Raw genomic sequence first — 57671 nt, 5'->3', positions numbered from 1 at the left:
GACGGCGATGCTGAACGCGCTGCCGTTTTCCGATACGCGGGATTTCGACGATGCCGCGCGCGGCTTTCTCGGCACGATCGACAACGCGAAGATTACAAACCCGCAAGGACGGACAGTCTGGAGCCTCGAACCCTACGGCTTCCTGTCGACCGAGCAGGCGCCGCCGACTGTCAATCCCAGCCTGTGGCGGCAGTCGCGGCTCAACATGCAGCACGGGCTGTTCGAGGTCGTGCCTGGCGTTTACCAGGTGCGTGGGCTCGACATCGCCAACATGACGCTGATCGAGGGCGATAGCGGCGTCATCGTCGTGGACACCTTGACCTCGATCGAGGGCGCGCGCGCGGCGCTCGATCTCTACTACAAGCATCGCGGCCAGCGGCCGGTCGCGGCCGTGATCTTTACCCACACCCACACCGACCATTGGGGCGGCGCGCGCGGCGTGCTGGAGGAGGATGCGCTCGCCACCGGTCGCGTGCCGATCATCGCGCCCAATTTGTTCATGGAGCATGCCGTCTCCGAGAACATCATCGCGGGACCGGCCATGCTGCGCCGGGCGCAGTACCAGTTCGGGCCGCTTCTCGCCAAGGGCGTGCGCGGGCAGGTCGATTGCGGCCTCGGCAAGTCGATGGCGGCAGGTTCAGTGGCGCTGCTGCGGCCGACCGATTTGATCATGGCGACCGGCGACAGGCGCGTGATCGACGGCGTCGAATTCGAATTCCAGATGGCGCCGAACAGCGAAGCGCCGGCGGAGATGCATTTCTTCATCCCGCGCTACAAGCTGTTGAACCTCGCCGAGAACTGCACCCACAATTTCCACAATCTGCTGCCGTTCCGCGGCGCCGACGTGCGCGACGCGCTGGCCTGGTCGAAATATCTGGGCGAGGCCTTGCAGCTCTGGGACGGCAAGGCGGAGGCGATGTGCGGCCAGCACCACTGGCCGGTGTGGGGACGCGACCGCATCGGCACGATGATCCGGCAGCAGCGCGACCTCTACAAATTCGCGCATGACCAGACCATCCGCCTGATGAACCACGGCCTCACCGCCGCCGAGATCGCCGAAACCATCCAACTGCCGAAGAGTCTCGAAGGCGCCTGGCATGGCCGCGGCTATTACGGCCATATCCGGCACAATGTGAAGGCGATCTACCAGAAATATCTCGGCTGGTATGACGCCAATCCGGTCAATCTCGATCCATTGCCGCCGGTGGAATCCGGCAAGAAGTACGTCGAATATATGGGTGGTGCCGACGCCATTCTCGCGCGGGCGCGTGTCGATTTTGACAAGGGCGAATTCCGCTTCGTGGCGCAGGCGCTCGGCCATCTCGTCTTTGCCGAGCCGGATAATGCGGCGGCGCGCGCGTTGCTGGCGGACACGCTGGAGCAGCTCGGCTATGCCGCGGAAAGCGCGACCTGGCGTAACGCCTATCTGTTTGGCGCGCAGGAATTGCGCCAGGGCATGCCGAAGGTGCCGGCGCGCCCGCCGATGCCGCGCGAGACGCTGGCGGCGCTGCGCACCTCACAGCTCTGGGACGTGCTCGGCATCCGCCTCAACGGGCCGAAGGCGGAAGGTAAGCACATCGTGCTGAACTGGAGCTTTTCCGACACCGGCGAGACGTTCGTGCTCAATCTGGAGAATTCCGCGCTCACCTATACCGAGGGCGTGCAGGCGGAAGGCGCGGATGCTAGCTTCACGCTCGCGCGCTCAACTTTTGACGAGGTGATCGCGAAGCTGACGAGCTTCCCGGAAGCCGTGGCCGCCGGCAAGGTCAAGCTATCAGGCAACCCGATGCGGCTCGCCGAGCTGATGGGCCTGATGGACGACTTCCCGCGCATGTTCGAGATCGTGGAGCCGAAGCGGGCGGCGGTGAGATAATCTTCTCGTGCCCCGGCTCTGCGCTGCAACGGCGTTGCAGCGCGTCCGGGACACGAGAGTGGTCAGCAAACTACTCCGCGCTGCTCACCAGCTTGATCCGCGGCGCCTTCTCCTCGTCCAGGCTGCGATAGGCCGCGAGATAGTCCAGCGCCATGCGCCGCGCCGTGAAGCGCGTCTCGAACTGCTTGCGGATGGCAGAGCGGTCGAGTTGCTGCAGGCGGCCGACGACGCCGGCCGCGCTGAGGACGTCCTCGACGACGAAGCCGGTGAGGCCCTCGTCGATGATCTCCGGCACCGAGCCGCGGTTGAAGGCGACGACCGGCGTTCCGCAGGCCATGGCTTCGATCATGACGAGACCAAACGGCTCCGGCCAGTCGATCGGCAGCAACAGGCCGAGTGCGCCGCTCAAAAAGTCCGACTTCTCGTGATCGCTGATCTCGCCGATGAATTCCACCAGCGGATTGTTTTCGATCATCGGCCGGATCAGCTCGTCATAGTAATCCTGGTCGGTACGGTCGACCTTGGCCGCGATCTTCAGCGGAATCCCGCAATGGGTCGCGATCTTGATGGCGCGGTCGACGCCCTTTTCCGGCGCGATGCGGCCGAGCACGGCGAGATATTCCTGCTTCGCCGGCTTCGGCGTCAACAGGTTCTCCGGCAGACCGTGGTGGATCGTCCTTACCCAGTTCGCCTGCGGCACCGGCCGCCGCTGCGCGTTCGAGATCGAGATGACGGGGACCTTCGAAAAGGTGTTGAAGACCGGCTGATGCTCCGGGAGGTCGAGCCGGCCGTGCAGCGTGGTCAGGAACGGCGTCGGCTGCCGGTAGAACAGCGACCACGGATAATAATCGAGATGGAAGTGGAGGAAGTCGAACTCCTCGTCGTCACATTTCTGCCGCACCCGCTCCAGCATCACCATGTGCAGCGCATTGGGATCGCGCACGGAACCGTCGAGGCGGAGCGCCCGCGGCCATAGCGCATCCAGCTTCGCCGAGGTCTGCGAATCGCCGCTGGCGAACAGCGTCACGTCGTGTCCAAGGGCCACCAGCTCTTCCGTCAACCAATGCACCACCCGCTCGGTGCCGCCATACAGCTTGGGTGGAACAGCCTCCGTCAACGGAGCTACCTGCGCGATGCGCATCTCGCCATCTCCTCTGCGATCATGAACGTGAAACCCCAGTCTTTGCGGCACCGGCAATGCCAGTCAGGGGAACGTTCCCGCACTTGCGAAGTTCCTTCCCTCAGAGGTTACTTATTGGACACGTCGGGTGCTCGTCGCGGTGCTGCCATCACATCTCCGCAGATCGTCCGCATCCGCATGTCGTGATGGGTTTGCCCGGGAACCGAGGCGAAGTGGTCGATGTTCAGTCGACTAACAGAAAAATTGAAAACATCACGACGGGGTCGATAGTCACATGGATCATCTTTCTGGATACGCGCGCCGGCCATTCGCCTTTGTTTTGCGCTATCTCCGGCGTCGTCTGGCATCGCATCTCGTGATCCTGACCGCTGTCGTTGCGGCCGTTGCCTGCTCCGTAGGCACGCAGTACGGCGTCAAATCTCTCGTCGACAGCCTGACCGCCGGAACTTCACATGGTGGCAGCGTATGGCTGGCATTCATTTTACTCATGTCGCTGATCGCCGCCGACAACTTCCTGTGGCGGATCGCGAGCTGGACGGCGAGCTTCACCTTCGTTCGTGTCACGGGTGATTTACGCCGTGACATATTTCGTCATCTGACCGGCCACGCGCCGAGCTACTTCTCTGACCGCATGCCCGGCATGCTGACGAGCCGCATCACGGCGACGTCGAACGCGGTGTTCACCGTCGAGAACATGTTCGTCTGGAATGTGTTGCCGCCGTGCATCGCCACAGTTGCGGCAATCGCTTTGATTGGAACCGTCAGTCCTTACATGGCGCTCGGCCTGATGGTGGTGGCCGGCGGCATGGTGCTGGCGATGTTCCGCCTCGCTGCTGCGGGCAAGCCGCTGCATGACGACTTCGCCGACAAGGCCGCCGTCGTCGACGGCGAGATGATCGACGTCATCAGCAACATGCCGCTGGTGCGCGCCTTCTGCGGTATCGGGCATGAGCACGAGCGGTTCGACGCGACGGTAAACCGGGAACTCACGGCACGCGGCCGCAGCCTGCGCTATCTGGAGAAGCTGCGACTTATCCATGCCGGCATCACTGTCGTGCTCACGATCGCCCTGATGGCCTGGGCGATCATGCTTTGGCAGAATGGCCAGGCGACCACCGGCGACGTCGTGCTGGTCTGCACCCTCGGTCTCTCCATTTTGAACGCGACGCGCGATCTCGCGGTGGCGCTGGTCGACGTCACCCAGCACGTTGCGCGGCTGACCGAGGCGATCGCCACGCTGCTGGTGCCGCATGAATTGCGCGACCACCCCGAGGCCGAGCCGCTGGTGAAGAGCGGCGCCGCGATCGCGTACAATAATGTCACCTTCGGCTATCCCGGCGGCGAGAAGATCTTCGAGCGGTTCAGCCTGCGCCTGCAACCCGGCCAGCGCGTCGGGCTGGTCGGCCAGTCCGGCGGCGGCAAGTCGACGCTGTTCACGCTGCTGCAGCGCTTCTACGATACCGACGAGGGCAGCCTCACCATCGACGGTCAGGATATTTCCAAGGTGACGCAGCTGAGTCTGCGCGAGGCCATTTCGGTCGTGCCGCAGGACATCTCGCTGTTCCACCGCTCGATTCGCGAAAACATCCGCTATGGTCGCCCGAACGCGACCGACGACGAGGTGCTCCGTGCGGCGATTGCGGCGCGCTGCGATTTTGTCGAAAGCCTGCCGGAAGGGCTCGACACCATGGTCGGTGACCGCGGCGTCAAGATGTCCGGCGGCCAGCGCCAACGCATCGCGATTGCGCGCGCCTTCCTGAAGGACGCGCCGATCCTGCTGCTGGACGAAGCGACCGCCGCGCTCGACAGCGAATCCGAGGAGGCGATCCGCGAGGCGCTGTCGCGGCTGATGCGCGGCCGCACCGTCATCGCGATTGCGCATCGCCTCGCGACGTTGCGCAATTTCGACCGCGTGGTCGTGCTGAAGGATGGTAAGATCATCGAGGACGGTTCACCCGAGCGTCTGATGCAAGGCCACGGGCCCTATCGTGCGCTGGTCACGCAGGAAATGAGCCGGCTCTCGCAGGCGGCCGCGTAAACCAGTCGCGTTCGAGTCGGTTGCGTGTCGAAACAAGCGCAGGGGAGCTGCTGATGTCGGCTGAAGCCGTTACTCAATTCATCTCCGTGACGCGGACCATGGACCAGGTCGCGGAGCAGCCTTTCTATATTCCGATGACGGGACCGTCGGCGCGGCCACGGCGTTCGCTCAAGCACGACGATACCTTTATCGTACTTGACAGCCATGGCGACATCGGCGCCTCGGCCGGCGGGCCCGACGGCCTGTTCCATCACGACACGCGCTACCTTGCGAGGCTCGAGCTCGTGCTCGACGATCTCCAGCCGTTGTTGCTGGGATCCAACCTGCGCGACGACAACTCGGCGCTGACGGTCGATCTCACCAATCCGGATATCTACCGGGAGGGCAGCCTCGTACTGCAAAAGGACCTGCTCCACATCGTGCGCACGATCTTCCTGTGGCGCGGCACCGCCTATCAGCGCATCGGCGTGCAGAACCACGGCGACCGCCCGGCCAATTTCGGGCTGACCCTGCTGTTCGACAATGATTTCGCCGATCTGTTCGAGGTTCGCGGCGAGCGGCGTCCGCGTCGCGGCATTGGCTCGAGCCGGCTGTTGGGCCCGACCGACGTGCTGTTCGACTACCGCGGTCTTGATGACGCCGAGCGCACCACATGCCTGCATTTCGACCCGCGCCCGACGAAGTTGTCGGTGAATGCCGCAACCTGGCAACTCGAACTCGATCCGCATCAGTCGAAATCGCTGTTCGTGGCCGTGTCCTGCAATCGGCCGATCACGGAGAAGCCGGCGCGCTTTTTCAGGGGGCTGCTCGCCCACCGCCGCGAGATGCGGCAATCGACGATGGGGACCGCCAGCATCGAGACATCCAACAACATCTTCAACGAGGTGCTGTGCCAGTCCATGGCCGACCTCAACATGCTGATGACGGAGACGCCGCAGGGCCGCTATCCCTATGCTGGGATTCCCTGGTACTCGACGACGTTCGGCCGCGACGGCCTGATTACGGCTCTGCAAATGCTGTGGGTCGACCCGCGCATCGCGAAGGGCGTGTTGCGGCGGCTCGCGCATTTCCAGGCCAAGGCGGTCGATCCGCTGAACGATGCGGCGCCCGGAAAGATTCTGCATGAGATGCGCGGCGGCGAGATGGCGGCGCTACGCGAGGTGCCGTTCGCGCAGTATTACGGCAGCGTGGATTCGACCGCTTTGTTCGTGCTGCTCGCCGGAAGCTATTTCGAGCGCACCGGCGACGAGAAGACGTTGACCGAGTTGTGGCCGGCCATCGTGGCGGGGCTGGCCTGGATCGACGGCCCCGGGGACCCCGACAAGGACGGCTTCGTCGAATACCAGCGCGCCACGGAAAAGGGCCTCGCCAATCAGGGCTGGAAGGATTCCTACGACGCGATCTTCCATGCCGATGGCCAGCTTGCGGAAGGCAATCTCGCGCTGGCCGAGGTGCAAGGTTACGTCTTTGCCGCCAAGCGGCTCGCCGCGCGCTGTGCGCTCCGGCTGGGCAAGCCCGATCTCGCCAAAAAGCTCGAAGCCGAGGCCAAGGCGCTGGCCGAGCGCTTCGAGGCCGCGTTCTGGTGCGAAGAGCTCGGCACCTATGCGCTCGCGCTCGACGGCAAGAAGCGGCCCTGCAAGGTACGGACCTCAAACGCTGGGCAGGTGCTGTTCAGCGGCATGATCCGTGAAGATCGCGCCCGTCTCGTCGCCGCCGATCTGATGGGGCCGCACTTCTACTCGGGCTGGGGCATCCGCACCGTCGCTGTCGGCGAGGTGCGTTACAACCCGATGTCCTATCATGACGGGTCGATCTGGCCGCACGACAACGCACTGATCGCGCTTGGGCTCGCGCGCTACGGACTGAAGCATTCGGTCGCGCAGGTCTTCAAGGGATTGTTCGACGCTGCAACCTACATGGACCTGCGCCGGTTACCCGAATTGTTCTGCGGCTTCCGGCGCGAGAAGCGGCGCGGCCCGACGCTCTATCCGGTGGCCTGCGCGCCGCAGGCCTGGGCCAGCGCAACCGCGTTCACGTTGCTGGAGGCGGCGCTGGGCATCGAGTTCGATGTGGCGCGCGGAGAGATCCGGCTGCGCAATCCGCGTCTGCCGGCGTTCCTGCACGAGGTGATTTTGCGCGATCTGCTCCTGGGCGAGTCCAGCGTGGATCTGCGCGTCAGCCGCCATGGCGAGGACGTCGCGCTGGAGGTGTTGCGCACGCGTGGCCAGATCCAGGTCTCGATCGTATTGGCGCGCTAGCGGCGCGCGGGAGGAGGGTGCATGCGTACCGCCGGATGGTTGATCCTGAGCGTGGCGATCGTCGCGGGATTGACGGTCGCCGTATCACGAGCTGCGGAGGAGTTGCCCGCGCCTTCAACTGAAGCGAATGCGCCGCCGACGCTGCAGCCGCCGGCGTCATCGGTCCCCGTCACGCCAAAGGATGCCGCGCCACCGCCGTCGGTCACGATCATCGGCGCCAGCGATGCGCATGGTGTGCTTGGCCGTGACGTGCTCAGCGCGGCGAACGAGGGCATGGGTCGCATTGTCGACGTCATCGTCGATCGCAGTGGCCATGTCCGCGCTGCAGTTATCGATTTCGGCGGCTTCCTCGGTGTCGGCAGCCGCAAGATCGTGGTTGACTGGAACGCTTTGCGGTTCGGCAAGATCGCCAGCAAGAAGGACAGCATCACGCTGGAATTGACCAAGGCGCAGGTCGCCGCCGCGCCGGAATACAAGGAAGACGCGCCGATGGTCGTGCTCGGCGCGTCCGGCAGCCTGCAACCGCTGCAAGCGGTTCAGTGAGGCGCGGGGAGGGATGGCCGCCTGTGCTGTTGTCGAGAAAGCCGAACCATGCAGATCGCGAGGGCCGCGCTAAGCACGACAACGATGCCGCGCCATTGCCTCCCGGCATTCCGGCACCGTCGCGCCAGAGCCTGCGCGGTCTCGACTGGTTCATCTTCTTTCTTGCCGACGTGCAGACCGGATTCGGTCCCTTCATCGCGGTTTACCTCACAACGCAAAAATGGACCCAGGTCGAGATCGGCCTGGTGCTGTCGATCGGCGGCATCGTTGCTCTGATCGGACAGATGCCGGGCGGCGCCATCATCGATGCCGCAAAATCCGAACGGCTGGTCGCGGGCCTCGCCATCGCCACCATCGGCTGCTGCGCGCTCGCCTATGCGGCGATGCCGATCTTCCCCGTGGTGGTGGCTGCGGCCACCTTGCACGCGGCAGCGAGCTGCGTGCTCGGGCCGGCGATCGCGGCGATCAGCCTCGGCCTAGTCGGACCGTTCGCGATCGGCGAGCGGCTCGGCCGCAACGCCCGCTTTGCCTCGCTTGGCAACGGTGTTGCGGCTGCCGTAATGGGCACGGCCGGCTATCTCCTGTCGAGCCGCTCGGTGTTCCTGGTCTCCTTCCTGCTCGCGATCCCCACTCTGATCGCGCTGTCGCGCATCCGCGAGCATGAAGTGGACATCGCGCGCTGCCACGGCGAAATGCCGCGCGAGGCGAAGGATCGCGGCGACACCAATATCTGGCACTTGATCCGACAGCGTCCGCTCATCGTCTTTGCGCTGAGCGTCTTGCTGTTGCAACTGGCGAACGCGTCGATGATGCCGCTGATGGCGAGCGCGGTGACGGCGCGATCGGCCCAGTGGGCGACGGTGCTGGTCGCCTTTTGCATCGTCGTGCCGCAGGCGATCGTGGCGTTGCTGTCGCCGACGGTCGGACGCAAGGCGCAAGCGTGGGGTCGCCGGCCGCTGCTGCTGATCGGGTTCGGCGCGCTGGCGATCCGCGGCCTGCTGTTCGCCACCGTGCGCGATCCCTATTTGCTGGTGCTGGTGCAGGTGTTCGACGGCTTCACCGCCGCGGTATTCGCAGTCATGATCCCGCTGATCGTGGCTGACGTCGCCTTCGGCAGCGGCCATTTCAATCTTGCGCAGGGCATCGTCGGCACGGCAACGGGCATCGGTGCATCGCTGAGCACCGCGCTCGGCGGCTACGTCAGCGACAAATTTGGCAATGCCACCGCCTTCCTCGGGCTGGCAAGCATTGCTGCGACGGGATTTCTGCTGATCCTGATGGTGATGCCGGAGACCCGGCGCAAGGGCATGATTGCGCCAAAAGAAATAGCCGGCTGAACCAATCAGCCGGGGCGTCGTAGGATCGGGCCGGGTGAGAACATCGCCGTTCATCGAATTGCCACAGGCCTCGCGGATTGTCGGTCCTCGCTCGCAATCGAAAGGCCCTGCAAGTGGTGTCCGCGAACGATCTGGAATTTGCCCTCGATCAAGTCCGCGCCAACGCCCCGGAGCAGGTCCCCGGCGTGTTCGGCCCGTCCTCGGTGACCTGGCGGATCGACCGCGAGGCCGTCATCTTTCTCGGCGCCGGTCGTGCGTTGATGCTGCAGTTGGCCCACCCTTGGGTCGCCGCCGCCATCGCCGAGCATTCCAAAACCTTCGCCGATCCGATCGGGCGATTTCACCGCACCTTCGACATCGTCTTTGCCATGGTGTTCGGCTCGCTCGACCGCGCGCTGTTGTCGTCGCGGCAATTGCACCGGCGCCACAGCATGATCGTCGGCGAGATGCCCGAGACCGTCGGTCCGTTCGTGGCCGGCTCGCGCTACTGTGCCAACGACATCCCGTCGCTGTGCTGGGTTCATGCCACGCTGGTCGAGACGGCGCTGATGGCGCACGATCTGGTTTTGCCGCCGCTCTCGGCGGAGGAGCGCGAATGCTACTGGACCGAGAGCCGGACGTTCGGCGCCTTGTTCGGATTGACGGGGGACGACCTGCCCGCGGACTGGTCAGGCTTTGCGGCCTACACCAATGCGATGGCGCAGTCGAACACGCTGACCGTCAGTCCGGCCGCGCGTGAGATTGTGAGGCAGATCTTTTGCGGCGCGCGTCCGTGGTTGCGGCCGCCGCGATGGTATCGCGCGCTCACGGCGAGCTTGCTGCCGGAGCCATTGCGCGCGGGCTTTGGGTTTGAGCTCGACGAGCGCAACACCAGGTCGGCCGACAACGCACTGAAATGGATCCGGCGGGTCTACCCGAAATTGCCGGACCGGTTGCGCTATGTCGGTCCTTACCAGGAAGCGCAAGCGCGGCTAAACGGCGAGCCGCAGCCCGACTGGTTGACCCGGTGCCTCAACAGAGCCTGGATCGGCCGCTCGCAGATGGATCAGCGCCGCTAAGAAGCGCCTCCCGCATGTCCCGGACAAGCTGCGACGCAGGGGCCGCGAACTGCTGCGCGACATGGGCCCCGGCTCTGCAGCGCACCGTCGAAGAGACGCTGCGCCGCGTCCGGGGCACGAGAGAGCGCAGGCCTCACACCGCCGCCAGCTTCCGGTACAGCGCGTTGTAGCTGCCGGCCGAGATGCTCCAGGAGAACGACCGTCCCATCGCGCTGCGGCGCATGGTGTCGAGCTGGTCGTGCGCCATGAAAGCCTGGAAGGCCCGGCGGACGCCGCCGAGAAAGGATTGGTGCGAGGGTTTTGAGAACAGGAAGCCGGTTTCGCCGTCGGTGATGGTCTCGGCGAGGCCGCCGGTCTGGTGGCCGATCGGCAGCGAGCCGAAGCGCTGGGCGTACATCTGGCTGAGCCCGCACGGCTCGAAGCGCGACGGCATCAACGTGAAATCGCTGCCGGCGAAGATGCGGCGCGCCTGGGCGTCGTTGAAGCCGATCACGACCCCGATCGCGTCGGGCCGCCGGCGATGGGCGTCGATCAATGCCTGCTCGAGCGCCGGCTCGCCGGAGCCGGTGACCACGATCTGCCCGCCGGCATCGACGATCTCGTCGGCCGCCGCCAGCACGAGGTCGATGCCCTTCTGGTGCACGAGCCGGGCGACGATGCCGAACATCGGGCCGCGCGACACCGCAAGCCCGAACTGCTTGCGCACATAATCCGCATTGGCCTTCTTGCCGATCCAGTCGCCGGCGCCGAACTGCTGGGCGAGCTGGGCGCACGAGCGCGGGTCCCAGCTCTCGTCGATGCCGTTGAGGATGCCGGTGAGCTCGGCCGCGTCGGAGCGGGCTCGAAGCAGGCCTTCGAGGCCGCAGCCGAATTCGTCCGTGGTGATTTCCCGGGCGTAAGTACCGCTGACGGTGGTGAGGTGCGAAGCATAGACCAGTCCCGCCTTGAGGAAGGAGAGCTGGTCGTAGAACTCGACGCCGTCGATATGGAAGGAGCTTTCGGGGACGCCGATCCGCCGCAGCGAGTCTTTCGGGAAAAGCCCCTGATAGGCGAGGTTGTGGATGGTCAGGATCGACGGCAGCTTGGCGCCGCGCCAGGCCAGGTAGGCCGGCACGAGCGAGGCCTGCCAGTCATTGGCATGGATCAGGTCTGCTGCCCAATTCTTGTCCAGCTTGCCCATGGCAAGCTCAGCGGCGGCCGAGGCCAAGCGCGCGAAGCGGATGTCGTTGTCCGGCCAGTCGCGCCCGGACTCGTCGCCGTAGGGATTGCCGGGCCGGTCGTAGAGCTGCGAGCACAACAGCACATAGACAGGGAGGCCGTCCTTGGTCGCGGCCCGGCCGAGCGAGCAGGCCGGCATCTCCGCGAATGCCGGACAGCGGCCAACGATCTGAATATGCGTGAGTTGTTCGATGATGTCGCGATAGCCGGGCAACATGACCCGGATATCGGCGAAAGGACGCAACGCTCTTGGAAGAGCCGCGGAAACGGCTCCAAGTCCGCCGACGCGGACGAAGTCGTCCATCTCTGTCGTAACGAACAAGACCCTCAAGAACAGCTGCCCTCATCCGATCCCGTTGCTGCTATGCAAGAACGGGTCCAGTTGCCCTGGAATTCCCAGGCCCGCCCGCGCGGCGCATCGGTTCGGTAAAGACTTTCCTACTCAGCCGTCGCCCTCTAGGGTCGGCGCACCAACAACAGAGAACTTCGATAGTTCCTAAGTGACCCGAGGACGCGAGCAGGCATGCAGCTATCAGAGAAGCATGAGGGGACGACGACAAAGGCCTTCGCCGGCCTCAGGGTCCTGGATTTTTCGACCACCATCGCCGGTCCCCATTGTGGGCGGATGCTCGCCGACATGGGCGCCGAGGTCATCAAGATCGAGACCGACGGCGGCGAGACGATGCGGACCCGCCCGCCGCTGCGCAAGGGCTGCAGCACCGTGTTCGGCCAGCTCAATGTCGGCAAGAAGAGCGTGGTGCTCGACCTCAAGTCCGAGGACGGCAAGGAGGCGGTGCGCCGGCTGGCCGCGACGGCCGACATCCTGGTCGAGAACTTTCGTCCCGGCGTGATGCACCGGCTGCGGCTCGACTATGACAGAATACGCGCCGTCAATCCGAAGCTGATCTACTGCTCGATCTCCGGCTACGGCCAGAGCGGCCCGTCGGCCGAGCTGCCGGCCTACGCACCGGTAATCCATGCGGCCTCCGGCTACGACATGGCCCATCTCGCCTACCAGCCCGGCCGCAGCCGCCCGGATTATTGCGGCATCTACCACGCCGACGTCGTCACCGGCACCTACGGTTTTGGCGCGATTGCGTCGGCGCTCTACCAGCGCACGGTGACTGGGCTCGGCCAGCACATCGACGTCTCCATGCTGGAATCGATGCTGACGCTGACGGTGATCGAGTTGCAGAACTCGCAGTTCGCCGTGAAGCCGCCGCCGCGGCCGATGTTCGGGCCGACCGAGACGGCGAGCGGGTATGTCATGATCACGGTTGCCAGCGAGAAGACGTTTCAGGGGCTGATGGGGGTGATCGGCCGCCCCGAATGGATCTCCGATCCGCGCTTCGCCACCTACGCCGCGCGTCGCGACAATTGGGCCGACTTGATGGACGGTGTCGAGGCTTGGTCGCGGCAGCTCTCGACCGATGTCTGTCTTGTCGCGCTAGGTGCGGCCGGCGTGCCGGCCTCGGCCTACCGCACCGTGTCCGAAGCACTGGCCGATCCGCAGATCGCGCATCGTGAGGCGCTCTCGTCGGTGGAGGACGAAGGTGGCTCGTTCCAGGTCCTCAATCTGCCGTTCCGGATGAGCGGTGCCGACACGACACCGGGCAAGACGATGGCCGTGCTTGGCGAGCACACGGACCGGCTGCGGGCGGAGATCGGGCTCACCGACGGTGGACCAATTCCGTCAGGCAAAACAGCCGCGCAAGTCTGGCGGTAAGTCTGACGGCAAAGCCGACGGCAAGTCTGACGGATAGCATCGTGCGGCAAGCAATGCGGCTTTGCGCGTGGTCGGCTTGCCATCATCCGCCAGCCTAAACTAGACAGGTCCGAGTTTGTCTCGTCCTGCCGCCCATGCCATGGTGGCGACGACAAGAAAACTATCCGGGAGGACGCCGATGAAGAGTTTCAAGGTTGCCGATTTCAAGGCGCCGCTGCAGGAGTTCGACGAGGCGACGCCGCAGCCGTCCGGCACGCAGGTTCTGATCAAGGTGAAGGCCGCCGGCGTCTGCCATAGCGACCTCCACATCTGGGAAGGCGGCTACGATCTCGGCCACGGCCGCAAGCCGCTGTCGCTGAAGGATCGCGGCATCAATTTGCCGCTGACCATGGGGCACGAGACGGTCGGTGAAATTCTCGCCTTCGGTCCGGACGTGAAGCCGACCGACCAGGGCGATCTCAAGCTTGGCGACGTGGGCCTGGTCTATCCCTGGATCGGCTGCGGCAAATGCGCCACCTGCCTCGGCGGTGACGAGAACATGTGCCTGACGCCGCGCTCACTCGGCGTTTATTGCGACGGTGGTTATTCCGATCACATGCTGGTGCCGCATCCACGCTATTTGCTCAATCTCAGAGGGCTCGATCCCGCGTCGGCTGCACCCTATGCCTGCTCGGGTGTCACGACCTACAGCGCGCTGAAGAAGATCGAGCAGCACTTTGACACGCCGATCGTGATGTTCGGTGCAGGCGGGCTTGGCCTGATGGCGCTGTCGCTCTTGAAGGCGATGGGCGGCAAGGGCGCGATCATGGTGGACATCGATGCGAAGAAACGCGAAGCCGCGGAGAAAGCCGGCGCGCTCGCGACCGTCGATCCCAAGGCGCCCGACGCGCTGGAGCAGCTTGCCAAGAAGGCCGGTGGTCCGATCCGCGCCGTGCTCGATCTCGTTGGCAACGCCGCCACCACGCAGCTGGGCTTCGATTGCCTGACCAAGGGCGGCAAGCTCGTCATCGTCGGCCTGTTCGGCGGCGGCGCGACCTGGGCGCTGCCGCTGATTCCGATCAAGGCAGTGACTATCCAGGGCAGTTATGTCGGAAACCTGCGCGAGACGCAGGAGCTGCTCGACCTGGTGCGAACGAAGAACGTAGCGCCGATCCCGGTGACGCGGCAGCCACTCAACAAAGCCAACGACGCGCTGGTGCAGTTGCAGCAGGGCGCGGTCGTCGGGCGCACGGTGCTGACGCCGTAGCGAAGGCTCTATCCTCCGTCATTGCGAGCGAAGCGAAGCAATCCAGACTGCCTCCACGGATGCATTTCTGGATTGCTTCGTCGCAAAAGCTCCTCGCAATGACGGCCTCACTTAATTTTCGCGCAGGAAATCCGATGTCCGCAAACAACGCCTTCCACATTGCCGTGCTCGCCGGTGACGGCATCGGTCCCGAAGTGATGGCGCCGGCCATCGAAGTCCTGCGCAAGATCGAGACGAAGTCCGGCTTGAGCTTCCGCTTCACCGAAGCGCCGGCGGGCGCCAATCATTACCTCGCCACCGGCAAGTCGATGCCCGACACCACGATCAAGCTGTGCGAGGAGGCGGACGCGATCCTGCTTGGGGCCTGCGGCCTGCCGTCGGTGCGCTATCCCGACAACACCGAGATCGCGCCGCAGATCGAGCTGCGCTTCATCTTCGATCTCTATGCCGGCGTGCGTCCGGCGCGGCTCATTCCGGGCGTGTCGAGCCCGATCGTCGGCGCCGACCAGCGCGGCATCGATCTCGTCGTGATCAGGGAGTCCACCGAGGGCCTGTTCGCCTCGATGGGCAAGGGCGTCGTCACCCATGAGGACGCCCGCGAGACCATGGTGATCACGCGCAGGACGTCCGAGCGCCTGTTCGAGTTCTCGTTTCGCCTCGCCGAGCGGCGCAAGGCGCGCGGCAAGCCCGGGATGCTGACCTGCGTCGACAAGGCGAACGTGTTCAAGGCCTTTGCCTTCTTCCGCGGCATTTTCGATGAGATCGAGAAGCGTCATCCCGAGGTGAAGACCGATAGGCTCTATGTCGATGCCTGCTCGGCGATGCTGGTGAAGCGCCCCTGGGATTTCGACGTGATGGTGATGGAGAACATGTTCGGCGACATCGTCTCCGACATCACCGCGAGCCTGATCGGCGGGCTCGGCATGGCGCCGTCGGCCGACATCGGCGACAAATATGCCGTGTTCCAGCCCTGCCACGGCACCGCGCCTGATATCATGGGGCAGGGCAAGGCCAATCCCACCGGCATGATCCTGTCGGCCGCGATGATGCTGGACTGGCTCGCCGACAAGCACGGCGTCGAGGGCGCGGCGGAAGCCGGTGAGAAAATCGAGCGTGCGGTGGACAAGGTTTATGCCGACGGCATCAAGCCGATGGAATTTGGTGGCCGCAACGGCACCGCCGACATCACGAAGGCGGTGCTCGCGGCGCTGTAGGCTCGCGCCGATTTCGATAGCCAGTTCAAGCGCCGCGGATTGCCTTTGCGGTCCACATTCGCTCCCGAACGACGCTGCAAATCTGGAACTTGAATTCGCTGAAGAAGGCCTCGACCCCACGCCGTTTCGCCTGGGCGTGCTCCGGATCGATCCGCCAACGATGAAGTGCTTCCTCGGTCTCGAATTCGACGATCGTCACTCGCTCTCCATCGTCCGCAACAAAACCCTTGTGCGAGATGTAGCCAGGTATTGTTCGCGCAAGTTCGCTCATGCGTTTTGCCATCGGCCCATATTCATCCTGCACGCCGGGATTCATTCGAGTGCGAAATACAGTGACGATCATCAGATAGGCTCCTGTGTGGAACGAGCTTTGTTCGCCGCCTTTGCGGCGGTAGCCGCCTGGTCGGCAGCGCTGTCGTCCGTGCCACGACCTTTACCTGAGGCGTGTAATCACATATAATGAATAATTATGATCTAATTGATCACACTGAGAGATGTATGGATCTGTCGGATCTGCGGATATTCATCGCTGTCGTGCGCGAAGGCGGCGTGACCCGCGCGGCCGAGCGGCTGCATCGCGTTCAGTCCAATGTGACGACCCGTATCCGGCAGTTGGAAGAGGATCTCGGCGTGGCCCTCTTCATTCGAGAGGGTAAGCGTCTTCATCTGGCGCCCCAGGGGCAAGTGCTGCTTGGCTACGCCAATCGCTTGCTCGCGCTCGCGGATGAAACACGCGATGCCCTGCAAGACGCAAAACCCCGCGGAACGTTCCGCCTCGGCGCGATGGAAAGCACGGCCGCTGTCAGGCTGCCGGGACTGCTCAGCGAATACCACAGACGGCATCCAGGGGTCGTTCTGGAGCTTCGCACCGGCAATCCGCAGGTTCTCGCGAGCGCCATTCTCGCCGGCGATCTCGATGCAGCCCTTGTTGCCGAACCCATCGCCGATGAGCCCTTTGAGAAGGTGCTCGCCTTCGAGGAGGAGTTGGTGATTATTGCGGCTGCCAATCATCCGCCGATCGTCAAGAAAGGCAGCAGCCTGCCACGTACCATCATCGTCTTCGAACACGGATGCCCGCATCGCAAGCGGCTTGAAGACTGGTACGCAAGGCGAAACGAAATGCCGGTGCGCATGATCGAGCTGGCGTCGTATCACGCCATGCTGGGCTGTGTCGTTGCGGGCATGGGCGTCGCGCTGATCCCCAAAAGCGTTCTGACCACTTTTCCGGACAGAAGGCTGTTGAGCGTCCACCCGTTGGGACGAACGGAGAATCGGGCGTGGACTGTGCTCATCTGGCGCAGGGAAGCGGGCTCCGCGAACATTCAGGCCTTGAAGGAGATGTTGCAGAGCTCCCGGTTGGCGGGTCACCGGCAAGTGCGGACCGCTCGGGCCGTATGAGGCGCTACTTCCCCGAAAACTGCGGCTTGCGCTTCTCCATGAAGGCCTGCCGGCCCTCGCGGAAATCGGCACTGTCCATGCAGGCATTGCCGATCGCCTTGATCGCGTCCATGTCGCGGCCGCTTTCATCCTTCAGCACTTGCGAGATGGTAAGCTTGGCCGCCTTGATCGCGAGCGGGGCGTTCTCGGAGATCGTCTGCGCGATTGTCATCGTCTCACCCCAGAGCTCATCGATGGGGAACACGCGCTCGACCAACCCGATGCGCAGCGCCTCAGTGGAATCGATGCGCATGCCCGTGTACATCAGGAGCCGCGCCCAGGACGGTCCGACCAGCGACACCAGGTGTTTCAATCCATCATAGCCGTAGGCGATGCCGAGTTTCGCCGCGGGAATGCCGAACTGGCTGCCATGGGAGGCGATGCGGATGTCGGCGAGCATCGCGACCTGCATGCCACCGCCGAGGCAAAAGCCCTCGATGCAGGCAATCGTCGGCTTGGGATAGTCGGCGAGCAGCGCGCGCTGGGCGGCGCTGCGTTTTGCATATTCCTCGGACGCGGCGGCGTTATGGCGTGTCTTCTCGAACTGGCTGATATCGGCGCCCGATACGAACGCCTTGCCGCCGGCGCCGCGCAGGATCACGATGCGTACGGCAGCGTCGTCGCGCAGGCTCGCCAGCGCCTCGCCAAATCCCTCCCACATCTCCAGCGACATCGCGTTGCGCTTGTCGGGATTGTTGAAGGTAATCACGCCGACGCCACTGGCTGTGTGCTTGAGGATCTTGCCGCTGGCGTAAGGTGTTTCGGTCGTGCTGGAAATATCAGGCATCGCGTGCTCGCTTGTCGTAGGCCGGGCGCAATGTGCGGCCGGGGCAGGGCCCGGGTCAACCGCGGCAGGGGATACGGCTTTGCATCCGCCTGTCCCGCGATTGCATGGCGTTATTTATTGAGCATGATCTTTTCGGAGAACCGCTGCGCGCTCTTCGGGGGCAGGCCCTAGCGCACCATGTGCGCGGTGAGCGGATGGCTGCCGGCATTGCTGAAGAACGCCGCCTCTTCGGCGGCCGCCTCCGTTCTGCTGGCGCACGGTGAAATTCGGCGTGTGCGTGCCCGACCAGTCGACCGAATGCGGATCGATCGGATTGTCGTGGGCGTCGAGCACCTCCATGTGCATGCGCCACAAATAGGTCGTGCTGATTCGAGAAATCGGCGGCAGGCTAGCGCCTCCCGGTTGCGACCCCCTTAAGCACGGCGCATCGCGAGCCCCGCGCGTCGGACGCGCGGTCTCTGGATTGGGTCGCGGCAGGGGCGGAATGGGTTCGCGATCACCGCGGGCGGGGCGACACAAACGTCAACAAAAAGGGGCGGTCATGCCGCCCCGAAAAAGACCGCGCACGAGCGCGCCGGGTCTCGTCCAATCCGGCCGCGTCCCCGTGACGCGGCGGATTGAACATCGGCCGGAAAGGCGCGAACGCCGATCGGCTCAGGCTTCGTTCGCTGCGATCGATTCCATCAGCGAGACAAGCTGACGCTGCACCGTCTGGTCCTTGATCTTGCTGTAGGCGCGCAGCAGGCGGAGGCTGAAGGCCGAGTCCAGGAACAGCAGGCTCTCGACTTCGCGCGCCTTGTTGTCGCCGTCGTAGAAGAAGGTCACGGGCACGTCGAGCGAGGTGGCGATCTGCTGAAGCCGAGCCGCGCCGACGCGATTGACGCCCTTCTCGTATTTCTGGACCTGCTGGAAGCTCACGCCGAGCTTGTCGCCGAGCTCAGCCTGCGAGATCTTCATCTCGACGCGCCGCAGACGGATCCGTTTGCCCAGCTCAATGTCCGGCTTGCCGGCACTGCGCTGCTTCATTCTCTTCGCCGCTGTCTTCATCTTTTTTCTCATCGGTCTTCGGTTGAAAACCCCCCGAAGAGCTGGGTCAGGGGTTCGCCCATATACTCGTCCTTGAATTCATGCGGGTGCACGAACTCTTCCTTAAACCACGGGAAACGCGCCGGATTGAAGGCTTCGATCAGCCAGTCAATCATGTGCCGCACTCTCGGTATCCGGCCGCTACCGGGATGGTAGGACAACCAGATATCCAGCGGTCTGTTCAGCTCGACCTCCAGTGGAATCAACTTCCCGCCAAGCGCAATGGCGTAGCTCGGAAACACGCCGATTCCGGCGCCATTCGCGACCGCCCAGTAGTTGGCGCTTGAGACGTTGGTCTTCATGACCAGAAGGTCACGTTCCGGAACGCCGGGGAAGAAGCTCTCGAAAGTTTCCTTGGCGGCAAGCTGGTCGGCGAATTGCAGCACCAGGCGGTGCTTGATCAACTCCATCGCCGAGCGCGGCGCGCCATGTTTTGCAATGTATTTCTCGGAGGCCCAGAACATCAGATGCATGCGGCCGAGCCGCACCATCTTGACGTCGAGCGCCGAAGGTCGCGACAGGTGGATGGCGACGTCGGCCTCGTGGCGGGAGACGTCGGCCGAGCGCATCGCGCAATGCAGATCGACCAGGATCTTCGGATAGGCCTGCTGGAATTCGACCAGCCGCGGCGCGAGCCAGAACGTGCCGAGTCCCTCGGTCACGGCGACGCGGACCTCGCCGGACAGGGCATTCGCCGTCGAATCGCTGGTGCGCAGCACGTCAAACGCAGCCGCCTCCATCCGCTCGACGGCAGAGACCACCAGCGCGCCTTCGTCGGTCAGATGAGTGCCGTGGACGTCGCGGGTGAACAGGGTGGTGCCGGTCTGGCGTTCGAAATCATCGATCCGGCGGCGGACGGCGTTGATCGACAGCGACAGGCGCTCGGCCGCCGAGCGGAAACTCCCACATCGGACGACTTCCAGGAAAATGCGCGCCGCATCCCAGTCCGAGAGGCCGCTGATGTTTATCTTTGGGCGTTCCTCCAGTGGAACGCCCCTTTCCGCCAAGGAGTGCATACAAGTCCCTTCAGGTCGCTAAACTGGCAGAATATGGGGCAAACCACAACCACGGCGGGTTGGGGAACGACGAGTTTTGAACGTCATCCTTACTGTGTCGCGGGTGGTATTTGAGTGCTGCCAAGGGGCTGCGAACAAGGCCGGGAATCGGGCGGACTATCGCCCGTATGAGGGGTGTGACGTGAGTTCCGTTGCAAGCCGCGACATGGCTGCGGGATTGTCGGCGTTGTCCGCAATGGATGTCCTTGCGCGAGAGCCGATGCCGCCTTCTGCGATGGATCAATCGCAGCACGCCAGGCATTTTAAGCCTGAGCATTTTGACGACAGCCGGCACACCGGCGCGATGTTCGCCGGAACCGCGGTTTCAACGCCAAAACACACTGAAATCCTATTCGGAGGCGCAATGGCCTCGTGTTATCGTCGGTACTCCATGGGGGCCGCGGGAATCGTCGCCATTACGTCTCACGGGCCGAATTAACGGAAAGAACGCCGGTGTCGCATTCAGACGAACAGTTGCAGTCGGTGCTGGAAACGCTCGAAGCGTGCCGCAGGGTGCTCAACGAGAGCAACAACCGTGAGTCAGCCGAGCTGCTGTCCATTGTCATTCTGGACGTGCGGATGAAACTCAAAGGAATTGACAGCGCCGATCTCAGGGCGCTGTGCGACGAAATGCTGCGGAGCGCTGCAGGCGAACCGCTGCCCCCTTCCAAGCAGACGCAGGACCAGCCCCGGCGTCCGCTGCTCCGCGTGGTGAAGTAGCCGCGCCGCCGAATCTCGCTTTTTGGCGAGATTTGTGCGCGTCCCGATGCCGCATCTGTGATTGCAGACGGCATCGGGAGGAGCCCTGGTTTTGTGCACCTCTGTTGCGCATTCGCTGGCATCGGCTACACCAGAGCCGGTTCGGCTCCGGGCCGCGCGCATTCCCCGCGCGCCGCGCCGGCGCCTGAGATGGCTCCGACTGCACCATGCAAAATGTTTCGATCCCGGCGGCGCTGATTGCCGGCCTCGTCAGCTTCCTCTCCCCTTGCGTCCTGCCGCTGGTTCCGCCCTATCTGATTTATCTGACGGGCGCCACGATCGAGCACGTCGAGAGCGACGAGCCGGCATCGGCCTCCAAGCGCGCGATCATGATGGCGGCGCTGCTTTTCGTGCTCGGCTTCTCGACAGTGTTCGTGGCGCTCGGCGCCAGTGCCTCGCTGATCGGCGGCCTGATCCGCGCCTGGTCGGCCGAGCTCTCGATCCTGGCCGGCATCGTCATCATCGTGATGGGCCTGCACTTCCTGGGCCTGACGCGCATCGGCCTGTTGATGCGCGAGGGACGCTTGACTGCGCCCAAGCCCGTCGGCCTCTGGGGCGCCTATGTGATGGGGCTCGCCTTCGCATTCGGCTGGACGCCCTGCATCGGCCCGATCCTCGCTGCGATCCTCTCGGTCGCCGCGGCGGAAGCGACGGTGACCAAGGGCGCGGGCCTGCTCGCGGTCTATTCGGCCGGCCTCGGCATTCCCTTCCTGATCGCCGCGTTGATGATCGAGCAGTTCTCAAAACTGTTCGCGCGCATGAAGGGCCAGCTCGCCAATGTCGAGCGCGCCATGGGCGTCTTGATGGTGATCACCGGCATCGGCTTTCTCACCGGCACGGTCTCGAATGTCAGCATCTGGCTGCTGGAGACATTTCCGGCTCTGCAGACGATCGGGTAGATCGAGCGTGTTCATGGCGGTGGCTTCCGGAATAAAGCAAAGCCGCGTGGTTTGTTCGCATCCTGATGCATCGGAAAAGTTTGTGGCGATGTCGCTCCATTCGCGGGAGTGAGATCACATCGGCGTAACGGGCGAGATGTCCATAGGTTGACACCGACGATGGTCGTGCACTGAACTTGACCTTGTCGAACCGTCCCGCACGGCCGGTCCATCTTTGGCTCCGCATAGGATGCAAAAAGAGCCCCGCCAGAGGCAGGGCTCTTGGGCGTCTTGCCGGCCGGTTTATTTCTGAGATGGCTGGCCCGACGTCGAAGGCGACGGCGCATTGTTCTGGTTGGTTTGCCCAGACTGCGTATTCTGGTTGGTGCTGGGCTGGTTGGTGGACTGATTGTTGCTCTGGGCCGGAGCCTGGCCGGTCGTCTCGCCCGAAGGCTGTCGTGTGCCTGCCTGGCCCGATGTCATCGGTTGGTTCTGCTGAGCCTGGCCGGTTGTGGATGGCTGGTTCTGCGGAGCCTGTCCCGTGGTCTGGTTTTGCTGCGCCGGCGCGTTGGTCTGGCTGTTGCTTTGCCCGGTCGTGTTCTGAGGCGTCGACTGGCCAGTCTGCCCCTGACCCACCGACGTCGATTGGCCCTGCGTGGCGCTGATCTTGTTCGACACGCCAAGCGCAGCGACCGTGCGGGAATCGATCGAGCCAGTGGTCTGGAAACCTTCCTGTCTCTGGAAAGTCATCAGTGCGCTACGCGTATCGGATCCCAGGATGCCGTCTGCTTTGCCAGACAACAGGCCACGTTCGATCAGAACCTGCTGAACAACGCGGATCTCGTCGGGGCTGAGATCCAGCGCAGCAACGCTGCCACCGCCACGGCTCGACCTGCCATGCTGCGCATAGTGCGTCCGCGGGCCGGCGGGAATAACGTCGACAATCCTGCGGCCACGGTCGGTGACGACGATCTCGTCGTTCACGACGAAGAAGCTGTCGTCGCGATAGTCCGGATAGACGTCGATCAGCGCGGGGTAATCCGAGATCGAGACCACGGAGATGTTGCGTGGTACGACCACGCCGGCATTGACCCGGAAATTGATGGAATTTTCGTTGACCCGCACGCGTTCCACATTGCGTGAGCTCAGCACCGACTGCTGCAGCCTTGTTTGCTGCTGTGCGTTCAGCTGCACGCGGCCGGACATGCTCTGGGTGTTCCCGGCGTCGGGCTGCGCCTGAGCGTTGGCCTGTCCTTGCGTGTTGGCGCCGGTCGTCGTGCCCTGACCCTGCTGTGCACTCCGGCCTTGGGCGTTGCTGTTGGCGCCTGTGGTTGTGGTGCCCTGATCCTGTTCGTTCTTGCCTTGGGCGCTGCTCTTGGTGTTCGCGCCGGTGGTTGTCGTGTTCTGACCCTGCGCATTCTTGCCTTGGGCATTGTCCTTGGTATTTGCGCCTGTGGTCGTGCTCTTGTTGCGTTCCGCGCCTTGTGACTGGCGCATGCTATCGCGCTCGCTACGGCTCTGTCCGACGGTCTGGTCCTTCAGTCCGCTCTTGTCGTTAGCGGACTTCGACTGACGCGCATTTTCACCATCGCTACCGCTCTGACCGACCGTCTGGTCCCTGCCATGCTTCTCGTATTTGGATTGGGACGCACGTGCTTTGTCGCGGTCGCCGCCTTGACCGACCGTCTGCCGCTCGCTGTTGCCGGCCTTTTCCGCGGCTCGGCTGCTATCGCGCGCCGCGGAAGGACCCTCGGTCCGACCGCCTGCGCGGTTCTGCGTCATTCCTTCGCCATGGGATGCGCCACCTGCGCCCTGCGACATCGAACCGGCGGACCGGCCGTGTTCCGCAGCACCTTCGCTGGCTGCGCCACCGGCGCTCGTTCCGCTTCCGCCTCCGCCAGCGCTCATTCCGCCGCCGGCACCTTCGCGTATGCCTTGCGCCGACGCCAGGCTGACGCCGGCGAACAGCACTGCTGTTGTCAGCAGGAACTTGTTCTTCCTCGTGTTCATCTGAACCTCCTTGGTTTGCTTCGTCGCATTTCCCGACGCATGTACATTCGAACGCCAGCTGGACGATCCGTCGCGATCGCGCGTTGGACCCTTCAGATCGAGCGGAAGGCGTCGACCTCCGGTCTCTCGATGGCCCGGCGCTCCACGCTGGCCTTGCTGCGGCCCTCACGTCACCAGTGATGATACCAGCGATGGTGATAGAAGTGCCGCCGTGGGAACGGTCCGCCATAGTACGCATAGGCTGGGCGCACGACTCGGCGATACCGGTAGCCGTAATAGGCCGGAGCGTACCCGCTTCCGTAGTAGGTCGTGGTGTAGCCGCCCCAGCGATATGGCTCGTAGCCGCCGTAATACGCCGGTGCGTAGCCACCATAATAACCAGGGTATCCGTAGTAGCCATAGCCAGGGCCATAGGCGTAGGCGGACGAGGCGAGGCCACCGAACACGGCACCTGCGATCAATCCGCCCGCCAGCGCCGGACCGAAACCGCCGCCCCAGCGGGCTTCCGCCGGCGTCGGCGCTGCTACGGCGCTCGCGCCGAGGGCGCCGACGGTTGCCAGAACAAGCGCAGTCTTTGTCATCTGCGTGCCTCCTTCGTTAGTGTTTCGATGTCGGCCCAACATCAACGAAAGGCAAAAGTTGCAAGCGCGAGCCCGCGAGCGACAGGAATCATGAAGATAAACGAGCGTTCATCTCGATGAACCTGCGCGCGCCGATGACGGCCGCCTCATGACTGGTCGCGCTGATCGAAGATCGATACCCCGCTCTGTTCCGCGGCCGCGCGTGGAACGCATCACCCAGCGCGAATGCTCTCCCCGGGATGCGACGGTTTGGCGCACTCGCGGCCCTCAATGGAACGGCGATGCAGTCGCGTGTCTACTTTGGCGAAGGGGAACGCGTAGTCATGTCCCATTTCCGCATCGAGCGCGGCGATTTCAATACGCGCTTAATTCGCTGCGAAATGCGCAAGCGCCTTGCGATCGATCTCGATCCCAAGGCCCGGGCCGTCCGGGACACGCACGATGCCTTTCTCGTGCTCGATCGGCTCTTTCAAAATCGCCTGCCGGATCGGATGTTCGGTCCGGTCGAATTCGAGCATCGGCTCGAGCGGTGACAGCGAAGTCGGCGTGTGCGAGGGCAGCACGGCGAGGAGCTGAAGCGAGGCGGCGATCGCGATGCCGGTGCCCCAGACATGCGGATTGTAGCGGATGCCGAAGGCCTCGCTCATGTCGGCGATCTTCTTGCATTCGGTGAGGCCGCCGGCCGCGCAGGTGTCGGGTTGGGCGATGTCGAGCGCATGGGCGGCGAACAGGTCGCGAAAACCGAAGCGCGTGAATTCGCACTCGCCGCCGGCGATCGGAATGGTAAGTGCGGATTTCACCGCGCGATAGCCCGCGACGTCCTCGGGCGGCACCGGCTCCTCGAACCATCCGATATCATAGCGCTCGATCATGCGGCCGAGCCGGATCGCAGCGACCGCGTCATAGGCGTGGTTCGCATCGACCATCAGCGCAACATCAGGACCGATCGCCTCGCGCACCGCGCAGGTGACCGCGGTATCCTCCGCGATCCCGAAGCCGACCTTCAGCTTCACGGCGCGGAATCCCTCGGCGGCATAGCCGGCCGCTTCTTCCGGCAAATATTTGCGCGGATCGCCCGATTTGCACCGGTACAGGCCGGTCGCATAGGCCGGCACCTCCTTGCGCGCGGCGCCGCCGAGAAGCTGGTGCGCGGGCACGCCAAAATGCTTGCCCTTGATGTCCCATAACGCGATGTCGATGCCGCTCAACCCCTGAATCACGACCCCCTTCTGGCCGTGATCGCGCAAGCGAGCGTACACAGTCTGCCATAGCACGTCGGTCCGCAGCGGATCCTCGCCGATCAGCCACGGCGCGACATTCTGAACCACCGCCGCCGTGATCCGTGCCGGGCCGTAGCATTCACCCCAGCCGACAAGTCCGTCATCGGTCTCGATCTCGACCAGCATCGCGGTACGCGTGTCGTACCAGGCGCGCGAGTAAGCGAAGGGCTGCGAGAGCTTTGCCTCGAGAATGTGCGTGCGCACATTGGTGATTTTCATCGGCGCTGTCTCCCGTTCACCGCGTTTCGTCCAGCGTGCAAATCACCGTGCAGACGACACCGCGCGGCAGGAAGTCGATGGTCGCCTCGCCGCCGAGCTGGTCGCGCGCACTGCGCTCGATCAGGCGCGAGCCGAAGCCGCGCTGCACCGGCGCCGTCACCGGCGGTCCGCCGATCTCGGTCCAGATCAGGCGCAGCCGCGGCTTCGGCGCATCGGCGATGACTTCCCATTCCAGCGTCACCCGGCCGGTCTCGTTGGATAGCGCGCCGTACTTTGCGGCATTGGTGGCGATCTCGTGCACGATCATCGACAGCACCACGGCGAGCCGTGGCGACAGCGGCACCGCGGGTCCGGCCATGCGGATGCGTTCGGGATTGTTCAGCAGGAACGGCTGTAGCGCGCGGGCGATCACGTGCCGCAGCTCGGACCCCGCCCATTTCTCCTGGCTCAGCAAATTATGCGCTTCGGCCAGCGCGCCAAGCCGGCCCTCGAACTTCGTCCGCTCGTCCCGGCTTGAACTTCGGAATGTCTGCACCGCGATCGCCTGCATCAAGGCCAGCGTGTTCTTGACGCGGTGGTTAAGCTCATCGATCAGAAGATCGTGCAGCATCTCGCCGCGCGCGATCGTGGTCGCCATCCTGACCGCGAAGGTCAGGCCGGTCAGCAGCAGGATGCCGCCGATCAGGCTGGTGATCGCGATGTTGCGCCAGAGCGGAGCGATCAGCGAGCTCTCGGCGACGCCGGCGGCGACCGTCCATCCGGTCAGCTGCGACCGCGTGTAGGCTCCGGCCAGGGCGACGCCGTCGAGCGACACTGCCGGAAGCGATGCCTCGCTGCTGCGGAACATCTCGGCGTAGAGCGAGGGCGAAGCGCGCTTGCCGACGGTTTCGCTGGGGTTCGGCGCGCGCGCGAATACGATCCCCTTGTTGTCGAGCAGCGACACCGTCCAAAGCTTGTCGGGCTGCTGCTTCTCCACCAGATCCTGGAAGATGCTGATCGGCGGGCTGAAACAGAGGTCGTAGATCACCTCGCCGTTGCGAAACACTGGGACCTCGACGGTGAGCACCTGTCGCCCATTGATCGCGCCGGTGAACAGGTCGGAATATTGCCGCGACCTGGTCGCAAATACCTTCTCGATGATCTCGATATGACCGCGTGGCGGCAGGCTTGCAGTGTCCTCCGTTGCCGAGGAGAACAGCAGCCGGCCGTTGCGATCGGAGATCAGCACGAGGCCGCCCTTGCCGTATTGGTCGACGAAGCCGAGCGCGATGCGGCGGAAGTTCTGGAAGTCGTCGTTGCGCAGCGAATTCGTCAGCGCAAGGACCTGCAAGCCGCCGGTCATCCGCTGCACCTCGGAGTCCAGCACGAGGCGCATGCTGCGTACGTTCTCCAGCACGCGGCGGGTCGCGTCGTTCCGGTCCTGCTTGTAATTGTAGACGGCAATACCGACCGCAAAGATGATCAGCGGCAACATCGTTCCCGTGACCAGAAGAGCGAGCCGGACCGGCAGGGTGAGCTTTGACAAAACGCGGGCGTCCCGGTTCCGGCGCAGCGGCGCCGGATTATGATTTTGGGGGGACCATACGGGTGGGACTTGCGCTGCGCCACGATTTTCGCGTTCGGCGGGCCGTTGAAAGATGAGTTATTGCAGCGCAGCCGGGGACGCCTGCGCATCAGCTCATGTTGATCGCGGTCAGCAGCAGACACATGGCGTAGGCGGCCGCCTTGCGTCACGCCTTGATCAGTCGATTTCCTGAACGACCGTGCGCGAAGCGGGATCCACCAGCATCACGCGATCGCCGGTATAGACATAGCGATACTTGGTGAGGGAGGGACCCCAATCCGTCGGAACCGGCTCGAGCTCGACCTCGCTCGGCACCGTCGCGCCGACAATGATTTTTTCCTTCGTCGTAACCGGGCGAACGCGGTGCTCGGTGACGTAGGATTGGATCCTGGTTCGGTATTGCGGCTCGATCTGAACCGCTGTCGCGTGCCCGGTTCCGGTGGTCACCACGGCGGATTGCGCGAAAGCGCCGGTCGTCATCAGGATGGCCGCGGCGGATAGCAAAAACAGCTTCTTCATATTGTCCTCCACGTAAGACCAAGCGCCGCACCAACATTCCACCGCAGGCACCGTTCCCCGAAGTCAGGAACAAAGTGCCATTTTTTCCCGTTGTTCGGATCGACCGGACCGAAATGCCCGGCAGCTGGAGGAGGAAGATCATGAACACGAAGCTTGCGACTGCGGCATTGATGATTGCCGCATTCTCCCTACCGGCGTTCGCGGCCAACGAGTTCTACGTCGTGCAGGACGTCAAGACCAAGAAGTGCACCATCGTCGACAAGAAGCCGACGGACACGTCGATGACCGTCGTCAGCCCGTCGGGCACCATCTACAAGTCGCGCACCGAGGCTGAAAGCGGCATGAAGACCGTCAAGGTCTGCACGTCCAACTGAGGAGGATGACACAATGCCCGTTCTGATTCTGTGGGCCGTGCCGGCCGTGCTGGTGATCGGCGGCGGCATCTATCTGATTGGCCATTTGCACTAAAGTGCTGTGGAAGGCGAGCGGGTCTGTGCGTGCAGCGCACAGGTCCGCAAGCCCTCTGTCTGATACGAGAAGGAGAAGGGCTCCCCTCAGCCCGCCACACGTCGGCAGGAGCGCAAGTTGCAGTGCAACAGCTCGCGCAAGGGGTGGCCCCTGCGACGAAGAGGACCTCCCGCGCACGCGAAATGACTTCCGTCCCGCCGACGTTTTCCATAGGCTTCCCTCTCGCAAGCCGTATACCGGCTGCGCTCACGGCCCGGCTACAGGGCCGGAGCATCAAAGGGAGGGGAGACGATGAAGCGAAGATCATTTCTCGCTGGGCTCGGTGCGACCACTGCGGCGGCTGCGATTGGAATGCCGTCGATCCTCAGGGCGCAGGCGCCCGTCACGCTGAACGGCGCGGTCCAGTTCAACGACGACCACGCCTTCAACAGGGCACTGCTCCGGTTCGAAGAGCTGGTGAAGAAGTATTACGGCAAGCCGGTCAACTTCACGCTGCACAGGAATTCTTCGCTCGGCCTCGAAAAACAATATTTCGAGTACATGTCGCAGGGCAAAGCCGTCGACTACGGCATCGTCTCGCCGGCTCACATGTCGACCTTTGCCAAGGCGGCCCCGTTCATCGACGCGCCCTTCGTGTTCAAGGGCATCGATCACATGAACAAGGTCGTCGCAGCCAATATCCTGGCGCCGATCGCCGACGAAGTTGCGGCCAAGGCCGAGGTCGTTCTGATCGGCTATTCCGGCGGTGGCATCCGCAACATTTTCGCCAACAAGCCGCTCAAGAATCTTGCCGACCTCAAGAGCCTCAAGGTGCGCGTACAAGGCGCGCCGATCTGGTCGAAGACCTTTGCGGCCGTCGGCATGAGCCCGACGGTGATCGCCTATAACGAAATCTACAACGCGATCCAGAACGGCGTGATATCGGCCGGCGAGAACGAGGCGGCCGGCGTCGAGGCGATGAAGTTCTACGAAGTTGCCCCGCATCTCAACCTGACCCAGCACGCCGTGTCGATCCGGCCGATCTGCTTCTCGGTGAAGACGCTGAAGACCTTGCCCAAGGACTTGCAGGACGCGATCATGAAGGCCGGCAAGGAGGCCGGCGATTACGGCCGTCAGGTGGAGTCGAGCGAAGAGGTCGTCAAGCTCGACGCGCTGGAGAAGGCAGGCAAGCTCAAGCGCGTTCCCTTCGAAGAGCGGGACGCCATGAAGAAGCTCGCCGACCCCGTGATGGCCACCTACGCCAAGGAAATCGGCGCGGAAGGCATTTTCGAGAAGATCAACATCGTCTGAGAACTGTCGCCGCCCACGCGACAGGACGTCGGGGCAAGCCAGACGACTTGCCCCATTGCGTGATTGTGATTCCCGGAGTCTTGATGACTGAAATATCGATGCCACCGAACCCGTCGCCATGGCGCCGAGCAACGGCGGCCTATGCAAAGCTGCTGGAGATCCTGCTCGCCGCCTCGGTCGGCATTCTGGTCATTCCGGTCACGTTGCAGATCATCTCGCGCTACACGCCTTTGATTCCGTCCTACATCTGGACCGAGGAGATGGCGCGGTTCATGTTCATCTGGACGATCATGATCGGCGCCATGGTCGGCATAAGAGAGTCGCAGCATTTTGAAGTCGACGTCTGGCCTGATCTGTCACGCCGAAGCGAAGCCGTGGTGCGGATTCTCGCGCGGCTCGGCGTGCTGGCGCTGGCGCTGGTGTTCGTATCCGCCGGCATCGAGTTCACCCGCTTTGCCTGGAACAGAACTTCGGAGCTGGCCGATCTGCCGCTTTGGCTGATCCACGTCGCCTGGCCGATTGCCGGCGTGACCTGGATCGTGTTCGCCGGTGAACAGATTGTCGACGAGATGCGGATTCTGGTTGGGGCAAATCGATGAGCGGCAATGCTCTTTCTGCCGGACAGGCCGCGATGGTCCTGTTCGGTACTTTCGTTGGCCTGCTCATCATACGCGTGCCGGTCGCCTTCGCGCTCGGGCTTGCCTGTGTGCCTATCCTGCTGATCGAGCCGCATCTGTCGCTGATGACGCTCGCGCAAGAAACCTTCAACGCCTACAATTCATTCATCCTGCTGGCGGTGCCGTTCTTCCTGCTCACCGCCAATCTGATGAGCATCGGCGGCATCACCGACCGGCTGGTCGCGCTGTCGCGCTCGATGGTCGGGCACTGGCCGGGGTCGCTGGCGCAGATCAACGTCGTGCTGTCGGTGTTCTTTGCCGGCATCTCCGGCTCCTCCACCGCGGACGCGGCGAGCCAGTCCAAGATATTCATCGATGCCCAGACCAAGGAGGGTTACGACCTCTCGTTCTCCATCGCCATCACCGCGGTCTCGGCCGTGCTCGCCGTCATCATCCCGCCCTCGATCCTTATGATCGTGTGGGGCGGGCTGATCTCAACCTCGATCGCCGCGATGTACCTGGCGGGCATCGTGCCGGGATTGCTGATCGCCGGCGCGCAGATGGCGACAGTGCATGTCTATGCCGTGCGCCGCGGCTATCCGACCTATCCGAAGGACACCTGGAGGGAGATGTGCTGCGCCATCTGGCGCTCGATACCGGCGCTGATGACGCCGTTCATCATTGTCGGCGGCATCCTGCTGGGGTGGTTCACCGCGACCGAATCCGCCTGCGTCGCGGTGCTTTACTCCGTAGCGCTGTCGACATTCTTTTACCGTGAAACCGGCGCGCGCGAACTCTACAGGGCGTTGCTCGACACCGGGCGCCTGGCCGGCGTCGCGCTCTTCTGCGTGGGCACCGCGAGCGCGTTCGGCTGGCTGTTGGCTTATTACAGGATTCCGCAGGAACTGCTGTCCAACGTCTCGACCTGGGGCATGGGTGCGATCGGAGCCGGCTTCTTCATCGCGTTCTGCTTTCTGGTGGTGGGCTGCTTTCTCGACGCCATTCCGGCGATCATCATCGTCGGTACTGTGCTGGAGCCGCTCGCCAGGTCCGTAGACCTCCATCCGGTCCAGTTCGCGATTATTTCCATTATATCGCTCGCCTTCGGGCTGGTGACGCCACCCTATGGCTTATGTCTGATGATCGCCTGTTCGATCGCCGGCGTGCGGCTGCGTTATGCGCTGAAGGACACGGTGATCATGCTGATTCCGATGCTGCTCGTCCTGGCGGCAGTCATCGTCTGGCCAAGCGTGTCGCTGTTCCTGCCGCGTCTGATCGTGCCGGAGATGTTGAAATGAGCGGGGCGTGATCCCTGTTGGCCTAGAGATTGCTCTCGGTGATCGCGGCGTAGACCATGCTGCGCAGCTCGCGCCGGAGCGGATAGGCGCTCGACGGCAGCACTTGCGTCATGAAGATCGCAATCAGCTCCTCGGACGGGTCGATCCAGAACGAGGTGGTGGCCGCGCCGCCCCAATTGTACTCGCCGGGGCTGCCGGCGATCAGCGTCTCGGCCGGCCGCATGGTCACGGCGAAGCCGAGGCCGAAGCCAATGCCGTTATAGGCAGCTTCGGAGAACAGGGAGCGCGACACTTCGGGCAGCGAACGGCCGCCCGGAATGTGATTGCTCGTCATCAACGCCAGCGTCTTCGGCCCGATCAGCCTGACGCCGCCGAGCTCGCCGCCATTGAGCAACGCGCAGCAGAAGGTGAGATAGTCGGCAACTGTCGAGCAGAGGCCGCCGCCGCCGGAGATGAAGGAGGGCGGGACGAGGAACGAGCTCGTCGCCGGATCGTCCTGGAGCGTCAGGCCCTCGCGCCGCTGACCGGCATGAAAGGTCATGCCGCCACCCGGGTCGGCCGAGTAACAGGCGGCGAACCGGTGGGACTTGGAAGCCGGCACGTGGAAATCAGTATCGGTCATGCCGAGTGGATCGAGGATGCGTTGTTTCAGGAACTGCTCGAAGGGAATCCCGGAGATCTTGCCGACGAGGTAGCCGAGCACGTCGGTCGCGACCGAGTAGTTCCAGGCATCGCCCGGCGAGAACTCCAGCGGGATTTTAGCGAGGCTCTCGATCATGGTCTGGAGCGTGCCTGATTTCTCGACCTCGCCGATCTTTTCAGTGCGGTAGGCGGCGTCGACGTTGGAGCGCTGCTGGAAGCCGTAGGTGAGGCCGGCGGTGTGGCGCAGGAGGTCGACGATCAGCATCGGCCGCGACGGCGGCCGGGTCAGGAAGGCCGGCGCGTTGCCGGCGACGAACACGCCGAGATCCTTCCACTCCGGAATGTACTTGGCGACGGGCTCGTCGATCGCAACGAGGCCCTGCTCAACCAGCATCATGAAGGCGACGCTGGTGAGCGGCTTGGTCATGGAATAGATGCGGTAGATGGTGTCGTCCTTGACCGGCAGCTTGCGCTCGACGTCGGCAAAACCCTGAACCGAACTATGCGCAACCTTGCCGCGCCGATAGACCAGGAGATGCGTGCCCGGGAAGCGGCCGGCATCGATGTAGCGGCTCTTCAGATGCGCATCGACGCGGTCGAGCGCGACCTTGGACATACCGACGGATTCGGGCGAGGCGGGGGTAGGGGCGAGCATCAGTTCCTCCGGGCAGTTTTTCTGGGAAGGTTGATAGCCGAAATGGCAGCCCCATTCCAAGCGCGTTGCGCTTAACGCCGCCCGGCCGACTGGTGTAGTCTCCACCTTGGAACGCCTCTAGGGAGCCGCAAAGATCCCCATGGGCCCACGAGAAAATCGCAGGCAAACGCACCATGACCCAGTTCAACGAGACCGAACTCACCGAAGCCGTCGTCCGGAGCTTTGACCAGACACCCGACCCGCGCGCGAAATTCCTGCTCCAGGAATTGGTGAAGTCGCTGCACGATTACGTGAGCAAGACCGGCCTCACCTTCGAGGAATGGGAATACGCCATCGATTTCCTGACCCGCACCGGCCAGAAATGCACGGATACCCGCCAGGAATTCATCCTCCTGTCCGACGTGCTCGGCGTCTCCATGCTGGTCGACGCGGTCAACCACCGCGAGCGCGAGGGCGCCACCCAGACCACCGTGCTCGGGCCGTTCTATGTCGGCGAGCACAAGGTGACGGCGCACGGCACCGACATCTCTCCGAACAATCAAACCGGCGAACGGATGTTCGTGCAGAGCCGCGTCACCGATCTCAATCGCAAGCCGCTCGCGAATGTCCCCGTCGACGTCTGGCATGCCGATGATGACGGCTTCTACGATTCACAGAAGCCGAACTATGACGAGGTCGGCGCTTCCGCGCGGGCGCGCTTCATCACGGATGGCGACGGCCGCTTCTTCTTCCGCACCATCTTGCCGTGCAGCTATCCGATCCCGACCGATGGTCCGGTCGGCGAGATGATCATGCAGACCAACCGCCACCCGATGCGCCCCGCGCACGTGCACTTCCTGGTCAATGCGAAAGGCTACGAGCCGCTGATCACCCATGTCTTCATGGACGGCGACAAATATCTGGATTCCGACGTGGTGTTCGGGGTCAAGGACGATCTCGTCGCCAAGGTCGAGCCGCGCAACGATCCGGCGATGCCCGACGGCGCCAAGGCGAACGGGCAGTGGCACCTAATGAGCTACGAATTCCACCTCAAGCCCGGCGGCGGCATGGCGCCGAAGCCGCTGGGGACGAAGGCGGAGGAGCCGGCCTGACGGTCAGGCGCGAGCCGCGCGCGCCCGCCCCCCTCATCTCCCGATAAAGGCCGCCAGCTCGTCAGGCGTCCCCATCGGAAAGGCTTCTTTCATGAAGTCGAGGAAGGCGGATACGCGCGCGCTTAGGAGCCGACGCGATGGATAGAGCGTCCACAACGCGATCTCTGGTCCATCGATGTCGCCCCAATGCACCAGCGTGCCGGCAGCCAGGTCGTGACTGACCAGTGACACCGGAAGGCGTGAGGCGCCGACGCCCGCCCGGACTGCATCGCGGACCATGACGAGCGATGACAGCCGAAGGACTGGATCAACCGCGATGTGCGACCTTCCACTTGGCACCGTGACTTCCCAGGTTGTCAGTTGGTCGCCCGCTCCGCGCATGACAGCCGGCACAGCGATACCGTCCCTCGGTCGTTTCAGGTCCGGGCTCGCCACGACCACCAGCCGATCGCGCAGAAAGATTCGTCCGACAAGGCTGTCATCTGGATCGGGATTGACCCGAATGACGAGGTCATACCCTTCCTCCACCATGTCGACGGAGCGATCTTCCGTCGTGACCTCGAGACGGACCTCCGGGTATCTGAGCGCGAACCCGGCCGCGAGGTTTCCCATTGCAGTTTGCGAGAACAGCAAAGGCGCGCTGATCCGCATCCTGCCTCGCGGGCTGTCCCCGCCCGAAGCGATCGCTGCCGCCGTCTCGTCGAGCTCGGTGAGCAATGCCCCCGTCCGCTCGTAAAGGGCGCGTCCTTCCTGGGTGAGTTTCACGGCGCGCGCGCCGCGCTCGAACAGGCGCAGGTCGAGCGCGGCTTCCAGTTCCGCGACCCGGCGGGAGAGGGTGGCTTTCGGACGCCCGGCGGCCCGTGCGGCGCGTCCGAACCCTCCGTGCCGGGCGACGAGATTGAAATCGGCGAGTGCGAGCAGGTCCATCGTTCCACCAGTGAGACGGTCTGTCTAGATATATCGTCTATTGGTTTAAATGTGGATCACTAATTTCCCTGTGTCTTCTGAACTCAACCCGGAGTGTCCCCATGGCCATCCTCGTTACCGGCGCAACCGGCACCATCGGCCGCAATGTCGTCGAACAGCTCGTCAAGCGCGGCGCCGATATCCGCGCGCTCGCTCGCGATCCCGCAAAGGCAAACTTGCCGGCGGGCGTCACAGTCGTGCAGGGCGATCTGCTCGACGTCGACTCGCTGCGCAGCGCGTTCAAGGGCGTCTCGACCCTGTTCTTGCTCAACGCAGTGCTCGCCGATGAATTCACGCAGGCGCTGATCGCGCTCAACGTGGCCCGCGAGGCCGGCGTCGAGCGGGTCGTCTACCTCTCGGTGATCCACAGCGATCGCTACGTGAACGTCCCGCACTTTGCCGGCAAGTTCGGCGTCGAGCGGATGATCGAGCAGCTGGGCTTCAACGCCACCATCCTGCGCCCCGCCTACTTCATGAACAACGATCTCACGATCAAGGACGTGGTGACCGGATACGGCATCTATCCGATGCCCATCGGGAGCAGGGGGCTCGCCATGATCGATGCGCGCGACATCGGCGAGATCGCGGCCATCGAGCTCATCCGTCGTGAGCGAGCCGCAGCGCCGCTCCCGCTCGACCGCATCAATCTGGTCGGTCCCGAAACGCTGACCGGCGCGAAAGCCGCCGCCGTCTGGTCGGAGGTGCTGGGTCGCACGATCGCCTATCCCGGTGACGATACCGCCGGCTTCGAGAAGAATCTCCGGGAGTTCATGCCGAGCTGGATGGCCTACGACATGCGGCTGATGAGCGAGCGTTTCCTCACCGAGGGAATGGTCCCAGAGGCTGGCGACGTCGAGCGGCTGACCGCGCTGTTGGGGCGTCCCCTGCGCTCCTATCGCGATCTTGTCTCCGAGATCGCGGCCTTTGCCTGACGGCACGGGCGCGTCCCATCGCGACAACGTGCGTGGCTACACCCTTGATCAGCGCGCGTGCAACATCGCAAGCAGGACCACGACGACGCAGGCGAGCGCCGCCGTGGTCAATTTCCAGAACATCAGCGGGCTGCGCTCCAGCAAGGGCGTGATCCGCGTGTCGAGATAGGCCGGATTGGGCGAGCGAAGCTCGAAGACAAATTCGGACAGATCCTCGTGCCGCTTGTAGGGATCCGGATGGAGCGCACGTCTGAGCGCGCCGTCGACCCACGCAGGCACGTTGCTGTCGTCGTTGGCCGGGCGATATTTGAGCCTCCGCACATCCGCCTTGCGCCGGATACTGGCGATTTGGGTGCCATAGGGAAGCTTTCCCGTCAGCATCTGGTAGCAGATCACGGCCAGCGAAAACATGTCGGAGCGCGGCGAGCCGCCCTGCCCAAGAAAATATTCCGGCGCCGTGTACTGGACCGTTCCCAGAATTTCGTCGGCCTCGTCCTGCGGCGCGGCCTCCGCGACGCCTGCCACCCTGACTGATCCAAAGTCGATGATCTTCGCGGTCCCGGTCTTGTCGATGAGGATGTTGTCGGGTCTGAGGTCCTGATGCAGCATTTCCATGCGGTGGAAGGCGCGCAGGCCCGCGGCGATTTGCTCGACCAGTCCGCGGACGGTTTCGAGATCGGGGCGTGGATTGTCCGTCATCCATTGCCGCAAGGTCTGACCTTCGACGAATTCGGTGGCAACGTACAGATAGCTGCGCCGTTTCGACTGCGATAGCGGCTTCAGCACGTGCGGGCTGTCGATCCGGCGCGCGATCCACTCCTCCATCAGGAAGCGCTTCAAATAGGCGGCATTGTCGCGCAAATCGATCGACGGAAGCTTCAGCGCGACCGGCTCTTCGGTTACTGCATCGACGGCAAGGTAGATGTGACTGCGGCTGCTGCCGTGGATTTCGCGGACGATCCTGTAACCGTCGAAGATTGCCCGTGGCTCCGGCAACGGGGGAAGCGGCAGTTGGGAGGTCTGGTTGAAGATGCCGGCTGGCTCGCGCTGCGGCACCGCATCGATGCGGAGGATCTGGACCGTGATGTTGTCGTCGCTGCCGCGCCGGTAGGCTTCCTCGACGATCGCTTTCGCCGCCCCATCGAGCCCGGCTGCATGCTCGCTGAGCGCGCTCGTGATGAAACGCGCGTCGACGAATTCATAGGCGCCGTCGGTCGCCAGCAGGAAAGTGTCGCCAGTCTCGATTTCGAAACTCTGGTAGTCGATCTCGAGCTGCGGATTGATGCCGAGCGCGCGGCCGAGATAGGTTTGCTCCGACGACACGATGATCCGGTGATCGTCGGTCAGCTGCTCGAGCGCCTTGCCGGCGACGCGATAGACGCGACAGTCGCCGACGTGGAAGATGTGAGCGGTGGTCGCCTTGATGACCATGGCGCTCAGGGTGCAGACATAGCCCTTGTCGCGGTCATAGGCATATTGGCTCTTGCGCGTCTGCGCGTGCAGCCAGGAATTGGTGGCATCCAGCACGCGGCGGGCGGAGGTCTTCACCGTCCAGGATTCCGACGTGCAGTAATAGTCCATCAGGAAGCTCTTGACCGCCGACTCGCTGGCGATCTGGCTCACCGTGCTGCTGGAGATGCCGTCGGCGAGGACGGCCGCAATGCCCTTCAGGCTGAGCATCGGCTCGTCCGGAACGAGGACGCCGTGAAAATCCTGGTTGATGGGCTTGCGACCCTTGTCGGAATGCTGGCCGACCGAGATCTGAAGTCCGCGGGTCATTGTCATCACCGGCAAAGGGGAGCCTCACCCTGGTCGGACGAGGCTCCCCTGTCGAGACGTTTTCGATCAGGCCGCAACGCGGGTCGGCGCGGCCTTGCCGGCCTGCCGCTTCGGCTTGGTCATGACGTGCGTGGTGTAGAGGGTCATGCCAGTGAAGGCGAGGCCGCCGACGAGATTGCCGAGCACGGTCGGGATCTCGTTCCAGATCAGATAGTCCATGATCGAGAACTTCGCGTGCAGCATCAGGCCCGAGGGAAACAGGAACATGTTCACGACGGAATGCTCGAACACCATGTAGAAGAACAGCATGATGGGCATCCACATCGCGATGACCTTGCCGGGGACCGAGGTCGAGATCATGGCGCCGACGACGCCGGTCGAGACCATCCAGTTGCAGAGCATGCCGCGCATGAACAGGGTCGCCATGCCGGCGGCACCATGCGCGGCGTAGCCGAGCGTTCGGCCTTCGCCGATATTTCCGATGGCCGCGCCGACCTTGTCGGGCTCTTGCGTGAAACCGAACGTCGTGACGAAAGCCATCATGAAGGCGACGGTGAGGGCGCCGCCGAAGTTGCCGACGAAGACGAGGCCCCAGTTGCGCAGCACGCCGCCAAGCGTGACGCCGGGACGCTTGTCGATCAGGGCGAGCGGTGAGAGCACGAACACGCCGGTGAGCAGATCGAAGCCGAGCAGGTACAGCATGATGAAGCCGACCGGAAACAGCATCGCGCCGACCAGCGGCTGGCCGGTGTTGACGTTGATCGTGATGGCGAACCATGCGCCGAGCGTGAGGATGGCGCCGGCCATATAAGCGCGGATGATGGTATCCCGGGTGGACATGAATATCTTGGACTCGCCCGCATCCACCATCTTGGTGACGAATTCCGAAGGCGCGAGATACGACATCGATGGTTTCCTTTTGCTTCGTAAGAGAGATCACGCCCTCCTGCGAGAGCGATTGAACGTCATTGGCCGTGCGGGCTGCCTGCCGCGCACGAGGGCTTGGAATGGTTTCGGAAGCCTTGGGAATCGCGTCACGACGACCGAGCCGGGAAGGGCCGCGAAGCAGTTGAGCTTCCTCGTTGCGGCCGCCAGCGGCTGCAACCATGCGGCAAAGCCGCAGTCTTCGTTGACGTGATGGAAGAAGCAATTTGCGTGCCGGGCCTGCAGCTTGAAAAGAGTTAGCGATATCAATTAGATACCATCGCCACGGTTCAGATTTCGACGCACTCCGTGGCCTTATGCTTGAGCCGCTGCATAGTATTTGTGCGCCGCACAAGGATTGAGCAGGTCGCAAATTTCGCGTGCGGACTAAGCCTGCGACAGACTGGCGCGCTGCACATAACATTATGAAATGGCGTCGCTTTTCGCTGCTTTGGGCTTGGCACGAAGCTTGAATAGTTCCCAGCCGACGCCATTGAAGCCGTCCCGCGAGACTTCTCATCCGATTTGTGACGCCACCAGACGGGGGTTTCCCCGTCGCGCGTTCGCATGGGCCTTTTTTGGGGTCACGGACGGACGGGCTGCTCGCGTGCACTGACGCAATCATTCTGCAACGACGCAAAGGACGACACCGCCAATGACCAAGCGCACCCGCCGGCCCTCGGAAACGATCGGCCTGAACCGCCGTCAATTGTTGAAGGCTGCCGGCTCGACCGCCGCACTCCTCGCCGCTGCCAAGCTGAATTGCCCCGCCGGCGCTTTCGCGCAGGACGCCGGCCCCGAGGTCCAGGGCGCCAAGCTCGGCTTCATCGCCCTCACCGACGCGACCCCGCTGTTCGTCGCGAAGGAGAAGGGCATCTTCGCCAAATACGGCATGCCCGATGTCGAGGTCCAGAAGCAGGCCTCCTGGGGCACCACGCGTGACAATCTCGTGCTCGGCTCCGAAGGCAATGGCATCGACGGCGCGCACATCTTGACCCCGATGCCGTATCTGATCTCGGCCGGCAAGGTGACGCAGAACAACCAGCCCACGCCGATGTACATTCTGGCGCGCCTGAACCTGAACGGTCAGTGCATCTCGGTCGCCAAGGAATATGCGGACCTCAAGGTCGGCATCGACACCGCGCCCTTCAAGACCGCGCTGGAGAAGAAGAAGGCCTCGGGAAAGTCCGTGAAGGCCGCGATGACCTTTCCCGGCGGCACCCATGATCTCTGGATCCGCTACTGGCTCGCTGCCGGCGGGATCGATCCCGACAAGGACATCGAGACCATCGTGGTGCCGCCGCCTCAGATGGTGGCCAATATGAAGGTCGGCACCATGGACTGCTTCTGCGTCTGTGAGCCCTGGAACCTCCAGCTGATCCACCAGGAGATCGGCTACACCGCGATCACCACCGGCGAGCTATGGGACAAGCATCCCGAAAAGTCGTTCGGCATGCGCGCGGCCTGGGTCGACAAATACCCGAAGGCGGCGAAGGCGCTGCTGATGGCGGTGATGGAAGCCCAGCAATGGTCGGAGAAGGCCGAGAACCGAGAGGAAGCCGCAGTGATCTGCGCCAAGCGCCAGTGGATCAACTGCCCGGTTGAGGACATCACCGATCGCATGAAAGGCAAGTTCGACTACGGCACCGGTCGCATCGTCGACAATTCGCCGCAGCAGATGCGCTTCTGGAAGGACCAGGCCTCCTATCCGTTCCAGAGCCATGATCTCTGGTTCCTCACCGAAGACATCCGCTGGGGCAAGTACGCGGCGAATTTCGACACCAAGGCGCTCATTGCCAAGGTCAACCGCGAGGACATGTGGCGCGATGCGGCCAAGACGCTGGGCGTCGCTACTGCCGATGTCCCGGCCTCCACCTCGCGCGGCAAGGAAACCTTCTTCGACGGCAAGGTGTTCGACCCCGAAAATCCGGCCGCCTATCTGAAGTCGCTCGCGATCAAGCGCGTCGAAGTCTGATGGAGCCTGCGGCTGCCGTGAGGCGGCCGCATCGTCTTGGAAAGCCGAGATCCGGAGCCGGAGAGATAGCGATGAACATGCCTGCCACGAAGATGGACATTGAGACCGCGACCCCGACGGGTACCGCCGCGCCGGTCGTCGCGATGACACCGAAGGGGCCGCCGCGCGGCGAGACCTACGCGCGGATGGCGCGGGAGACCGCCGTGCGCGTGATCCCGCCGCTCGTCGTGGTCGCACTGCTGATGCTGGTATGGGAGCTGGTCTGCCGCCGCGCCGGCTCGGCGCTGCCGCCGCCGTCGAAAGTCTTCAAGGACACCAAGGAACTGATCCTCGATCCGTTCTTCGATCACGGCGGCATCGACAAGGGTCTGTTCTGGCATCTCTCAGCCAGTCTCCAGCGCGTCGCGCTCGGCTATTCGCTCTCCGCCGTCGCCGGCATTGCGCTCGGCGTCCTGGTCGGCCAGTCGGTCTGGGCCATGCGCGGGCTCGATCCGTTGTTTCAGGTCTTGCGCACGATTCCGCCGCTGGCCTGGTTGCCGCTGTCGCTCGCGGCGTTCCGCGACGGCCAGCCCTCGGCGATCTTCGTCATCTTCATCACCTCGATCTGGCCGATCATCATCAACACCGCGGTCGGCGTCCGCAACATCCCGCAGGACTACCGCAACGTCGCCGCGGTGGTGCAGCTCAATCCGCTCGAGTTCTTCGCCAAGATCATGATCCCGGCCGCCGCGCCCTACATCTTCACGGGGCTTCGCATCGGCATCGGCTTGTCCTGGCTCGCGATCGTGGCCGCGGAAATGCTGATCGGCGGTGTCGGCATCGGCTTCTTCATCTGGGACGCGTGGAATTCCTCGCATATCAGCGAGATCATCCTGGCGCTGTTCTATGTCGGCATCATCGGCTTCGTGCTCGACCGCCTGATTGCGGGCGTCGGCAAGATCGTCACCCGCGGCACCGCGCCGAACTGAAGGGGAAAGCACATGACCGCCTATTTGAAGCTCGACCACATCGACAAGGTCTTCACCCGCGGCGCGGCCACGACCGAGGTGTTGAAGGAGATCAACCTGACGATCGAGAAGGGCGAATACGTCTCGATCATCGGCCATTCCGGTTGCGGCAAGTCGACCCTGCTCAACATCATCGCAGGATTGACCACCGCCACCACCGGCGGCGTACTGCTGGAGAACCGCGAGGTGAACTCGCCGGGTCCGGATCGCGCAGTGGTGTTCCAGAACCACAGCCTGCTGCCGTGGCTGACGGTGTACGAGAACGTCAGGCTCGGCGTCGACAAGGTCTTCGCCAAGACCAAGAAGCGCGCCGAACGCGACGCATGGGTCATGCACAATCTCAACCTCGTGCAGATGGCCCACGCCAAGGACAAGCGGCCCTCGGAAATCTCCGGCGGCATGAAGCAGCGCGTCGGCATTGCCCGCGCGCTTGCGATGGAGCCCAAGGTGCTGCTGCTCGACGAGCCGTTCGGCGCGCTCGACGCGCTGACCCGCGCGCACTTGCAGGACTCCGTGATGGCGCTGCATCAGAAGCTAGGCAACACCATCTTGATGATCACGCACGACGTCGACGAGGCCGTGCTGTTGTCCGACCGCATCGTCATGATGACGAACGGGCCGAGCGCGCGCATCGGCGAGGTGCTGGAGGTGCCGCTGGCGCGTCCACGCAAGCGGCTCGAACTCGCGACCAACGCCGCTTATCTGAAGTGCCGGCAGCGCGTGCTCGAATTCCTCTATGAGCGTCATCGCTTCGTCGAAGCCGCGTAAACGCGTCACCAACAGGTGCTAACGCCGCGCCTAATTTTGAATCATCAAGCTCAATCCTTGTGCGCCGCACAGGGATTGAGCGAATCGCAAAATTTGCGTGCGAAATAGTCCTGCAAAAATTTGAAGCAATACGAACAAGCTTCTGAATTTCCTGCGTTTCCGGAATGCGCGCAGTTGGCACGGAAATTGAAACACCAACCGCGACGCCAACGACGCCGTCCCTCAACATCATCAATCAGCATCGCAACTCGCCGCCGGGGTGAAGCCTCGGAGCGCGCCTCCGTGGCCGGGGGCAGAGCCTGCAACGACGCAGCGGTGAGCCTGGAAGGGATAATGTAATGACGAAGGATCCGACGTGGATTTCCGAATGGCGCCCCGAAGATGAGGCGTTCTGGAATGCGACTGGCAAGACTATCGCGCGACGCAACCTGGTCTGGTCGATCGTGGCCGAGCATATCGGCTTCTCGGTCTGGCTGATCTGGAGCATCGTCACCACCAAGCTGCCGCAGGCGGGCTTCCACTACACCACCGACCAGCTGTTCCAGCTCGTCGCAGTGCCCGGGCTGATCGGCGCGTTGATGCGCTTTCCCTACACCTTCGCGGTGACGACCTTCGGCGGCCGCAACTGGACCATCTTCAGTGCCGCGATCCTGTTCATTCCGACGCTTTCGCTCGCCTACTTCGTGAGCCAGCCCGACACGCCGTTCTGGCTGATGCTGCTGATTGCCTCGACCGCCGGCCTCGGCGGCGGCAATTTCGCGTCCAGCATGACCAACATCTCCTTCTTCTTTCCCGACCGGATGAAGGGATGGGCGCTGGGCCTGAATGCCGCCGGCGGCAATATCGGCGTCTCCAGCGTGCAGCTGTTGACCCCGATCCTGATGACGCTCGCCGTCATCAACCTGTTCCAGGCAACCCCCGTCGACGGTGTCTTCCTGCAAAACGCCGGCCTGATGTGGGTGCTGCCGATCGCGATCGCGGTGTTCGGCGCGGTGTTCTTCATGAACAACCTGACCACGGCCAAGTCGTCGATCAGGAACCAGCTCGCGGTGGTCAAGCGCAAGCACACCTGGATCATGGCGTATCTCTATATCGGCACGTTCGGCTCGTTCATCGGCTACTCGGCTGCGTTTCCGCTGCTGATCAAGACGCAGTTTCCGCAAGTCACGATTGCGATCGCATTCCTGGGGCCGCTGGTCGGCTCGTTGTCGCGGCCGCTCGGCGGCTGGCTTGCCGACAAGATCGGTGGGTCGGTCATCACGTTCTGGAATTTCATCGTGATGGCAGGCGCCACGGTCGGCGTGCTCTACTTCGTCGGGCAGAAGGACTTTATCGGCTTCCTGTCGATGTTCCTGGTCCTGTTCGTGACGACGGGCATCGGCAACGGTTCGACCTACCGCATGATCCCCTCGATCTTCCGCGAGCAGAATCTGTTCAGGGTGCGCGGCAAGGGCGATGCGGAGCGCGCGCTCGCCTTGAAGACGGCGAGCATCGAGAGCGGTGCGGCGGTCGGCTTCATCGGCGCGGTCGGCGCCGTCGGCGGCTATCTGATCCCGACCGGCTTCGGCAAGTCGATCGCGCTGACGGGAGGACCGCAGCTCGCGCTCGCGATCTATCTCGGTTTCTACGCCTCCTGCCTCGCGCTGACCTGGTGGTTCTATCTGCGTCGCAGCCCGCAGGGTGAAGGCGTGTCAAGCCTTGCCGGGGCGCGCGTGTAACACTTGGTACGAATCTCGCTTCTCTCCGTACGCGGGGAGAAGCATTGCCGGACAGTTTGATCATGAACCTGGTTCGCAACGGCGCGCACCAAGGCAAACCCAACAGGCAGGAGAACATCATGACGCCAGAACAGATCGCCCTCGTCCAGCAGAGCTTTGCCAAGGTCGCGCCGATTTCCGCGCAGGCCGCGGTGCTGTTCTACGATCGCCTGTTCGAGGTCGCACCATCCGTGCGCGCGATGTTTCCCGAGGATATGACCGAGCAGCGCAAGAAGCTGATGGGCATGCTCGCTGCCGTCGTCGGAGGCCTGTCAAACCTGGACTCGATTCTTCCCGCGGCCTCAGCGCTGGCGAAGCGTCACGTCGCCTATGGTGCCAAGGCCGAGCACTATCCCGTAGTCGGCGCGACCTTGCTGTGGACCCTGGAGAAGGGGCTCGGCGAGGCCTGGACGCCCGAACTCGCTACCGCCTGGACTGACGCCTATGGCGTGCTGTCCGGCTACATGATTTCCGAGGCCTATGGCGCCCAGGCGCAGGCCGCCGAATAGGAGACGCCTTGTGAGTGAGCCACTCGTCATCGTTGGTAACGGTATGGCGGCCGCGCGCCTTGTCGACGAGCTCGCCAAGACCGCACTCGGCCGCTACGCGGTTGCCGTTATCGGCGATGAACCACGGCTCGCTTACAACCGCGTGCTGCTCTCCTCCGTGCTGGCCGGCGAGACCGGTTCGCACGAGATCGAGCTGAGACCTGCCGACTGGTGGCGCCATCGCGGCGTCACGGTGCGCTACGGCTATCGCGTCACCGAGATCGACACCGGCCGACGCGAGCTCAAGATCGAGGGCGAAGAGAGCATGGAATATTCCAAGCTCGTGCTCGCCATCGGCTCGACGCCGCTGCGGCTCAACGTGCCGGGCGCCGATCTCGCGGGCGTGCACACCTTCCGCGACACCCGCGACGTCGATCTGCTGCTGACGCTGGCAGCGGCGAAGAAGCGCGTCGTCGTGGTCGGCGGCGGTCTGCTCGGACTCGAAGCGGCCTACGGCCTCGCCAAGGCCGGAGCGCCTGTGACGCTGCTGCATCTGATGGACCGGCTGATGGAGCGCCAGCTCGATGCGCCCGCTGCGGACCTGCTCAAGACGCTGGTCGAGCGCAAGGGCATTCGCATCCTGCTCAATGCCTCCACGGTCCGTATCCATGGCGAGGGCCAGGTCGAAGGGGTCGAGCTTGCCGATGGCAGCCGCATCGAGGCAGATGCCGTGATCTTCGCCGCCGGCATCAGGCCCAATACTGCGCTCGCCAAGGACGCCGGCATCGCAGTCAACCGCGGCATCGTCGTCAACGACGAGATGCAGACGGCGTCACCCGATATCTACGCGCTCGGCGAATGCGCCGAGCATCGCGGCACCTGTTACGGCCTCGTCGAGCCTGCCTACGAGCAGGCGCGCGTGCTGGCGCGGCATCTTGCCGGCCGGCCTGCGGCCTATCAGGGCAGCGTAGTCTCGACCAATCTGAAAGTGTCAGGCGTCAGCGTGTTCTCCGCCGGTGACTTCATGGGCGGGGAGGGCAGCGAGAGTCTCGTGCTCACCGATCGCAGGTGCGGTACCTACAAGAAGCTCGTCATCGCCGACGGCCGGCTCACCGGCGCTGTGCTGATCGGCGATACTGTCGATGCGCTCTGGTATCTCGAACTGATCCGCAACCGCGAAAAGGTGGCGGCGATCCGCACCGACATGGTGTTCGGCCGCGCGCTCGCGCGTCCCTCGAAAGCAGCCTGATATGACCGCGATCGATCCCACGCTCCGCGCCACCAAGACGACCTGTCCGTATTGCGGCGTCGGCTGCGGCGTGCTGGCGACGCCGGACGGCAACGGCGGCGCGGCGATCGCGGGCGATCCCGATCATCCCGCCAATTTCGGCCGGCTGTGCTCGAAGGGCTCGGCGCTCGGCGAGACTGTCGGGCTCGAAAGCCGGCTGCTCTATCCGATGATCCGCTGCAAGGGCGTGCTCGAACGCGTCGCCTGGAGCGATGCGCTCGACCACGTCGCCCACCGCATGCAGCACATCGTCGCGCGCGACGGTGCCGACGCGGTCGCGTTCTATCTCTCGGGCCAACTGCTGACCGAGGACTATTACGTCGCCAACAAGCTGATGAAGGGCTTTGTCGGCACGGCCAATGTCGATACCAATTCGCGGCTCTGCATGTCGTCCTCGGTCGCCGGTCACCGCCGCGCCTTCGGCGCCGACACGGTGCCCGGCTGCTATGAGGACCTCGACCAGGCCGATCTCCTCGTGTTCGTTGGCTCGAATGCGGCCTGGTGCCATCCGGTGCTGTTCCAGCGCATGCTGAAGAACCGGCAGGAGCGCGGCGCGCGCATGATCGTGATCGATCCGCGCCGCACCGACACCGCGACCGACGTCGATCTGTTTCTCGGCCTCAAGCCCGGCACCGACACGGCGCTGTTCTCCGGACTGTTCGTTCATCTCGCCGATAATGGTGCGCTCGATCAGGACTACATCGCGCAAAACACGTCGGGCTTTGACGACGCACTGGCGCGTGCGCGCAGCATCGCCAGCGGCGTGACTGCGACTGCGCTTGCGACCGGCCTCTCCGAGCAGGACGTCGCCGCCTTCTTCAAGATGTTCCGTGACACCGAGCGCGTCGTCACGCTGTATTCGCAGGGCGTCAATCAGTCGGCGCAGGGCACCGACAAGGTCAACGCGATCCTGAACTGTCACCTCGCCACCGGCCGCATCGGCAAGCCGGGCGCCTCACCGTTCTCGCTCACCGGCCAGCCCAACGCGATGGGTGGCCGCGAGGTCGGCGGCCTCGCCAACCAGCTCGCCGCGCATATGAACTTCACGCCGCCGGACATCGACCGCGTGCGGCGGTTCTGGAAGGCGCCGCGCATCGCCACCCATGAGGGGTTGAAGGCAGTGCAGCTGTTCGAAGCCATCAACCGCGGCGAGGTCAAGGCGCTGTGGGTGATGGGCACCAACCCGGCAGTGTCGCTGCCCGATGCGGACTTCGTGCGCGAGGCGCTGACGAAACTCGAGCTGTTCGTGGTGTCCGAGAACGTGCTCTCGAACGACACGGTCGATGCCGGCCCGCACGTGCTGCTGCCGGCGCTCGCCTGGGGTGAGAAGTCGGGCACCGTGACCAATTCCGAACGCCGCATCTCGCGCCAGCGCTCCTTCCTGCCTGCGCCAGGCGAGGCAAGACCGGACTGGTGGATCCTGAGCGAGACCGCAAGGCGACTCGGCTTCGGCGACAGCTTCAACTACAAATCGGCGGCCGATATCTTCCGCGAGCACGCCGCGCTCTCGACGTTCGAGAACGACGGCAGCCGCGATTTCGACATCGGCGCGCTGACGTCGCTGTCGGACGAGGCCTTTGACGCCTTGAAGCCGGTGCAGTGGCCCGCGCGCGAAGGCGAGGCGCCCGTCGAACGGTTCTTCGCGCAGGGCGGCTTCTTCACCAATGACGGCAAGGGCCGCTTCGTCGCGCCGGAGGTGCCGGCGCTGCGTGGCGAGACCGGGCCGTCGCGGCCGCTGCGCCTCAACACCGGGCGCATTCGCGATCAGTGGCACACCATGACGCGTACGGGTCTCAGCCAGCGGCTCGGCGCGCATCTGCCGGAGCCGTTCGTCGAGATTCATCCCGATGACGCCGGCAGATACGGCATCGTCCAAGACGGCTATGCCCGCGTCACCACCGACTACGGTCAGTGCACCCTCAAGGTCGTCGTCAGCGAGCGGCAGCAGCGCGGCACGCTGTTCGCGCCGATCCACTGGAGTGCGATGAACGCCTCCCACGGTCGTGTCGGTGCGCTGGTCGCACCGTTCACCGATCCGTTCTCGGGGCAGCCGGAATCGAAGGCGACGCCGGCGGCGATCGCGCCATATGAATACGTGTTCCGCGGCTTTGCGTTGTCGCGCAAACAGCTCGATCTACCGTCGAACCTGATGTGGACCCGCGTCAAGGTCGGCGGCGGCTTTGGCTATCTCTTCGCCGACAATGCGGATCTGTCGCGCTGGCCGGCCTGGCTCGGTGGCGTTGCCGGCGAGGATGTCGCCGACTATCGTGACTTCGGCGGCGGCGTCTATCGCGCGGCGTCGTTTGCGGGCGACCGCATCGAAACCTGCCTGTTCGTCGGCCCCGCGCATGACGCCGGGGATTGGGAGGTGGTGAAGAGCCTGTTCGTGGCCGACCACGTCACCGACGAGCAGCGCCGCATGCTGCTCTCCGGCAAGTCCAACGAAGGTGCCGCCTCGACCGGCCCTGTCGTCTGCGCCTGCTTCGGCATCGGACGCGGCACCATCTGCGACAGCATCGCTGCCGGCGCGCGCACGGCCGCCGAGATCGGCGCAAAGCTCAAGGCCGGCACCAATTGCGGCTCCTGCATCCCCGAGCTGAAGCGGCTGATTGCGACGACGGAGGTTGCGCCTGCGAAGCAGGCCAAGGTCGCGAGCGCGGCGGGGTAGGGGTCTCTCCAGACCAAGAGACGGTCTCGTGCCCCGGACGCTGCGCAGCACGAAGTGATGCGCTGCAGAGCCGGGGCCCATCGCGCGGAGGTCTGTGTGGGCCTTTCTGGGTCCCGGCTCTGCGCAGCAACGCAGGGGGCTTTGCAGCGCGTCCGGGACACGAGAGCGGTATGGCTAGGTACGCCGCCATGCCCTCCGCCCAATCGACGCGCCCTCGATTGTGCCTTATGTTGCCGCGATCTCCCATCAACAACGACAAAAATAACAATGATGTACCTGGAAACGCCGCCGCGCCTGATCGAAACCAAGCTGTTCTCCGCAATGCCCGACAGGTTCCGCCGCAAAGGCGAGCGGACGGATTGGGCCGATGCCAACCGGCCGGGTGTGCCGACGGACTCCTTCATCGAAGGACCGTCGTTCGACAAGGATGGCAATCTCTACATCGTCGACATTCCCTTCGGCCGCATCTTCCGCATCGCGCCCGATGGCGAATGGTCGGTCGCGATCGAATATGAGGGCTGGCCGAACGGATTGAAGATCGCGGCCGACGGCCGCATCATGGTCGCCGACTACAGGTACGGCATCATGGAGTTCGACGCCAAGGACGGCCGCATCAAGCCTGTCCTGACTGCACGCAATTCGGAATCGTTTCGCGGCTGCAACGATCTGCATCTCGCCTCCAACGGCGACATCTATTTCACCGACCAGGGCCAGACCGGCCTGCATGACCCCAGCGGCCGCGTCTATCGCCTGACACAAAGCGGCCGGCTCGATTGCCTGATCGACACCGGCATCAGCCCGAATGGCCTGGTGCTCGATCCGACCGAAGCGGTGCTGTTCGTCGCGATGACGCGCGACAATTCGGTGTGGCGGTTGCCGTTCATGGAGGACGGCAGCATGTCCAAGGTCGGCCGCTTCTGCTCGCTGTTCGGCACCAGCGGCCCCGACGGCATGACCATGGATGCCAAGGGCCGCCTGTTCGTCGGGCACGCTTCGCTTGGCCATGTCTTCGTGTTCGCGCCGAACGGCGAATTGATCGCGCGGATCAAATCGTGCGCGGGGCCGAATTGCACCAACGTCGCAATCGGTGGCGCAAAGAAAGATCGGCTCTATATCACGGAGTCCGGGACCGGCAGCGTGCTGGTCGCTGATATCAGCGGATTGAACTCTTGAGCATGACGGCGGTTGCCTGAGCGAAAGAGCGGTATCGGAGCAGACATGAACACAAAACCTTTCGGCAAAACCGGCGCCGCCGTCTCCGTGATCGGGCAGGGCACCTGGTATCTCGATCATGGCGATCGCAAGCGCGCGATCACGGCGCTTCAGCGCGGGCTCGATCTCGGCATGACTCACATCGACACCGCCGAGATGTATGGTGATGCCGAACTCGTCATTGCCGATGCGATCACGGGCCGGCGCGACGACGTGTTCCTGGTCTCAAAGGTGCTGCCAAGCAACGCTTCGCGCGGCGGAACCATCACCGCCTGTGAGCGCTCGCTGAAGCGGCTGAAGACTGATCGGCTCGATTGCTATCTCCTGCACTGGCGTGGCTCGTATCCGCTGGAGGACACCGTCGCCGCGTTCGAGGAACTGGTGAAGACCGGCAAGATCAAATCCTGGGGCGTCTCCAATTTCGACGCCGACGATCTCGACGAGATCCTCGAAATTGCCGGCGAAGGCAAGATCGCCTGCAATCAGGTGCTCTATCATCTGAAGGAACGCGCGATCGAGCACGCGGTGATCCCGTGGTGCGAACAGCATGGCGTCGCTGTGGTCGCCTATTCGCCGTTCGGCCACGACGATTTCCCTACGAGCAACAGCAAGGGCGGCGCCGTGTTGGCGGGCATAGCGGAGGCGCGTCGCGCGACGCCGCGCCAAGTCGCGCTGAGCTTCCTCACCCGTGCAACTACGGTGTTCGCGATCCCGAAGGCGTCCTCTGCGGGACATGCCGGCGAAAATGCAGCGGCCGGTGATCTCGTGCTGACGAAAGACGAGATTGCGGCGCTCGATGCGGCGTTTCCGCGCGGTGCAAAGCCGCGCAGCCTGCCCATGCTGTAGTGCACAAAAGCCTATTATTAATGGAGTATTGACGCGCGCGGGCGTGAGCGCATATCGGCATCCTGTTTTCGGAAGTTGTGAAAGCGGCGCAATTATCGTTTTTAAGGATCATTCCCGATTCGCATTTCCTAGGTTCCTGCCGTGACACCGCCGCCCGCCGTAGCCGCAAGGCTCGACAGTATTCCCATGCCCATGCCGGAAAAGAAGCAGCAGGTGCGCCGCGCGCCTGCGCGCGTCGATCATCCCTTCAAGGGTATCGCGCTGGTGCTGCTGTCGACGATCTTTCTCGGTTGCTCCGATGTCACCGCGAAATATCTGTCGTCGAGCCTGCCGTCGATCGAGATCACCTGGATCCGCTTCGTGACGTTCGCGCTGATGTTCACGCCGGTGATGCTGCCGGGCTCGCCGTTCCATGCGATGCGCACCGAGCGCCTCGGCCTGCAACTGATGCGCGGCGCGGCACTGCTCGGCTCTTCGCTGTTCTTCATCACCGGTTTGAGCTTCCTGCCGATCGCGGAAGCCTCCGCCACCGGCTTCGTCTCGCCGCTGTTCGTCACCGCGCTCTCGATCATCTTCCTGAGCGAGAAGGTGGGCATGCGCCGCTGGATCGCCACCGCGATCGGCCTGACCGGCGTGATGATCATCCTGCGTCCGGGCTCCAGCGCGTTTCACGCCGCCGCGTTCTTCCCGATCGTCTCGGCGTTCTGTTGGGCCGCCGCGCTGATCCTGACGCGCATGATAAGCGGCCGCGAAGCCGTCCTCACCACGATGGCTTATTCGGCGCTGACGGGCGTTGCGATCCTCTCGCTGATGGTGCCGTTCGTCTGGGTCACGCCGAGCTGGACCGCGATCGGACTTGGCATCGTGATCGGTGTTGCGTCCACCGTCGGCCAGTGGATCATCGTGCTGGCCTATCGCTACGGCGATGCCTCGGTGCTGGCGCCGTTCTCGTATACGCAATTGCTGTGGGTCAGCATTTTGGGCTTCTTTCTGTTCGGAGAAGTGCCTGATATCTGGACCGTCACCGGCGCGGCCTTCATCGTCGCCAGCGGCCTCTACATCGCCCACCGCGAGCGCATCCGCCGCGCCCAGCTCCTGATAATGGAAGAGCGTTCCCCGAACCCCTGACGCAAGTTCGCGCGTCCGCTTTGTGCTATCAACGGCTCCAACAACAAGGGAGGAGCCGGATGCGCGCTGCGATTTTCAGGAACGGTGAAATCGTCGTCGACCGGATGGCTGAGCCGAAGCCGGGCAACGGCCAAGTGCTGGTCAAGACGCTCGCCTGCGGCATCTGCGGCTCAGACCTTCACGCACGCCAACACGCCCACCGCATGGTGGAGATGGCGCGGAAGACCGGACGCAAGCCAATGGACCTCACCCGCGACGTCGTGTTCGGCCATGAGTTCTGCTGCGAAATCGTCGATTACGGGCCCGGCACCACGCGCAAGCTCAAGTCGGGTACGCGCGTGTGCTCACTGCCGGCCCTGGTGACGCTGCAGGGCATCGAGGGCATCGGTTATTCCAACGAGAATGTTGGCGGCTATGCCGAGGCGATGCTGCTGAGCGAAGCGCTGCTGCTCGAAGTGCCCAACGGTCTGGCGCCGGAGCATGCTGCACTCACCGAACCGCTCGCGGTCGGCGTTCACGCCGTGGCCAAGGCCAATATCCAAGGTGGCGAGGTGCCGCTCGTGATCGGCTGCGGGCCGGTCGGGCTTGCGGTGATCGCCGCGCTCAGGATCAGGGGCCTGCATCCGATCGTCGCCGCCGACTATTCGCCGGCGCGACGCGCGCTCGCGGCCAAGCTCGGCGCCGACATCGTCGTCGATCCCCTGAAGTCGCAGCCCTATGCGACCTGGGCCGAGCACGCGCAGATGTCGGACGCGGAGAAGGCGGCGCGGCCGCCGTTGCAGGCCATGCTGCCCGCGCTGAAGCCCGCGATCATCTTCGAATGCGTCGGCGTGCCCGGTCTGTTGCAGCAGGTGTTCGAGGGCGCGCCGCGCGATGCGAGGATTGTCGTGGTCGGCGTCTGCATGGAGACCGACAGGAGCGAGCCGATGCTCGGCATCATGAAGGAGCTCAACGTTCAATACGTGCTCGGCTACACGCCGGACGAATTCGCAGCGTCGTTGCGCCTGATCGCGGAAGGGCAGGTGGATGCGGCTGCGATGGTGACGGCCGAGATCGGCATCGACGGTGTTGCGAAAGCCTTCGCCGACCTCGCCAATCCTGAAGTCCACACCAAGATCATCGTGCAGCCGTCGCGGTGATGCCTTACACCGGCAGCGCGATCGAATATTTCACCTGGCTGAGCGCAAAGCTGGACTCGATCGAGGCGATGCCGTCGAGCCGGGTGAGCTTGGTTTTCAGGAAAGTCTCATAGGATGCGAGGTCGGCCGCGACCACGCGCAGCAGATAGTCGCGGTTGCCGGTCATCAGATAGCACTCCAGCACCTCGTCCCATTTCGAGATTGCGCGTGCGAAGCGGTTGAGATCCTCCTCCTTCTGCCGCGCCAGCTTGATCGAGATGAAGACGCTGACATGCAGCCCCAGTGCCTTCTGGTCGACCGTCGCGATGTAGCGCGAGATGACGCCGCGCTCCTCCAGCAGCTTGACCCGGCGATGGCAGGGCGAGACCGAGAGTCCGACCTTTTCGGCGAGTTCCTGCATGGTCAGCCGGCTGTCATTCTGGAGCAGGGCGAGGATTTTTCGATCGATGGCGTCTAGCGCGGGCATTGGGATAGAACCTGTGGTTTCCAGATAGTTTTTGGTATGGCGTTCCAATATTAGCAGGTATCGCGTGAAAAATTGAGAAATTTGGCCCAGCCCGCAGGCGTATCATCGTGGCACCTGTTTTCCGGGAGCGTTGCCATGCCCGTTGATACCGCCCGTCTCGACACATTGACCGCGCTGGCCCGCAAGGCGCTGTGGCTGTCGTCCTGGACCATCCATCACGCCAACCACGTCCGCACCAGCTCGGATGGCCTGAAGGTCGGGGGACATCAGGCCTCGTCGGCCTCGCTCGCGACCATCATGTCGGCGCTGTATTTCCATGTGTTGCGCCCTGAGGACCGCGTCGCGGTGAAACCGCATGCGAGCCCGGTGTTCCACGCCATCCAGTATCTGTTCGGCCGGCAGAGCCGCGAGAAGCTGGAAAACTTCCGCGGCTTCAAGGGCGCGCAGTCCTATCCCTCGCGCACCAAGGATGTCGACGACGTCGATTTCTCGACCGGCTCGGTCGGCCTCGGCGTCGCGCAGACGCTGTTCGCCTCGCTGGTGCAGGACTATGTCAAGGCGCATAGTTGGATGAAGGATCGCCGTGAAGGGCGGATGATCGCGCTGGTCGGAGATGCCGAGATGGACGAGGGCAACATTTTCGAGGCGCTCGCGGAGGGCTGGAAGCACGGCCTGCGCAACACCTGGTGGGTGGTCGACTACAACAGGCAGTCGCTGGACGCCGTCGTCCGCGAAGGCCTTTGGGAAAAATTCGAGACCATGTTCCGCAATTTCGGCTGGGACGTGGTGATCGTGAAATACGGCCGCCTGATGCGCGAGGCCTTTGCCGAGCCCGGCGGCGAGGCGTTGAAGCGCTGGATCGACAATTGCCCGAACGCGCTCTACGCGGCGTTGTGCTTCCAGGGCGGCGCCGCCTTCCGCAAGCACCTGCATGACGAGATCGGCGATCAGGGACCTATCACAAAACTGATCGACAAGCGCAGCGACGACGAGCTGCTGGCGCTGATGTCGAACCTCGGTGGCCACGATATGGCGAGCATGCTGGAGGCGTTCGAATCCATCGATCACGACCGCCCGGTCTGCTTCATCGCCTACACCATCAAAGGCGTCGGCCTTCCGTTCCAGGGCCACAAGGACAACCACGCCGGCCTGATGACGGTCGCGCAGATGGAGAAATATCGCGACAGCCAGAACATCCGACCCGGACACGAATGGGACAGATACGAGGGTCTCGCGCAAGACGCCGCCGAGCTCGATGCCTTCCTCGCGCGCGTGCCGTTCAACCAGGACGGCCGCCGGCTTACCGCGCCTGCGATCGAGGTGCCCGCGCAGCTCGCCTTCAAGCTGTCGCCGCAGATGTCGACCCAGCAGGGTTTTGGGCTGGTGCTGAACGAGATCGCGCGCGGCGACAGCGAGCTTGCCAAGCGCATCGTCACGACATCGCCTGATGTCACCGTCTCGACGAATCTCGGTCCGTGGGTGAACAGGCGCGGCCTGTTTGCGCGCGGCGAGAAGGCGGACTTATTCCGCAGCGAGAAAATTCCTTCCACGTTCAATTGGGACTTTTCGCCGAAAGGCCAGCATCTCGAACTCGGCATTGCCGAGATGAACCTGTTCATCATGCTCTCGGCGCTCGGCCTGTCGCACCAGATCAACGGCGAGCGGCTCTTGCCGGTCGGCACGCTCTACGATCCCTTCATCGAACGCGGTCTCGATGCGCTGAACTATGCCTGTTACCAGGATGCGCGCTTCATGGTGGCGGCGACCCCATCAGGCATCACGCTCGCGCCCGAAGGCGGCGCGCACCAGTCGATCGCAACGCCGTTGATCGGCATGGCGCAGGATGGCCTTGCCTCGTTCGAGCCGGCCTTCGTCGACGAACTCGCCGTGATCATGGGGTGGGGATTCAACCACATGCAGCGCGATCCGGGCGAGGGCGGCTCAGTCTATTTGCGGCTCTCGACGCGCAATATCGAGCAGGCGCAGCGGATCATGACGCCCGAACTGGAGCAGGGCATCACCGACGGGGCTTATTGGCTGCGCAAGCCTGGCCCGAATGCCGAACTCGTGATCGCCTATACCGGCGCGGTCGCGCCCGAAGCGATCGAGGCGACCGGCTTCATCGGCGAGAGCCGGCGCGACATCGGCCTGCTCGCGATCACTTCCGCAGATCGTCTGCATGCGGCTTGGACCGCCGCACGGAAATTGCGCCGTGATCGGAGAGGCGTGCAGCATCTCAGCCACATCGAAAAACTGCTCGCGCCGCTGCCGCGCGACTGCGGCATCGTCACCGTGATCGATGGGCATCCGGCGACGCTCGGCTGGCTCGGTAGCGTCCGCGGCCATCGCGTCGAGGCGCTCGGCGTCGAGCAGTTCGGTCAGACCGGCACGATCGCCGACCTCTACCGTCACCACGGCATCGACGCCAACGCCATCATCGATGCGGCCGAAAGCCTCACCACCGGCGCGCCGGTGCTGCATCGGAAGATGGCGGTGTAGTGGGAATGACCGGCGCATGGGCCCCGGCTCAGCAGCGCACCGCTGAAGGGCGCTGCGCTGCGTCCGGGGCACGAGAGCCGCTTCGACGAGCTGCAGTTTCGCGTCCCGGACGCGGCGCGGCATGAAATGACGCGACGCTGAGCCGGGACCCAAGTTCTTACGTCCCAGCCACCTTGCCACCCCTCCGCCATCGGCTCATATAGCCTCCGTCCGCCGCAACGCTGGCCCCGCATATGGCGGGTTCAATTGCCGGCGCTTTCGTGCAAGGATGCCTGCCGAAACGCCCCCTCCATACCCAAGAAGAGGTTCACGATGGTCAATCGCATGCAGTTCTACATCGACGGCGCCTGGGTCGATCCCGCCGTCAAGAAGTCCACCCCGGTCGTCAATCCGGCGACGGAAGAGGCGATGTACGACATTGCGCTGGGCTCCAAGGCCGACGTCGACAAGGCCGTCGCCGCCGCCAAGCGCGCGTTCGTGACATTCTCCCAGACCAGCCGTGACGAGCGCGTCGCGCTGCTCACCAAGGTCATCGAGATCTACAAGGGGCGCCTCAAGGAGATCGGCGCTGCCGTCTCCGACGAGATGGGCGCGCCGCTGCCGATGGCCGAAAAGCTCCAGGCCGGCGCCGGCCTCGGCCATCTCATGACCACGCTCGACGTGCTCAAGAATTATCATTTCGAGGAACCGGTCGGCACCGCCATGGTGCTGCGCGAGCCGGTCGGCGTGGTCGGCATGATCACGCCCTGGAACTGGCCGCTCAACCAGATCGCCTGCAAGGTCGCGCCCGCGCTCGCCGCCGGCTGCACCATGATCCTGAAGCCGTCGGAGTTCACCCCGACCTCGGCGCTGATCTTCGCGGAAATCCTCCATGAAGCCGGCGTGCCGAAGGGCGTGTTCAACCTCGTCAACGGTCTCGGCCCCGAGGTCGGCGCCGCCATGAGCGAGCACCCCGATATCGACATGATCTCGTTCACCGGCTCGACCCGCGCCGGCATCGATGTGGCCAAGCGTGCGGCGCCGACCGTGAAGCGCGTCAGCCAGGAGCTCGGCGGCAAGTCGCCGAACGTCATCCTCGAAGGCGCCGACCTCACGAAGGCGGTGACCGGCGGCGTGATGCACATGTTCAACAACTCCGGCCAGTCCTGCAACGCGCCCTCGCGCATGATCGTGCCGCTGTCGAAGATGAAGGAAGTGGCCGCGATCGCGAAGGCTGTCGCCGACAAGACCAAGGCGGGCGATCCGCGCGCCGAGGGCACCACCATCGGTCCGGTCGTCAACCGCGGCCAGTGGGACAAGATCCAGGGGCTGATCAAGAAGGGCATCGACGAGGGCGCAACGCTCGTGTCCGGCGGCCCGGGCCTGCCCGAGGGCGTCAATAAGGGCTTCTATGTCCGCCCGACCATCTTCGCCGACGTCACCCCTGACATGACGATCGCGCGCGAAGAAATCTTCGGACCGGTGCTGACCATCATCGGCGCCAAGGACGAAGCCGAGGCCGTGCATATCGCCAACGACACGCCCTATGGCCTGGCCGGCTACGTCACGGGCGCTTCCGTCGAGGACGCCAAGCGGGTCGGCCGCCAGATCCGCGCCGGCAACGTCAACCTCCAAGGCGTGCCCAACGACCGCACCGCGCCGTTCGGCGGCTACAAGCAGTCCGGCAACGGCCGCGAATGGGGCAAGTACGGCCTCGAGGACTTCCTCGAAGTGAAGGCCGTCGCCGGCTTCAACGCGGCGTAAGCTATCGTTTGAACCAACATGACGCCGGAGTGGAAAACCGCTCCGGCGTTTTTGTTTGTTCGTCATTGCGAGCGAAGCGAAGCAATCCAGAAATCTTTCCGCGGAGACAGTCTGGATTGCTCACATGGGGATTTGGTGTGTCAAGGCGGATGTTCCGCTTTTTGTTTGATTGCTGCCAGCTTTTCGTCCCGACCGCTG

Annotated in this window: 49 protein-coding genes (1 of these 49 running past the window's edge); 31 read left to right on the top strand and 18 right to left on the bottom strand. The window is 63.8% G+C overall.

The window, feature by feature from the left end:
• Positions 1-1873, top strand: the 3' portion of a protein-coding gene (locus ABIB00_RS16000; RefSeq protein WP_354052320.1) for an alkyl/aryl-sulfatase. 59 nt of this gene lie to the left of the window's left edge; the window shows 1873 of its 1932 coding nt (coding positions 60-1932); its start codon lies beyond the left edge, outside the window; it ends in the stop codon at positions 1871-1873.
• 70 nt (positions 1874-1943) lie between these two features.
• Here ABIB00_RS16000 and ABIB00_RS15995 read toward each other — a convergent pair whose 3' ends face one another.
• The gene (locus ABIB00_RS15995; protein WP_247348261.1) at positions 1944-3014 is read right to left on the bottom strand and encodes a glycosyltransferase family 4 protein; all 1071 of its coding nucleotides are present in this window, start codon (positions 3012-3014) and stop codon (positions 1944-1946) included.
• Between the two features lie 274 nt (positions 3015-3288).
• Between ABIB00_RS15995 and ABIB00_RS15990 the strand changes: the two genes are divergently transcribed.
• From ABIB00_RS15990 to ABIB00_RS15970, 5 genes are all read left to right on the top strand, one after another.
• Positions 3289-5052, top strand: coding sequence for an ABC transporter ATP-binding protein (locus ABIB00_RS15990; protein WP_354105005.1), 1764 nt, complete (start codon positions 3289-3291; stop codon positions 5050-5052).
• A 53-nt stretch (positions 5053-5105) separates the two neighbouring features.
• Entirely contained in the window at positions 5106-7310 is a 2205-nt protein-coding gene (locus ABIB00_RS15985; protein WP_354105004.1) for an amylo-alpha-1,6-glucosidase, read from the top strand.
• Between the two features lie 21 nt (positions 7311-7331).
• The gene (locus ABIB00_RS15980; protein ID WP_354105003.1) at positions 7332-7853 is read left to right on the top strand and encodes a PRC-barrel domain-containing protein; all 522 of its coding nucleotides are present in this window, start codon (positions 7332-7334) and stop codon (positions 7851-7853) included.
• Between the two features lie 23 nt (positions 7854-7876).
• Entirely contained in the window at positions 7877-9190 is a 1314-nt protein-coding gene (locus ABIB00_RS15975) for an MFS transporter (protein WP_354105002.1), read from the top strand.
• 113 nt (positions 9191-9303) lie between these two features.
• Complete coding sequence (locus ABIB00_RS15970; RefSeq protein WP_354105001.1) at positions 9304-10248, top strand: oxygenase MpaB family protein; 945 nt, start codon at positions 9304-9306, stop codon at positions 10246-10248.
• A gap of 133 nt (positions 10249-10381) precedes the next feature.
• On the opposite strand, the gene glgA is transcribed toward ABIB00_RS15970, so the two are convergent.
• Complete coding sequence (gene glgA / locus ABIB00_RS15965; RefSeq protein ID WP_354105000.1) at positions 10382-11797, bottom strand: glycogen synthase GlgA; 1416 nt, start codon at positions 11795-11797, stop codon at positions 10382-10384.
• Between the two features lie 192 nt (positions 11798-11989).
• On the opposite strand from glgA, the gene ABIB00_RS15960 reads away from it, so the two are divergent.
• The 3 genes from ABIB00_RS15960 (at position 11990) to ABIB00_RS15950 (ending at position 15652) form a co-directional block, all read left to right on the top strand.
• Positions 11990-13192 (top strand): CaiB/BaiF CoA transferase family protein, encoded by a 1203-nt coding sequence (locus ABIB00_RS15960; protein WP_354104999.1) that lies wholly within the window; start codon positions 11990-11992, stop codon positions 13190-13192.
• 178 nt (positions 13193-13370) lie between these two features.
• Positions 13371-14438 (top strand): alcohol dehydrogenase, encoded by a 1068-nt coding sequence (locus tag ABIB00_RS15955; RefSeq protein ID WP_247441280.1) that lies wholly within the window; start codon positions 13371-13373, stop codon positions 14436-14438.
• A 134-nt stretch (positions 14439-14572) separates the two neighbouring features.
• Entirely contained in the window at positions 14573-15652 is a 1080-nt protein-coding gene (locus ABIB00_RS15950) for an isocitrate/isopropylmalate dehydrogenase family protein (RefSeq protein WP_247348278.1), read from the top strand.
• A gap of 25 nt (positions 15653-15677) precedes the next feature.
• Here ABIB00_RS15950 and ABIB00_RS15945 read toward each other — a convergent pair whose 3' ends face one another.
• Positions 15678-15995, bottom strand: coding sequence for an antibiotic biosynthesis monooxygenase family protein (locus ABIB00_RS15945; protein ID WP_247348280.1), 318 nt, complete (start codon positions 15993-15995; stop codon positions 15678-15680).
• 155 nt (positions 15996-16150) lie between these two features.
• Here ABIB00_RS15945 and ABIB00_RS15940 point away from each other — a divergent pair, with 155 nt between their 5' ends.
• Positions 16151-17050, top strand: a complete 900-nt coding sequence (locus ABIB00_RS15940; protein WP_247348281.1) for a LysR family transcriptional regulator — start codon at positions 16151-16153, stop codon at positions 17048-17050.
• A 4-nt stretch (positions 17051-17054) separates the two neighbouring features.
• On the opposite strand, the gene ABIB00_RS15935 is transcribed toward ABIB00_RS15940, so the two are convergent.
• The 4 genes from ABIB00_RS15935 to ABIB00_RS15920 form a co-directional block, all read right to left on the bottom strand.
• Positions 17055-17876 carry an enoyl-CoA hydratase gene (locus tag ABIB00_RS15935; RefSeq protein ID WP_247441287.1) on the bottom strand — a complete coding sequence of 274 codons (822 nt, stop codon included), beginning with the start codon at positions 17874-17876 and terminating at the stop codon, positions 17055-17057.
• A gap of 114 nt (positions 17877-17990) precedes the next feature.
• On the bottom strand, positions 17991-18215 hold the full coding sequence (locus ABIB00_RS15930) for a hypothetical protein (protein WP_354104998.1): 225 nt from the start codon (positions 18213-18215) through the stop codon (positions 17991-17993).
• 315 nt (positions 18216-18530) lie between these two features.
• The gene (locus ABIB00_RS15925) at positions 18531-18902 is read right to left on the bottom strand and encodes a helix-turn-helix domain-containing protein (protein WP_247317264.1); all 372 of its coding nucleotides are present in this window, start codon (positions 18900-18902) and stop codon (positions 18531-18533) included.
• 29 nt (positions 18903-18931) lie between these two features.
• On the bottom strand, positions 18932-19978 hold the full coding sequence (locus tag ABIB00_RS15920) for a LysR family transcriptional regulator (protein ID WP_247342640.1): 1047 nt from the start codon (positions 19976-19978) through the stop codon (positions 18932-18934).
• A gap of 492 nt (positions 19979-20470) precedes the next feature.
• Between ABIB00_RS15920 and ABIB00_RS15915 the strand changes: the two genes are divergently transcribed.
• Both ABIB00_RS15915 and ABIB00_RS15910 read left to right on the top strand, forming a co-directional pair.
• Positions 20471-20737 (top strand): hypothetical protein, encoded by a 267-nt coding sequence (locus tag ABIB00_RS15915; protein WP_354104997.1) that lies wholly within the window; start codon positions 20471-20473, stop codon positions 20735-20737.
• 206 nt (positions 20738-20943) lie between these two features.
• A complete protein-coding gene (locus ABIB00_RS15910; protein ID WP_247342645.1) occupies positions 20944-21675 on the top strand; it encodes a cytochrome c biogenesis CcdA family protein in 732 nt (243 codons plus the stop codon).
• A 282-nt stretch (positions 21676-21957) separates the two neighbouring features.
• On the opposite strand, the gene ABIB00_RS15905 is transcribed toward ABIB00_RS15910, so the two are convergent.
• The 5 genes from ABIB00_RS15905 to ABIB00_RS15885 form a co-directional block, all read right to left on the bottom strand.
• A complete protein-coding gene (locus ABIB00_RS15905) occupies positions 21958-23664 on the bottom strand; it encodes a peptidoglycan-binding protein (protein ID WP_354104996.1) in 1707 nt (568 codons plus the stop codon).
• Between the two features lie 170 nt (positions 23665-23834).
• Positions 23835-24245, bottom strand: coding sequence for a hypothetical protein (locus ABIB00_RS15900; RefSeq protein ID WP_247342650.1), 411 nt, complete (start codon positions 24243-24245; stop codon positions 23835-23837).
• Positions 24246-24610: 365 nt separating this feature from the next.
• Positions 24611-25744 (bottom strand): mandelate racemase/muconate lactonizing enzyme family protein, encoded by a 1134-nt coding sequence (locus tag ABIB00_RS15895; protein ID WP_354104995.1) that lies wholly within the window; start codon positions 25742-25744, stop codon positions 24611-24613.
• Positions 25745-25760: 16 nt separating this feature from the next.
• On the bottom strand, positions 25761-27218 hold the full coding sequence (locus ABIB00_RS15890) for a sensor histidine kinase (RefSeq protein WP_354105144.1): 1458 nt from the start codon (positions 27216-27218) through the stop codon (positions 25761-25763).
• Between the two features lie 267 nt (positions 27219-27485).
• The gene (locus tag ABIB00_RS15885) at positions 27486-27827 is read right to left on the bottom strand and encodes a DUF1236 domain-containing protein (RefSeq protein ID WP_354053143.1); all 342 of its coding nucleotides are present in this window, start codon (positions 27825-27827) and stop codon (positions 27486-27488) included.
• 140 nt (positions 27828-27967) lie between these two features.
• Between ABIB00_RS15885 and ABIB00_RS15880 the strand changes: the two genes are divergently transcribed.
• The 4 genes from ABIB00_RS15880 to ABIB00_RS15865 all read left to right on the top strand — a co-directional run bounded on the left by ABIB00_RS15880 (position 27968) and on the right by ABIB00_RS15865 (position 31500).
• Positions 27968-28201 carry a hypothetical protein gene (locus tag ABIB00_RS15880; RefSeq protein WP_247441295.1) on the top strand — a complete coding sequence of 78 codons (234 nt, stop codon included), beginning with the start codon at positions 27968-27970 and terminating at the stop codon, positions 28199-28201.
• A 385-nt stretch (positions 28202-28586) separates the two neighbouring features.
• On the top strand, positions 28587-29585 hold the full coding sequence (locus ABIB00_RS15875) for a TRAP transporter substrate-binding protein (protein WP_354104994.1): 999 nt from the start codon (positions 28587-28589) through the stop codon (positions 29583-29585).
• Between the two features lie 83 nt (positions 29586-29668).
• Complete coding sequence (locus tag ABIB00_RS15870) at positions 29669-30184, top strand: TRAP transporter small permease (protein WP_354104993.1); 516 nt, start codon at positions 29669-29671, stop codon at positions 30182-30184.
• On the top strand, positions 30181-31500 hold the full coding sequence (locus ABIB00_RS15865; RefSeq protein WP_354104992.1) for a TRAP transporter large permease: 1320 nt from the start codon (positions 30181-30183) through the stop codon (positions 31498-31500). The genes ABIB00_RS15870 and ABIB00_RS15865 overlap by 4 nt, the downstream gene beginning before the upstream one ends.
• Before the next feature lie 22 nt (positions 31501-31522).
• On the opposite strand, the gene ABIB00_RS15860 is transcribed toward ABIB00_RS15865, so the two are convergent.
• The gene (locus ABIB00_RS15860; protein ID WP_354104991.1) at positions 31523-32797 is read right to left on the bottom strand and encodes a serine hydrolase domain-containing protein; all 1275 of its coding nucleotides are present in this window, start codon (positions 32795-32797) and stop codon (positions 31523-31525) included.
• Positions 32798-32970: 173 nt separating this feature from the next.
• On the opposite strand from ABIB00_RS15860, the gene ABIB00_RS15855 reads away from it, so the two are divergent.
• Entirely contained in the window at positions 32971-33888 is a 918-nt protein-coding gene (locus tag ABIB00_RS15855; RefSeq protein WP_354104990.1) for an intradiol ring-cleavage dioxygenase, read from the top strand.
• A 33-nt stretch (positions 33889-33921) separates the two neighbouring features.
• Here the strand turns inward: ABIB00_RS15855 and ABIB00_RS15850 are convergent, their stop codons facing one another.
• Positions 33922-34815 (bottom strand): LysR family transcriptional regulator, encoded by an 894-nt coding sequence (locus ABIB00_RS15850; RefSeq protein ID WP_354104989.1) that lies wholly within the window; start codon positions 34813-34815, stop codon positions 33922-33924.
• A 101-nt stretch (positions 34816-34916) separates the two neighbouring features.
• Between ABIB00_RS15850 and ABIB00_RS15845 the strand changes: the two genes are divergently transcribed.
• Positions 34917-35786, top strand: coding sequence for an NmrA/HSCARG family protein (locus ABIB00_RS15845; RefSeq protein ID WP_354104988.1), 870 nt, complete (start codon positions 34917-34919; stop codon positions 35784-35786).
• A 48-nt stretch (positions 35787-35834) separates the two neighbouring features.
• Here ABIB00_RS15845 and ABIB00_RS15840 read toward each other — a convergent pair whose 3' ends face one another.
• Positions 35835-37571 carry a bifunctional protein-serine/threonine kinase/phosphatase gene (locus tag ABIB00_RS15840; RefSeq protein ID WP_354104987.1) on the bottom strand — a complete coding sequence of 579 codons (1737 nt, stop codon included), beginning with the start codon at positions 37569-37571 and terminating at the stop codon, positions 35835-35837.
• A 60-nt stretch (positions 37572-37631) separates the two neighbouring features.
• Entirely contained in the window at positions 37632-38471 is an 840-nt protein-coding gene (locus ABIB00_RS15835; protein ID WP_247342686.1) for a formate/nitrite transporter family protein, read from the bottom strand.
• Between the two features lie 673 nt (positions 38472-39144).
• Here ABIB00_RS15835 and ABIB00_RS15830 point away from each other — a divergent pair.
• The 11 genes from ABIB00_RS15830 (at position 39145) to ABIB00_RS15780 (ending at position 52765) form a co-directional block, all read left to right on the top strand.
• Positions 39145-40464 (top strand): CmpA/NrtA family ABC transporter substrate-binding protein, encoded by a 1320-nt coding sequence (locus ABIB00_RS15830; protein WP_354104986.1) that lies wholly within the window; start codon positions 39145-39147, stop codon positions 40462-40464.
• A 71-nt stretch (positions 40465-40535) separates the two neighbouring features.
• Positions 40536-41432 (top strand): nitrate ABC transporter permease, encoded by an 897-nt coding sequence (gene ntrB / locus ABIB00_RS15825; protein ID WP_354104985.1) that lies wholly within the window; start codon positions 40536-40538, stop codon positions 41430-41432.
• A 12-nt stretch (positions 41433-41444) separates the two neighbouring features.
• Positions 41445-42239: an ABC transporter ATP-binding protein gene (locus ABIB00_RS15820; RefSeq protein ID WP_247441314.1), complete on the top strand. Its 795-nt coding sequence runs from the start codon at positions 41445-41447 to the stop codon at positions 42237-42239.
• Between the two features lie 338 nt (positions 42240-42577).
• Complete coding sequence (locus tag ABIB00_RS15815) at positions 42578-43957, top strand: MFS transporter (RefSeq protein WP_354104984.1); 1380 nt, start codon at positions 42578-42580, stop codon at positions 43955-43957.
• Between the two features lie 119 nt (positions 43958-44076).
• Complete coding sequence (locus tag ABIB00_RS15810) at positions 44077-44505, top strand: globin family protein (protein WP_247441320.1); 429 nt, start codon at positions 44077-44079, stop codon at positions 44503-44505.
• 10 nt (positions 44506-44515) lie between these two features.
• The gene (locus ABIB00_RS15805; protein ID WP_354104983.1) at positions 44516-45733 is read left to right on the top strand and encodes an NAD(P)/FAD-dependent oxidoreductase; all 1218 of its coding nucleotides are present in this window, start codon (positions 44516-44518) and stop codon (positions 45731-45733) included.
• A gap of 1 nt (position 45734) precedes the next feature.
• Positions 45735-48440, top strand: a complete 2706-nt coding sequence (locus ABIB00_RS15800; protein WP_354104982.1) for a nitrate reductase — start codon at positions 45735-45737, stop codon at positions 48438-48440.
• 270 nt (positions 48441-48710) lie between these two features.
• Positions 48711-49613, top strand: a complete 903-nt coding sequence (locus ABIB00_RS15795; protein WP_354105143.1) for an SMP-30/gluconolactonase/LRE family protein — start codon at positions 48711-48713, stop codon at positions 49611-49613.
• A gap of 45 nt (positions 49614-49658) precedes the next feature.
• The gene (locus ABIB00_RS15790) at positions 49659-50498 is read left to right on the top strand and encodes an aldo/keto reductase (protein WP_354104981.1); all 840 of its coding nucleotides are present in this window, start codon (positions 49659-49661) and stop codon (positions 50496-50498) included.
• 186 nt (positions 50499-50684) lie between these two features.
• Positions 50685-51626, top strand: a complete 942-nt coding sequence (locus ABIB00_RS15785) for a DMT family transporter (RefSeq protein WP_247342712.1) — start codon at positions 50685-50687, stop codon at positions 51624-51626.
• Between the two features lie 59 nt (positions 51627-51685).
• Positions 51686-52765 carry a zinc-binding dehydrogenase gene (locus tag ABIB00_RS15780; RefSeq protein WP_354053130.1) on the top strand — a complete coding sequence of 360 codons (1080 nt, stop codon included), beginning with the start codon at positions 51686-51688 and terminating at the stop codon, positions 52763-52765.
• A gap of 4 nt (positions 52766-52769) precedes the next feature.
• Here ABIB00_RS15780 and ABIB00_RS15775 read toward each other — a convergent pair whose 3' ends face one another.
• Positions 52770-53231 carry an Lrp/AsnC family transcriptional regulator gene (locus ABIB00_RS15775; RefSeq protein WP_247441329.1) on the bottom strand — a complete coding sequence of 154 codons (462 nt, stop codon included), beginning with the start codon at positions 53229-53231 and terminating at the stop codon, positions 52770-52772.
• Between the two features lie 135 nt (positions 53232-53366).
• On the opposite strand from ABIB00_RS15775, the gene ABIB00_RS15770 reads away from it, so the two are divergent.
• Positions 53367-55730: a thiamine pyrophosphate-binding protein gene (locus ABIB00_RS15770; protein ID WP_354104980.1), complete on the top strand. Its 2364-nt coding sequence runs from the start codon at positions 53367-53369 to the stop codon at positions 55728-55730.
• Between the two features lie 312 nt (positions 55731-56042).
• Positions 56043-57473 carry an aldehyde dehydrogenase family protein gene (locus tag ABIB00_RS15765; protein ID WP_354053128.1) on the top strand — a complete coding sequence of 477 codons (1431 nt, stop codon included), beginning with the start codon at positions 56043-56045 and terminating at the stop codon, positions 57471-57473.
• A 1-nt stretch (position 57474) separates the two neighbouring features.
• Here ABIB00_RS15765 and ABIB00_RS15760 read toward each other — a convergent pair.
• On the bottom strand, positions 57475-57671 hold a 197-nt coding region (locus ABIB00_RS15760), incomplete at its 5' end, for a hypothetical protein (protein ID WP_354104979.1).

Source organism: Bradyrhizobium sp. LB14.3 (assembly GCF_040547985.1).
Lineage (GTDB): Bacteria > Pseudomonadota > Alphaproteobacteria > Rhizobiales > Xanthobacteraceae > Bradyrhizobium.
Note: the sequence above shows the minus strand (reverse complement) of the source record. Positions and strands in the feature narration are given on the sequence as shown.

Bases quoted from the DNA above. Each gene is read 5' to 3' on its own strand.
- ABIB00_RS15815 (WP_354104984.1), top strand. From the start codon at position 42,578: ATGACGAAGGATCCGACGTGGATTTCCGAATGGCGCCCCGAAGATGAG.
- ABIB00_RS15955 (WP_247441280.1), top strand. From the start codon at position 13,371: ATGAAGAGTTTCAAGGTTGCCGATTTCAAGGCGCCGCTGCAGGAGTTC.
- ABIB00_RS15865 (WP_354104992.1), top strand. From the start codon at position 30,181: ATGAGCGGCAATGCTCTTTCTGCCGGACAGGCCGCGATGGTCCTGTTC.
- ABIB00_RS15830 (WP_354104986.1), top strand. From the start codon at position 39,145: ATGACCAAGCGCACCCGCCGGCCCTCGGAAACGATCGGCCTGAACCGC.
- ABIB00_RS15780 (WP_354053130.1), top strand. From the start codon at position 51,686: ATGCGCGCTGCGATTTTCAGGAACGGTGAAATCGTCGTCGACCGGATG.
- ABIB00_RS15905 (WP_354104996.1), bottom strand. From the start codon at position 23,664: ATGAACACGAGGAAGAACAAGTTCCTGCTGACAACAGCAGTGCTGTTC.
- ABIB00_RS15925 (WP_247317264.1), bottom strand. From the start codon at position 18,902: ATGAAGCAGCGCAGTGCCGGCAAGCCGGACATTGAGCTGGGCAAACGG.
- ABIB00_RS15995 (WP_247348261.1), bottom strand. From the start codon at position 3,014: ATGCGCATCGCGCAGGTAGCTCCGTTGACGGAGGCTGTTCCACCCAAG.
- ABIB00_RS15870 (WP_354104993.1), top strand. From the start codon at position 29,669: ATGACTGAAATATCGATGCCACCGAACCCGTCGCCATGGCGCCGAGCA.
- ABIB00_RS15950 (WP_247348278.1), top strand. From the start codon at position 14,573: ATGTCCGCAAACAACGCCTTCCACATTGCCGTGCTCGCCGGTGACGGC.
- ntrB (WP_354104985.1), top strand. From the start codon at position 40,536: ATGAACATGCCTGCCACGAAGATGGACATTGAGACCGCGACCCCGACG.
- ABIB00_RS15880 (WP_247441295.1), top strand. From the start codon at position 27,968: ATGAACACGAAGCTTGCGACTGCGGCATTGATGATTGCCGCATTCTCC.
- ABIB00_RS15775 (WP_247441329.1), bottom strand. From the start codon at position 53,231: ATGCCCGCGCTAGACGCCATCGATCGAAAAATCCTCGCCCTGCTCCAG.
- ABIB00_RS15855 (WP_354104990.1), top strand. From the start codon at position 32,971: ATGACCCAGTTCAACGAGACCGAACTCACCGAAGCCGTCGTCCGGAGC.
- ABIB00_RS15795 (WP_354105143.1), top strand. From the start codon at position 48,711: ATGTACCTGGAAACGCCGCCGCGCCTGATCGAAACCAAGCTGTTCTCC.
- ABIB00_RS15980 (WP_354105003.1), top strand. From the start codon at position 7,332: ATGCGTACCGCCGGATGGTTGATCCTGAGCGTGGCGATCGTCGCGGGA.
- ABIB00_RS15945 (WP_247348280.1), bottom strand. From the start codon at position 15,995: ATGATCGTCACTGTATTTCGCACTCGAATGAATCCCGGCGTGCAGGAT.
- ABIB00_RS15990 (WP_354105005.1), top strand. From the start codon at position 3,289: ATGGATCATCTTTCTGGATACGCGCGCCGGCCATTCGCCTTTGTTTTG.
- ABIB00_RS15765 (WP_354053128.1), top strand. From the start codon at position 56,043: ATGGTCAATCGCATGCAGTTCTACATCGACGGCGCCTGGGTCGATCCC.
- ABIB00_RS15930 (WP_354104998.1), bottom strand. From the start codon at position 18,215: ATGGAGGTGCTCGACGCCCACGACAATCCGATCGATCCGCATTCGGTC.
- ABIB00_RS15900 (WP_247342650.1), bottom strand. From the start codon at position 24,245: ATGACAAAGACTGCGCTTGTTCTGGCAACCGTCGGCGCCCTCGGCGCG.
- ABIB00_RS15840 (WP_354104987.1), bottom strand. From the start codon at position 37,571: ATGACAATGACCCGCGGACTTCAGATCTCGGTCGGCCAGCATTCCGAC.
- ABIB00_RS15860 (WP_354104991.1), bottom strand. From the start codon at position 32,797: ATGCTCGCCCCTACCCCCGCCTCGCCCGAATCCGTCGGTATGTCCAAG.
- ABIB00_RS15770 (WP_354104980.1), top strand. From the start codon at position 53,367: ATGCCCGTTGATACCGCCCGTCTCGACACATTGACCGCGCTGGCCCGC.
- ABIB00_RS15895 (WP_354104995.1), bottom strand. From the start codon at position 25,744: ATGAAAATCACCAATGTGCGCACGCACATTCTCGAGGCAAAGCTCTCG.
- ABIB00_RS15800 (WP_354104982.1), top strand. From the start codon at position 45,735: ATGACCGCGATCGATCCCACGCTCCGCGCCACCAAGACGACCTGTCCG.
- ABIB00_RS15910 (WP_247342645.1), top strand. From the start codon at position 20,944: ATGCAAAATGTTTCGATCCCGGCGGCGCTGATTGCCGGCCTCGTCAGC.
- ABIB00_RS15845 (WP_354104988.1), top strand. From the start codon at position 34,917: ATGGCCATCCTCGTTACCGGCGCAACCGGCACCATCGGCCGCAATGTC.
- ABIB00_RS15850 (WP_354104989.1), bottom strand. From the start codon at position 34,815: ATGGACCTGCTCGCACTCGCCGATTTCAATCTCGTCGCCCGGCACGGA.
- ABIB00_RS15890 (WP_354105144.1), bottom strand. From the start codon at position 27,218: ATGTTGCCGCTGATCATCTTTGCGGTCGGTATTGCCGTCTACAATTAC.
- ABIB00_RS15985 (WP_354105004.1), top strand. From the start codon at position 5,106: ATGTCGGCTGAAGCCGTTACTCAATTCATCTCCGTGACGCGGACCATG.
- ABIB00_RS15785 (WP_247342712.1), top strand. From the start codon at position 50,685: ATGCCCATGCCGGAAAAGAAGCAGCAGGTGCGCCGCGCGCCTGCGCGC.
- ABIB00_RS15810 (WP_247441320.1), top strand. From the start codon at position 44,077: ATGACGCCAGAACAGATCGCCCTCGTCCAGCAGAGCTTTGCCAAGGTC.
- ABIB00_RS15820 (WP_247441314.1), top strand. From the start codon at position 41,445: ATGACCGCCTATTTGAAGCTCGACCACATCGACAAGGTCTTCACCCGC.
- ABIB00_RS15920 (WP_247342640.1), bottom strand. From the start codon at position 19,978: ATGCACTCCTTGGCGGAAAGGGGCGTTCCACTGGAGGAACGCCCAAAG.
- ABIB00_RS15835 (WP_247342686.1), bottom strand. From the start codon at position 38,471: ATGTCGTATCTCGCGCCTTCGGAATTCGTCACCAAGATGGTGGATGCG.
- ABIB00_RS15875 (WP_354104994.1), top strand. From the start codon at position 28,587: ATGAAGCGAAGATCATTTCTCGCTGGGCTCGGTGCGACCACTGCGGCG.
- ABIB00_RS15935 (WP_247441287.1), bottom strand. From the start codon at position 17,876: ATGCCTGATATTTCCAGCACGACCGAAACACCTTACGCCAGCGGCAAG.
- ABIB00_RS15940 (WP_247348281.1), top strand. From the start codon at position 16,151: ATGGATCTGTCGGATCTGCGGATATTCATCGCTGTCGTGCGCGAAGGC.
- ABIB00_RS15960 (WP_354104999.1), top strand. From the start codon at position 11,990: ATGCAGCTATCAGAGAAGCATGAGGGGACGACGACAAAGGCCTTCGCC.
- ABIB00_RS15885 (WP_354053143.1), bottom strand. From the start codon at position 27,827: ATGAAGAAGCTGTTTTTGCTATCCGCCGCGGCCATCCTGATGACGACC.
- ABIB00_RS15790 (WP_354104981.1), top strand. From the start codon at position 49,659: ATGAACACAAAACCTTTCGGCAAAACCGGCGCCGCCGTCTCCGTGATC.